General features: G+C 62.2%; 58 protein-coding genes (1 of these 58 cut by a window edge). 20 read left to right on the top strand and 38 right to left on the bottom strand.

From position 1 onward, the window contains the following. The 3 genes from uvrA to LLY24_RS13240 all read left to right on the top strand — a co-directional run. On the top strand, positions 1 to 1,668 hold the 3' portion of the coding sequence (gene uvrA, locus LLY24_RS13250; protein ID WP_259036786.1) for an excinuclease ABC subunit UvrA. The gene continues 1,167 nt to the left of window position 1, outside the view; 1,668 of the gene's 2,835 nt are visible here — the last part of the coding sequence; its start codon lies off the left edge, out of view; it ends in the stop codon at positions 1,666 to 1,668. A 137-nt stretch (positions 1,669 to 1,805) separates the two neighbouring features. Then, on the top strand, positions 1,806 to 2,549 hold the full coding sequence (locus tag LLY24_RS13245) for a Crp/Fnr family transcriptional regulator (protein WP_259036785.1): 744 nt from the start codon (positions 1,806 to 1,808) through the stop codon (positions 2,547 to 2,549). A gap of 78 nt (positions 2,550 to 2,627) precedes the next feature. Next, positions 2,628 to 3,209: a hypothetical protein gene (locus LLY24_RS13240; protein ID WP_259036784.1), complete on the top strand. Its 582-nt coding sequence runs from the start codon at positions 2,628 to 2,630 to the stop codon at positions 3,207 to 3,209. Positions 3,210 to 3,241: 32 nt separating this feature from the next. Here LLY24_RS13240 and LLY24_RS13235 read toward each other — a convergent pair whose 3' ends face one another. From LLY24_RS13235 to LLY24_RS13110, 26 genes are all read right to left on the bottom strand, one after another. Next, positions 3,242 to 3,898, bottom strand: a complete 657-nt coding sequence (locus LLY24_RS13235) for an OmpA/MotB family protein (protein WP_259036783.1) — start codon at positions 3,896 to 3,898, stop codon at positions 3,242 to 3,244. Positions 3,899 to 3,900: 2 nt separating this feature from the next. Continuing rightward, entirely contained in the window at positions 3,901 to 4,722 is an 822-nt protein-coding gene (locus tag LLY24_RS13230) for a motility protein A (protein WP_259036782.1), read from the bottom strand. A gap of 34 nt (positions 4,723 to 4,756) precedes the next feature. Then, positions 4,757 to 5,464, bottom strand: a complete 708-nt coding sequence (locus tag LLY24_RS13225; RefSeq protein ID WP_259036781.1) for an RNA polymerase sigma factor FliA — start codon at positions 5,462 to 5,464, stop codon at positions 4,757 to 4,759. A 26-nt stretch (positions 5,465 to 5,490) separates the two neighbouring features. Then, entirely contained in the window at positions 5,491 to 5,934 is a 444-nt protein-coding gene (locus tag LLY24_RS13220; RefSeq protein ID WP_259036780.1) for a flagellar protein FlhE, read from the bottom strand. Positions 5,935 to 5,936: 2 nt separating this feature from the next. Beyond that, entirely contained in the window at positions 5,937 to 6,416 is a 480-nt protein-coding gene (locus LLY24_RS13215; RefSeq protein ID WP_259036779.1) for a hypothetical protein, read from the bottom strand. Next, positions 6,413 to 8,554 (bottom strand): flagellar biosynthesis GTPase FlhF, encoded by a 2,142-nt coding sequence (flhF, locus tag LLY24_RS13210; protein WP_259036778.1) that lies wholly within the window; start codon positions 8,552 to 8,554, stop codon positions 6,413 to 6,415. The genes LLY24_RS13215 and flhF overlap by 4 nt, the downstream gene beginning before the upstream one ends. A gap of 64 nt (positions 8,555 to 8,618) precedes the next feature. After that, complete coding sequence (gene flhA / locus LLY24_RS13205; RefSeq protein ID WP_259036777.1) at positions 8,619 to 10,700, bottom strand: flagellar biosynthesis protein FlhA; 2,082 nt, start codon at positions 10,698 to 10,700, stop codon at positions 8,619 to 8,621. Continuing rightward, entirely contained in the window at positions 10,697 to 11,863 is a 1,167-nt protein-coding gene (gene flhB, locus LLY24_RS13200) for a flagellar biosynthesis protein FlhB (RefSeq protein WP_259036776.1), read from the bottom strand. The genes flhA and flhB overlap by 4 nt, the downstream gene beginning before the upstream one ends. Before the next feature lie 89 nt (positions 11,864 to 11,952). After that, positions 11,953 to 12,648 (bottom strand): protein phosphatase CheZ, encoded by a 696-nt coding sequence (cheZ, locus tag LLY24_RS13195; protein WP_259036775.1) that lies wholly within the window; start codon positions 12,646 to 12,648, stop codon positions 11,953 to 11,955. 42 nt (positions 12,649 to 12,690) lie between these two features. Then, positions 12,691 to 13,080, bottom strand: a complete 390-nt coding sequence (gene cheY / locus LLY24_RS13190) for a chemotaxis response regulator CheY (RefSeq protein WP_259036774.1) — start codon at positions 13,078 to 13,080, stop codon at positions 12,691 to 12,693. 66 nt (positions 13,081 to 13,146) lie between these two features. Continuing rightward, positions 13,147 to 14,817 (bottom strand): methyl-accepting chemotaxis protein, encoded by a 1,671-nt coding sequence (locus LLY24_RS13185; protein ID WP_259036773.1) that lies wholly within the window; start codon positions 14,815 to 14,817, stop codon positions 13,147 to 13,149. A 126-nt stretch (positions 14,818 to 14,943) separates the two neighbouring features. Continuing rightward, entirely contained in the window at positions 14,944 to 16,005 is a 1,062-nt protein-coding gene (locus tag LLY24_RS13180; protein ID WP_282563392.1) for a protein-glutamate methylesterase/protein-glutamine glutaminase, read from the bottom strand. Between the two features lie 81 nt (positions 16,006 to 16,086). Beyond that, a complete protein-coding gene (locus tag LLY24_RS13175; protein ID WP_259036771.1) occupies positions 16,087 to 16,956 on the bottom strand; it encodes a CheR family methyltransferase in 870 nt (289 codons plus the stop codon). Then, positions 16,953 to 19,175: a methyl-accepting chemotaxis protein gene (locus LLY24_RS13170; protein ID WP_259036770.1), complete on the bottom strand. Its 2,223-nt coding sequence runs from the start codon at positions 19,173 to 19,175 to the stop codon at positions 16,953 to 16,955. The genes LLY24_RS13175 and LLY24_RS13170 overlap by 4 nt, the downstream gene beginning before the upstream one ends. An 85-nt stretch (positions 19,176 to 19,260) precedes the next feature. Then, positions 19,261 to 20,511, bottom strand: a complete 1,251-nt coding sequence (locus LLY24_RS13165; protein ID WP_259036993.1) for a methyl-accepting chemotaxis protein — start codon at positions 20,509 to 20,511, stop codon at positions 19,261 to 19,263. Between the two features lie 95 nt (positions 20,512 to 20,606). After that, entirely contained in the window at positions 20,607 to 21,104 is a 498-nt protein-coding gene (cheW, locus tag LLY24_RS13160) for a chemotaxis protein CheW (protein WP_259036769.1), read from the bottom strand. Then, entirely contained in the window at positions 21,101 to 23,224 is a 2,124-nt protein-coding gene (cheA, locus tag LLY24_RS13155; RefSeq protein WP_259036768.1) for a chemotaxis protein CheA, read from the bottom strand. The genes cheW and cheA overlap by 4 nt, the downstream gene beginning before the upstream one ends. Positions 23,225 to 23,269: 45 nt before the next feature. After that, the gene (gene motB / locus LLY24_RS13150) at positions 23,270 to 24,238 is read right to left on the bottom strand and encodes a flagellar motor protein MotB (RefSeq protein WP_259036767.1); all 969 of its coding nucleotides are present in this window, start codon (positions 24,236 to 24,238) and stop codon (positions 23,270 to 23,272) included. After that, positions 24,235 to 25,104 (bottom strand): flagellar motor stator protein MotA, encoded by an 870-nt coding sequence (motA, locus tag LLY24_RS13145; protein ID WP_259036766.1) that lies wholly within the window; start codon positions 25,102 to 25,104, stop codon positions 24,235 to 24,237. Before motA ends, motB begins: the two co-directional genes overlap by 4 nt. Before the next feature lie 199 nt (positions 25,105 to 25,303). Beyond that, on the bottom strand, positions 25,304 to 25,852 hold the full coding sequence (gene flhC, locus LLY24_RS13140; protein ID WP_259036765.1) for a flagellar transcriptional regulator FlhC: 549 nt from the start codon (positions 25,850 to 25,852) through the stop codon (positions 25,304 to 25,306). Next, positions 25,849 to 26,181 carry a flagellar transcriptional regulator FlhD gene (flhD, locus tag LLY24_RS13135; protein ID WP_259036764.1) on the bottom strand — a complete coding sequence of 111 codons (333 nt, stop codon included), beginning with the start codon at positions 26,179 to 26,181 and terminating at the stop codon, positions 25,849 to 25,851. The genes flhC and flhD overlap by 4 nt, the downstream gene beginning before the upstream one ends. Positions 26,182 to 26,284: 103 nt before the next feature. Beyond that, a complete protein-coding gene (locus LLY24_RS13130) occupies positions 26,285 to 26,578 on the bottom strand; it encodes an EscU/YscU/HrcU family type III secretion system export apparatus switch protein (RefSeq protein WP_259036763.1) in 294 nt (97 codons plus the stop codon). Then, on the bottom strand, positions 26,571 to 27,827 hold the full coding sequence (fliK, locus tag LLY24_RS13125) for a flagellar hook-length control protein FliK (RefSeq protein WP_259036762.1): 1,257 nt from the start codon (positions 27,825 to 27,827) through the stop codon (positions 26,571 to 26,573). The genes LLY24_RS13130 and fliK overlap by 8 nt, the downstream gene beginning before the upstream one ends. Further along, positions 27,824 to 28,222, bottom strand: a complete 399-nt coding sequence (gene fliT, locus LLY24_RS13120) for a flagellar protein FliT (RefSeq protein ID WP_259036761.1) — start codon at positions 28,220 to 28,222, stop codon at positions 27,824 to 27,826. The genes fliK and fliT overlap by 4 nt, the downstream gene beginning before the upstream one ends. A 7-nt stretch (positions 28,223 to 28,229) precedes the next feature. Further along, positions 28,230 to 28,643 carry a flagellar export chaperone FliS gene (fliS, locus tag LLY24_RS13115; protein WP_259036760.1) on the bottom strand — a complete coding sequence of 138 codons (414 nt, stop codon included), beginning with the start codon at positions 28,641 to 28,643 and terminating at the stop codon, positions 28,230 to 28,232. Positions 28,644 to 28,800: 157 nt separating this feature from the next. Continuing rightward, the gene (locus LLY24_RS13110) at positions 28,801 to 30,489 is read right to left on the bottom strand and encodes an HD domain-containing phosphohydrolase (RefSeq protein WP_259036759.1); all 1,689 of its coding nucleotides are present in this window, start codon (positions 30,487 to 30,489) and stop codon (positions 28,801 to 28,803) included. A gap of 279 nt (positions 30,490 to 30,768) precedes the next feature. On the opposite strand from LLY24_RS13110, the gene LLY24_RS13105 reads away from it, so the two are divergent. Continuing rightward, positions 30,769 to 31,134 carry a flagellar protein FlaG gene (locus LLY24_RS13105; RefSeq protein ID WP_259036758.1) on the top strand — a complete coding sequence of 122 codons (366 nt, stop codon included), beginning with the start codon at positions 30,769 to 30,771 and terminating at the stop codon, positions 31,132 to 31,134. A 41-nt stretch (positions 31,135 to 31,175) separates the two neighbouring features. On the opposite strand, the gene fliE is transcribed toward LLY24_RS13105, so the two are convergent. Next, on the bottom strand, positions 31,176 to 31,505 hold the full coding sequence (gene fliE, locus LLY24_RS13100; protein ID WP_259036757.1) for a flagellar hook-basal body complex protein FliE: 330 nt from the start codon (positions 31,503 to 31,505) through the stop codon (positions 31,176 to 31,178). A 320-nt stretch (positions 31,506 to 31,825) separates the two neighbouring features. Here fliE and fliF point away from each other — a divergent pair, with 320 nt between their 5' ends. From fliF to fliR, 13 genes are all read left to right on the top strand, one after another. Next, the gene (fliF, locus tag LLY24_RS13095) at positions 31,826 to 33,556 is read left to right on the top strand and encodes a flagellar basal-body MS-ring/collar protein FliF (protein WP_259036756.1); all 1,731 of its coding nucleotides are present in this window, start codon (positions 31,826 to 31,828) and stop codon (positions 33,554 to 33,556) included. Further along, positions 33,549 to 34,556, top strand: coding sequence for a flagellar motor switch protein FliG (gene fliG, locus LLY24_RS13090; protein WP_259036755.1), 1,008 nt, complete (start codon positions 33,549 to 33,551; stop codon positions 34,554 to 34,556). The genes fliF and fliG overlap by 8 nt, the downstream gene beginning before the upstream one ends. Further along, positions 34,549 to 35,310, top strand: coding sequence for a flagellar assembly protein FliH (locus LLY24_RS13085; RefSeq protein WP_259036754.1), 762 nt, complete (start codon positions 34,549 to 34,551; stop codon positions 35,308 to 35,310). Before fliG ends, LLY24_RS13085 begins: the two co-directional genes overlap by 8 nt. A 12-nt stretch (positions 35,311 to 35,322) precedes the next feature. Next, positions 35,323 to 36,717 (top strand): flagellar protein export ATPase FliI, encoded by a 1,395-nt coding sequence (gene fliI, locus LLY24_RS13080; protein WP_259036753.1) that lies wholly within the window; start codon positions 35,323 to 35,325, stop codon positions 36,715 to 36,717. 13 nt (positions 36,718 to 36,730) lie between these two features. Next, on the top strand, positions 36,731 to 37,180 hold the full coding sequence (gene fliJ / locus LLY24_RS13075) for a flagellar export protein FliJ (protein ID WP_259036752.1): 450 nt from the start codon (positions 36,731 to 36,733) through the stop codon (positions 37,178 to 37,180). A 32-nt stretch (positions 37,181 to 37,212) separates the two neighbouring features. Next, a complete protein-coding gene (locus LLY24_RS13070) occupies positions 37,213 to 40,041 on the top strand; it encodes a flagellar hook-length control protein FliK (protein WP_259036751.1) in 2,829 nt (942 codons plus the stop codon). Positions 40,042 to 40,180: 139 nt separating this feature from the next. Continuing rightward, positions 40,181 to 40,651 (top strand): flagellar basal body-associated protein FliL, encoded by a 471-nt coding sequence (fliL, locus tag LLY24_RS13065; RefSeq protein WP_259036750.1) that lies wholly within the window; start codon positions 40,181 to 40,183, stop codon positions 40,649 to 40,651. Between the two features lie 19 nt (positions 40,652 to 40,670). Next, positions 40,671 to 41,726 (top strand): flagellar motor switch protein FliM, encoded by a 1,056-nt coding sequence (gene fliM, locus LLY24_RS13060; protein WP_259036749.1) that lies wholly within the window; start codon positions 40,671 to 40,673, stop codon positions 41,724 to 41,726. Next, a complete protein-coding gene (gene fliN / locus LLY24_RS13055; RefSeq protein ID WP_259036748.1) occupies positions 41,723 to 42,262 on the top strand; it encodes a flagellar motor switch protein FliN in 540 nt (179 codons plus the stop codon). Before fliM ends, fliN begins: the two co-directional genes overlap by 4 nt. Next, positions 42,259 to 42,690 (top strand): flagellar biosynthetic protein FliO, encoded by a 432-nt coding sequence (gene fliO / locus LLY24_RS13050; protein WP_259036747.1) that lies wholly within the window; start codon positions 42,259 to 42,261, stop codon positions 42,688 to 42,690. Before fliN ends, fliO begins: the two co-directional genes overlap by 4 nt. An 8-nt stretch (positions 42,691 to 42,698) precedes the next feature. Further along, entirely contained in the window at positions 42,699 to 43,466 is a 768-nt protein-coding gene (gene fliP, locus LLY24_RS13045) for a flagellar type III secretion system pore protein FliP (protein WP_259036746.1), read from the top strand. A 25-nt stretch (positions 43,467 to 43,491) separates the two neighbouring features. Then, the gene (gene fliQ, locus LLY24_RS13040) at positions 43,492 to 43,761 is read left to right on the top strand and encodes a flagellar biosynthesis protein FliQ (protein ID WP_259036745.1); all 270 of its coding nucleotides are present in this window, start codon (positions 43,492 to 43,494) and stop codon (positions 43,759 to 43,761) included. A 3-nt stretch (positions 43,762 to 43,764) separates the two neighbouring features. Beyond that, positions 43,765 to 44,559, top strand: a complete 795-nt coding sequence (gene fliR / locus LLY24_RS13035) for a flagellar biosynthetic protein FliR (RefSeq protein ID WP_259036744.1) — start codon at positions 43,765 to 43,767, stop codon at positions 44,557 to 44,559. Between the two features lie 81 nt (positions 44,560 to 44,640). On the opposite strand, the gene flgL is transcribed toward fliR, so the two are convergent. The 11 genes from flgL to flgB form a co-directional block, all read right to left on the bottom strand. Beyond that, positions 44,641 to 45,573, bottom strand: a complete 933-nt coding sequence (gene flgL, locus LLY24_RS13030; protein ID WP_259036743.1) for a flagellar hook-associated protein FlgL — start codon at positions 45,571 to 45,573, stop codon at positions 44,641 to 44,643. Positions 45,574 to 45,585: 12 nt separating this feature from the next. Beyond that, entirely contained in the window at positions 45,586 to 47,196 is a 1,611-nt protein-coding gene (gene flgK / locus LLY24_RS13025) for a flagellar hook-associated protein FlgK (protein WP_259036742.1), read from the bottom strand. A 62-nt stretch (positions 47,197 to 47,258) separates the two neighbouring features. Beyond that, positions 47,259 to 48,269, bottom strand: coding sequence for a flagellar assembly peptidoglycan hydrolase FlgJ (gene flgJ / locus LLY24_RS13020; protein WP_259036741.1), 1,011 nt, complete (start codon positions 48,267 to 48,269; stop codon positions 47,259 to 47,261). Continuing rightward, a complete protein-coding gene (locus LLY24_RS13015; RefSeq protein WP_259036740.1) occupies positions 48,269 to 49,399 on the bottom strand; it encodes a flagellar basal body P-ring protein FlgI in 1,131 nt (376 codons plus the stop codon). The genes flgJ and LLY24_RS13015 overlap by 1 nt, the downstream gene beginning before the upstream one ends. A 37-nt stretch (positions 49,400 to 49,436) precedes the next feature. Further along, positions 49,437 to 50,126, bottom strand: a complete 690-nt coding sequence (locus tag LLY24_RS13010) for a flagellar basal body L-ring protein FlgH (RefSeq protein ID WP_259036739.1) — start codon at positions 50,124 to 50,126, stop codon at positions 49,437 to 49,439. A gap of 22 nt (positions 50,127 to 50,148) precedes the next feature. After that, complete coding sequence (gene flgG, locus LLY24_RS13005; RefSeq protein ID WP_259036738.1) at positions 50,149 to 50,931, bottom strand: flagellar basal-body rod protein FlgG; 783 nt, start codon at positions 50,929 to 50,931, stop codon at positions 50,149 to 50,151. Between the two features lie 29 nt (positions 50,932 to 50,960). Beyond that, on the bottom strand, positions 50,961 to 51,719 hold the full coding sequence (locus LLY24_RS13000) for a flagellar basal body rod protein FlgF (RefSeq protein ID WP_259036737.1): 759 nt from the start codon (positions 51,717 to 51,719) through the stop codon (positions 50,961 to 50,963). Between the two features lie 10 nt (positions 51,720 to 51,729). Next, complete coding sequence (locus tag LLY24_RS12995; protein ID WP_259036736.1) at positions 51,730 to 53,280, bottom strand: flagellar hook protein FlgE; 1,551 nt, start codon at positions 53,278 to 53,280, stop codon at positions 51,730 to 51,732. Positions 53,281 to 53,298: 18 nt separating this feature from the next. After that, entirely contained in the window at positions 53,299 to 53,991 is a 693-nt protein-coding gene (locus tag LLY24_RS12990; protein ID WP_259036735.1) for a flagellar hook assembly protein FlgD, read from the bottom strand. Positions 53,992 to 53,994: 3 nt separating this feature from the next. Continuing rightward, a complete protein-coding gene (gene flgC, locus LLY24_RS12985; RefSeq protein ID WP_259036734.1) occupies positions 53,995 to 54,405 on the bottom strand; it encodes a flagellar basal body rod protein FlgC in 411 nt (136 codons plus the stop codon). A gap of 30 nt (positions 54,406 to 54,435) precedes the next feature. After that, on the bottom strand, positions 54,436 to 54,864 hold the full coding sequence (flgB, locus tag LLY24_RS12980) for a flagellar basal body rod protein FlgB (protein WP_259036733.1): 429 nt from the start codon (positions 54,862 to 54,864) through the stop codon (positions 54,436 to 54,438). Positions 54,865 to 55,046: 182 nt separating this feature from the next. Between flgB and flgA the strand changes: the two genes are divergently transcribed. The 3 genes from flgA to flgN all read left to right on the top strand — a co-directional run bounded on the left by flgA (position 55,047) and on the right by flgN (position 56,558). Further along, positions 55,047 to 55,742: a flagellar basal body P-ring formation chaperone FlgA gene (flgA, locus tag LLY24_RS12975; RefSeq protein ID WP_259036732.1), complete on the top strand. Its 696-nt coding sequence runs from the start codon at positions 55,047 to 55,049 to the stop codon at positions 55,740 to 55,742. Positions 55,743 to 55,840: 98 nt separating this feature from the next. Further along, a complete protein-coding gene (flgM, locus tag LLY24_RS12970; RefSeq protein WP_259036731.1) occupies positions 55,841 to 56,098 on the top strand; it encodes a flagellar biosynthesis anti-sigma factor FlgM in 258 nt (85 codons plus the stop codon). A 10-nt stretch (positions 56,099 to 56,108) separates the two neighbouring features. Next, a complete protein-coding gene (gene flgN, locus LLY24_RS12965) occupies positions 56,109 to 56,558 on the top strand; it encodes a flagellar protein FlgN (protein ID WP_259036730.1) in 450 nt (149 codons plus the stop codon). The last annotated feature ends 212 nt before the right edge of the window (positions 56,559 to 56,770 follow it).

The following is a 56,770-nucleotide window of genomic DNA, read 5'->3' as shown; positions in this document are numbered from 1 at the left end:
AGCATGGTGCGCGACGATCTTTCGCGCTACATCGCCGTGCAGCCCTGCACGGCCTGCCACGGCACGCGACTACGCAAAGAATCGCGCCATGTCTTCGTCGACGACTACACCATCGCCGACATCGTGCGCCTGCCCATTGGCGAGGCCTGGCACTACTTCGCTAACCTGAACCTGCCGGGACGCAAAGGCGAAATCGCCGAAAAGATCGTCAACGAAATTCACGCGCGCCTGGAGTTTTTGGTCAACGTTGGCCTTGACTACCTCAACCTCGAACGCAGCGCCGATACGCTCTCCGGTGGCGAGGCCCAGCGCATCCGGCTGGCGAGCCAAATCGGCGCCGGGCTCGTCGGCGTCATGTACATTCTCGATGAGCCCTCCATCGGCCTGCACCAGCGCGACAACGACCGCCTGCTGAAAACCCTCGAGCGCCTGCGCGATTTGGGTAATACGGTGATCGTGGTCGAGCACGACGAAGACGCCATTCGCGCCGCCGACCACGTGCTTGACATTGGCCCCGGCGCGGGCGTTCACGGTGGCGCCATCGTCGCCCAGGGCACCCCAGAGGAGGTGATGGCCAACCCCGAGTCGCTGACTGGTCAATATTTGAGCGGTGCGCGTGAGATCGCCCTGCCGCCGTATCGCATTCCCGGCAACCCCGAAAAACAGCTGGTGCTCCACGGCGCTACAGGCAACAACCTGCGCGACGTCACTCTCACCTTGCCGCTGGGGCTGTTCATCGCCGTCACTGGCGTTTCGGGGTCGGGTAAATCGACGCTGATCAACGGCACGCTGATGCCGATTGCCGCGCGTGAGCTCAACCGCGCAACGACCCTCACTCCCGCGCCCTACCGCAAGATCGAGGGGCTCGACCAGCTCGACAAGATCATCGATATCGACCAAAGCCCCATCGGGCGCACACCGCGCTCCAACCCTGCGACCTACACCGGCATCTTCACTCCTATTCGCGAGCTCTTCGCCGGTACTCAAGAAGCACGCTCGCGGGGCTACAAGCCGGGGCGGTTCAGCTTCAACGTCAAGGGCGGGCGCTGCGAGGCGTGCCAGGGCGAGGGCATGATCAAGGTCGAGATGCACTTCCTGCCCGACATCTACGTGCCCTGCGACGTGTGCAAGGGTAAGCGCTACAACCGCGAAACCCTGGACATTCACTACAAGGGCAAGACCATCCACGAAGTGCTAGAGATGACGGTCGAAGACGCGCTCGAGTTCTTCAGCCCAGTGCCTGCCATCGCCCGGCGGCTGCAAACCTTGGTGGATGTAGGCCTCTCCTACGTGCGCCTAGGCCAGAGCGCGACCACGCTCTCCGGTGGCGAGGCCCAACGGGTCAAGCTCGCCCGTGAGCTTGCCAAGCGCGATACCGGTCAGACCCTGTACATTCTCGACGAGCCGACCACGGGCCTACACTTCGAGGACATTCGCCAGCTTCTGACCGTGCTTCACCGCCTGCGCGATCACGGCAATACCATCGTTGTGATCGAGCACAACCTGGACGTGATCAAGACCGCCGACTGGATCGTCGATCTCGGCCCTGAGGGCGGCTCCGGCGGAGGCCAGATCATTGCCGAGGGCACGCCGGAGCACATCGCTAAGCAGGAGGTCTCGCATACTGGGCGCTTCCTCGCCCCGCTATTGGCGCGTAAAACGGCGTGATACGTGATACGGCGCCGCGTGCGCGCAATTGACAAGCGTACGCGGCGTTATTAATCAAAGGGTTCAATCTAGAGGAACACGCAGAATCGCCTATAGTGGTTATCAGGCCGCAAGGCGTTAAGTGCAAGGAGCGTACGATGTCTGCAGAGAGTAGTTGTATCATTCGCCATTTCAGCCACTACTGCGAGCTCAGCGACGACGAGAAGTCGCTGCTCAAGCGCCTGGAAGAGAGCCCGACGGACACCCGGGCCAACTCGCTTTTGTGGCAAACCGGCGACGCCGCAAGCGAGTTTTGCACCCTGAGCAAGGGTTGGGCCTACTCGTTTCGCCACCTGGAAAACGGCGATCGCCAGATTCTCGAGGTGTTTCTACCCGGCGATATCATTGGTCTGAGAGAGTTCGCCTTCTCGCAACGTTTGGAAGACGTGCGCATGCTGACCGATGGGGTCGTCTGCTACTTTCCCCACGCGCATCTACTCGACCTGTTCCAGCGCTCGGTCAAGCTCACCTCCGTGGTCATGGCAATCAGCAGCCGCCATCAGGCGCTGATCACCGAACGGCTGATCAACGTAGCCCGGCGCACGGCGCGCCAGAAGGTCGCGCACTTTCTCAACGAGATGTACGTACGCATCGGCCAGATCGAACCGCACCAACACGGCAAGTTGCATTTGCCGCTCTCCCAGGAACAGCTGGCAGACATTCTCGGCCTGAGCCCGGTGCACGTGAGCCGTACCTTTAGTGCGCTGAGCGAAGAGGGCATCGTCTACCGCGAACGCCGTCACGTCAGTATTCCCGACTTAAAACTGCTGGCCCGCGAAGGCGAGTTCGACGCAAGCTACCTGCGCGAAGATATGCACTCGCTGCTAGAAGGGCTCGAGTAAGCGGCACCTAATCGCGCTATGCCATCCTCCAACGCCACGTTAGACTGGGACCTTTGCTCACCAACACCAAGATCCCCCATGCCCTCGACCGCACGCTCTTCTCGCCCCTGCTCATCTCTGCCCTTTGTACTTTTACGCTCAGCGCCTTTGCTGCTGGCCTTGACCTGCGCCAGCGCCCAGGCAGCCAACTTCAACGCCGCCGATATCGCTCACCACGGCGCTTGGGAGTCGCTTACGCTGACGCTCGGCGACGAACACCACTACCGCGCCGTTGATACCCAGAGCTACTCGGATGCCACCTTGAGCGTCAATGCCACTCAAGGGGTCTGCGATCTCCCCTGGCTCGAAGTACGTGTCACCCTAGAGGAGCAGCAAGGCGAGAGCCGCGCGGTGGATTTGGTGCCCACGCGCCTACGCGTGGACGACCGCACACGCTTTGATAGCATGGCCGAGTTCATTACCGAACGCGGCGACGACGGCTTTTACGTTCATTTCTACCTCAACGACGTGTCGACGCTTTTGGACGAAATGGCCACCGGCGAGCAGCTCTTTCTCGGCTTTGACCAGACTGATGCCGACCCTTGGTACATGACCTTCAGCCTCGACGGCGCTAGTGAGGCGCTCGCGCGTATGCAGCGCCTGTGTGCAGCAGGCGGCTAGGCGAGGAGTAGCCGCTTAGAGAGTTGGGTGGCTTAAGGCACGGCTTGGCGCAGCAGCAACTCTACGCGGCGATTGGCACGGCGCCCATCGATGGTGGCATTACTTGCCATCGGTCGCGTATCGGCATAGCCCACGGCGCGCAAGCGCGATGCCTCAAGCCCCTGACGCTCAAGAAAGCGCACTACCGCAATGGCCCGCGCTGAGGAGAGTTCCCAGTTGGAGGGAAAGCGGGCCGTGGCGATGGGGACATCGTCGGTGTGTCCCTCGACCGAGATCTCGCCATCGAAATCGGTGAGTAGCGCCCCAAGATGATCGATCACGCCCTGCCCCTGGGCGGTCAATGCTGCCTGGCCGCTGTCGAAGAGCAGGCTATCGTCGATACGCAGCGTTACCCCCGACTGGCCTTGGGTCACGCTGACGCCGGGGATGTCGAGCTGTTCGATGCGCGGCGCGAGTCCCGCATTGAGGGGTTTTAGCCCGTGGCCGGGGAGCGGGACGTTCTCCAACGACGCCACCGAGGCGCTCTCGGCAGGCGCATCGCTGCTGCCTGTCGGCGTCAGGGCCAGCAGCAGAACGAAAAGCGTAAGCAAAAGGGTCAGCACATCGAGGTAGCTGGTCGTCCAACCATCATCGGCCTCGGTGCTACCCGCGTTTTGTTCGAGAAGATGCAGGGTGTCGCGATCGAGCATGATCAGCCCTGCGCCTGTTGGTCACGGCGTTTGGCGCGCGGCGTTTTTGGATCGGGTTCGCGGATCTCATCGTGATAGTTGGCAACGAAAGAGTTGAGCGTCTCTTCGATGAACGACGGCAAGCGACGCTTGGTGATCAGCGAAATACCCTCGAGTACCATGTTCATGGTGATCAAACGCTCCTCGGTGCGCCGCTCGAGTTTCACCGCAATCGGCTTGAACACCAAGTTGGCTAGCAGAATGCCATAAAAGGTGGTCAGAAGCGCAACCGCCATACGCGGGCCGATTACCTGCAAATCGCCTGCATCCATCACCTCGAGCATGTTGACCAACCCCACCAGGGTGCCGATCATGCCGAAGGCGGGAGCGTAGGTCGCCATGGTACGAAAGATCTGCGCTTCGGCGTGCTCGCGCGCTTTCAAACGCGCGATGCGCCAGCGCAGCATGTCGAAAATCTCATCTTCTTTAGTGTTGGCGATCACGAGCTGAATGCCGGTGCGCAAGAAGGGGTTACGGGTATGCGCCAGGGCCTTTTCGACGGCGCGAACGTCGCCCTTGAACCACAGCCGCGACATGTCCACCAGCTCCTTGATGTCGTCGCGCACATAGGTGTTTTCGCGCCGGAACACCAGCCCCACCAAACGCACCACTCGCACCACCTCCTTGAGCGGATAGCTGATGAACGTGGCCGCCAGCGTGCCGGTAACGACGATGGCGAGCCCTGGTAGGTTGATGAAGCTTTCAGGAGACTCGGCGGTGAAAAACAGCACACTCACCAAGAGCAAAATACTGGCGAAGATACCAATCAGCGTTGAGGGGTTCATCCACGGCTCCTTGCCGGTTGATTGAATGGCGCCTTCAGCGCCCGGGTTCATCGTGCAGCCGCGCGCGCAGGCGGCTGATGGCTTGACTGTGCAGCTGCGAAACGCGCGACTCGGTCACGCCCAACACGGCACCGATCTCCTTGAGGTTGAGCTCCTCTTGGTAGTAGAGCGCCATCAACAGCTTCTCGCGTTCGGGTAGCGCTTCGATGGCCGCAATCAAGCTCTCGCGCTGCTGACCATCGAGCAGCCGATCGAAGGGGGTATCAGCGCCCTCATGGCTCAGCGGCTCACCCCCCTCGGCCATCAGTTCCTCGAACGGCAGCAGCTGTCCGCTATTGGTATCGTTTAACAGCTGCTGGTAATCACCCAACGGCATGTCCAAGGCCTTGGCGATTTCGCCCTCTTCGGGCGCGCGTCCGAGTGTCTGTTCGAGCTGACGAACCGCTTCGTCCATCGCCCGGGCGGAGCGGCGCACGCTACGCGGCAGCCAGTCGCGCGTGCGCAGTTCATCGACCATCGCCCCACGAATGCGCTGGCTGGCGAAAGTGGCAAAGCTCGCCCCCTGCCCGGCGTCGAAACGACCCAGCGCCTCTAAAAGCCCCATCATGCCCGCCTGGACCAGATCGTCGAGTTCGATGCTCGCCGGTAGCCTGACCTGCAGGCTCAAGGCGTGGCGTCGCACCAAAGGCATGTACTGCGTCAAGAGCTCGCTCTGGTTGATCCTGCCTTTTGCTGTGTACATCCTATTCGCCTCACGGCTTTAAACGTTCACTGAGAGTAGGCGTTCTCGGCGCCTTCTGCGGCGCGGTAATTGACGATGACCTGCATACCCGACACCCGCGTCGGCCGCTGGCCCGATGCCAGCATCAGGCGAAAATGCAGCGGTGCGCGCGCGCTGAGCCCAGCCAAGGCCGTACTCGTCCCTCGGCCTGTCGAAAGCGCGACACAGCGCTCGGGGTGGCACAGCCAAGCGCCGATGCCTGCAGGCGCATCGAGGCGCCACTGCACCTGGGTGATACGCCCATCGCCTACCGGCGCTGCCGCCGCAGGCGCTACCGCGCTCGTCATCGTGGCACGATCGCTCATGGCGACCATCACGCCCGGCACCTCGGCGCTCCAACTGCCATCGGCGGCCACCGCCGCGCTGCCAACGAGCAGTGCACTCGCGAGCAGCAGGCCAAGCGCGCTTTTCGCATATATCGATCGCGTCATCGCTACCTCCGTGCCAGAAGCAGAAGCTCGAGCCCCAAATAGTCATGAGCGGCAGCCTGCAGATTGCCCAGTAGGCCATGGCGCGGTAGGTGCGGCTCGTGCAGCGCCAAAAGGCGCTTGGGACCACCGTGGTCGCGCATCAGCCGCAGCTGGCGATACATGCTGGCGAAGGCATCGGCGTCGCTTTCGATCCAAAAGGCCCAGCGAGCGTAGCGCGCGCTCAGATCGGCAAGCGTCGGCGCGGTCGGCGCCAGACAGTGGATCTCCCACGCCTCGGGCGCTTTCGCCCACGCGCGGCCAAGGCTTGCCCACTGCGCCAAGCGATCGCTCACCTGCGCCACCGCAGCGCCAGGCACGCCCACTACCATCAGCGGCGTGCGCACGACGGGCGCGGCCTGGGGAGGCGTATCGCGCTGCGCCTCCCGCTGCGCCCGCTGCCTATCGGCCCACTGCCGTAGCCCTGCGGCCTGATCCTGACTCATTCGTCCGCCTCCGCGTAGGAGGCGCTCAGGGCACGAATGGCCTCGCGCGTCATAAAGGCGTGATGGAGCGCGTCGAGCAAGGCCGTATCACGCCGCTGACGACGCCCCACCAGCGCCAGCAGATCGCGCCTTAGCGTACTCGCGCCATCGTCACTGGCGACATCGAGATGCATCACGGCGGCGGCCATACCGCTGGCGAGTAGCAAACGTAGCTCGACGTCGATGTCGCCCTCGGCGTACTTTTTCTGCAGCTGCCATGCGCGGCGCGTTAGCGCTGCAACACCTTCGGCCTGCAGCGGCGTAGCCAAAAGCGCCTGCGCCTCGCTGCCTAGTCGCGCCGGTGTGACGTAGTAGCGCCGCGCTTGGACGCGCTCGCTTTCAGGATCGAAAAGCTCGAGGCACCAGGCAAGTAAGGGCGTGGTGAGTCCCGTAAACGTCACCTCGGCGTAGGCGCTGCGCTGCTCGAGAGCACGCCCCTGAAAGCGCAGCGGCAGCGCATTGCCAAGCTGGCTCGCGGCAAACAGCTGCCCTAGCGTCAATCGCTCGCCTTGAAAAACGACCCGCTGGCTCGCCCGTGCCGCGCCCACCCAAGGCGCTAACTGCGCTTCGAGCCACGCGTGCGCTTCGGCATCGAGCCCCACGGGCAGCCAGTGCACCGCCGCCTGGGTCGCCGTCGTTTGCGCCTCGAGGCGCGCCGCCCATCCAGCTGGCTGACGGTGCTGTGGCCACGCCAGTGCCGTCCAACGGCCCTCGGCGTCCACGCCTAGGTCGGGCAGCGCCCAGTCCATACCGCGCTCGCGCCGTCTAGGGCCCCAGCAGATACCCAGCACCTCCGCCACAGGCGGCGTCGCCTGTAGCGTTTCCAGACGCGCCGCCTGCACCGAGCGCGGCAGGCCCGAAAGCGCGGTGAGCTGCTCCAGCTGCGAAAACCCCGCCACTCTTTGGCGCAGCCGCTCCAACAGCGATGCCACCCGACGCCCTTGGCCGAGGATATCGCGCGCGGGGCTCGCAGCGGGCACGTGAACGGGTGCATCGGGGCGCGCAGTGGCAAGCGCCTGGGCAACCAGCGCACTGGGATCGATTAGCGCGAGATCCTCCGGCACCTGCTGGCCGTGGGCACCGAAGAGCAGGCGCAGGTCGTGGCGCATGATGACATCGAGCAGCGGGCCCAAGCGGCCTGCCTCGTCCTGCTTGGTGATGATGCAATCATCGAGGGTGGCACCTGCCGCGCGCGCTGCCTGCCGATAGCGCTCGATCACCTCCTCGAGGATGTCGGGTTGGCTCGCAGCGTTGAGCACCAGCACCAAGCGTACCGGCACCGGAGTCTGTTTGAGCGCTGCCATCTGGGTAATCACCCGCTGATCGCGCTGGCTAGTACCCACGGTATCGACCATGACCCAGGTAGCGCTCTGAAGGCGCTCGTTCAGCGTATCGAGGGGTGCATCGGCTTCTAGGGCGAACATCGGCACGTCGAGCAGGCGTGCGTAGATGCGCAGCTGCTCATGGGCGCCGATACGAAAGCTGTCGGTGGTGACCAACGCGCCTGACGCTGCCCCATGGCGCATGACGAAGCGGGCGGCGAGCTTGGCCGTGGTGGTGGTCTTGCCCACGCCGGTAGGACCGACCAAGGCAACGATGCCGGGGCGGTCGAGCAGTGCGGCCTCACTTTCAAGGGTTATCAGGCGCGCGGCTAGGCGCTCGCTTAACCAAGCCTGAGTAGCCTCGGTGCTCGCCTTGGCATTGCCCTCCAGCCGCGCGGGCAGGCCATCGAGCACCTCGGTGGCGATCTCACGGCTGAACCCAACGGCCAGCAGCTGCGTCATGAGACGCTCGCGCACGCTTGGCGGCGCACTCTGCTTTGGTGGCGCGCGCCGGTCGAGCAGTTCGCGCATCTCTTGCATCTCGCGAAGCAGGCGCTCGCTCATCGCCTGCCAGGGGGTGGCATCGCGCGCCAAAGCAGGCGGGCGAGCGGGCATTGGTGTATCGAGCGCGGCCACGGCGTTATCGGCCATGGCGAGGATCTCGATGCCCCCTTCGGTGGGGCGGTTGGCGAGTATCAGGGCGTCGTCGCCCAGCGCCTCGCGTACTTGGCGCATGGCATCGCGACTGTTGGGGCCTACGAAGCGCTGAACGCTCATGGCAGCATCCTTAAGACGCCAGCGACGCGTCTGCCTTCATCATCGATCACACGAGTTGGCCGCATCAGTGCCCTCCTACCTGGGTGGTCACCCGCAGGGTGCGGTCATCGGGAATTTCGGCCTGGGACATCACCACCAGATGGCGCAGGCGACGACGCAAGAAGCGGGCAAGTACCGCACGCAAGCTGTGCTGCACGACGAGTACCGGCGGCTCGCCTGCGCCTTCATGACGCTCGAGCCCCTGTTGAGCCTGCTGCATCAGGGTATCGGCAAGCCCCGGCTCCAGCGCGCCGTTACCGTTCATCGCCTGGATCAACACCTGTTCGAGCTGGGCATCCAACCCCATGACGTTGAGCGTCTCCTGCCCAGCAAACCACTGCTGGGTGATGCTGCGGCCCAGAGCAATGCGCACCAGCGCCGTTAGCTCGTTGGGATCCTTTTGCTGCCCGGCGTGCTCGGCCAGGGTATCCAAGATGGTGCGCATGTCGCGAATCGACACCTCCTCGTCGAGCAGGTGTTGAAGAATGCGCTGCAGCACGGTCAGGGAGATCGCCTTGGGCACCACCTCCTCGACCAGCGATTTCTGTTCGTCGCCAAGCTTGTCGAGCAGCTTTTGCACCTCCTGGCGGCCCAGCATCTCGCTGGCGTGGCGGTGCAGCAGGTGGTTGAGGTGGGTAGCGATGACGGTACTGGCATCGACCACGGTGTAGCCAAAGACCTGGGCGTGTTCGCGCTGGGCGGCATCGATCCAGATGGCAGGCAGGCCGAAGGCCGGGTCCTGGGTCGGCGTACCGGCCAGTTCGCCGGAGACCTGGCCGGGGTCGATGGCCAGCCACTTGCCCGGCTGCGCCTCGGCGCGGCCAATCTCGGCGCCCTTCAAGGTGAGCACGTAGGCGTTGGGCGCAAGCTCGAGGTTATCGCGGATATGTACCACCGGCGGCAGAAAACCGACCTCTTGAGCGAACTTCTTGCGCACGCTCTTGATGCGCCCAAGAAGCTCACCCTTCTGGCGCGAATCGACCAGCGGGATCAGCCGATGGCCGACCTCGAGGCCCAGGGTATCAACCAGCTGTACGTCTTCCCAGCTCGCCTCCGGTGTTTCTTGAATGGGAACGGCGGGAGCAGCCATCTCCTGCTCGACGAGCGTGCGCTCCTTGCGCCGTAGCAGGTACCAGGCAAGCCCTCCCAGCAGGACAGTGAAGAGCAGGAAGAAGAGGTTGGGCATGCCGGGCACCAGCCCCAACAGGCCCATCACCATGGCGGCGAGGATCATGACGTTGGGGTTGATGAACAACTGGCTGATCATCTGCTGGCCGACGTCTTGCTCGGTGTTGACCCGCGAGACCGTGACCCCTGCCGCGGTGGAGATGATCAAAGCCGGAATCTGCGCCACCAGACCATCGCCGATGGTAAGCAGCGTATAGGTGCGCCCGGCATCGGCAAAGCCCATGCCGTGCTGCATCATGCCGATCAACAAACCGCCGATGATGTTGACCGCCATGATCACCAGTCCCGCCATGGCGTCACCGCGCACGAACTTGCTGGCGCCGTCCATCGAGCCGTAGAAATCGGCCTCCTGGGAGACTTCCGCGCGCCGCTTGCGCGCCTCCTCCTCGCCGATCAGCCCGGCGTTGAGGTCGGCGTCGATGGCCATCTGCTTGCCCGGCATGGCGTCGAGGGTGAAGCGCGCGCCTACCTCGGCGATGCGTCCGGCGCCCTTGGTGATGACCATGAAGTTGATGATCACCAGAATCAAGAAGACTACCAAGCCCACGGCGAAGTTACCGCCGATCAAGAAGCTACCGAAGGCCTCGATCACCTTGCCTGCAGCGTCGCCGCCCTGATGCCCCTCCATCAGCACCACACGGGTCGAGGCGACGTTGAGCGACAGCCGTAGCAGCGTAGTGAAGAGCAAGATGGCCGGAAAGGCGGCGAAATCCAACGGCTTTTCGGTGAACATGCTGACCAGCAGCACCATGATCGCTAGGGCAATGTTGAAGGTGAACAATAGATCGAGCGCCACCGGCGGCAGCGGTACGATCATCATGCCCAGAATCATCAGGATCAGCAGCGGTCCGGCCAGCAGCTTCATGGGAACGTTGCTGAGTCGCTCGCGCTGATTGAGCAGTTGGCTAAAGCCTTTCATCCAGATGCCTCGCTAGTGCCACCACCCCGACCGGGCGTTTCCAGGTCTGGGGGTACCGGCAGATGTTCGGGAGTCGGGGGCGCATCCCCTCCCTCCATGGCCACGCTCTTGAGGCGATAGGCCCAGGCCATGACCTCGGCCACGGCGGTATACAAAGCGGCCGGGATCTCGCTATCCAGCTCGACGTGGTGGTAGAGCGCTCGCGCCAGCGGCGGCGCTTGAAGCTGCGGCACCCGAGCTTCCTCGGCCAGCTCGCGAATACGCAGCGCCACGGCATCGACGCCCTTGGCCACCACGCGCGGCGCGCCCATGCTGCCCTCTTGATAGGCCAGCGCCACGGCGAAGTGCGTGGGGTTGGTGATGATGACATCGGCCTCGGGGACCTTGCTCATCATCCGCCCCCGCGCCATGGCCTGCTGCTGCTGGCGAATACGCCCCTTGACGTGAGGGTCGCCCTCGGACTCCTTGTGCTCGCGCTTGACCTCCTCCTTGCTCATGCGCAGCTTCTTGGCGTTGCTCCAGAGCTGAAACGGCACATCGATCAGCACCACCACGATCAGCGACAGCACGATCAATCCCGCCGCTATGGCGGTTAGACGGAGGGCATTCGCCAAGGCCTGCTGTACCGGCTGATCCATCAACGCCATGAAGCGCTCGATGTTGAAATACAAAAAGGCCGCCGCGATGCCACCGACCAGCACCGACTTGGCCAGTGCCTTGGCAAGCTCGACCAGCGACTGTACCGAGAAGATCCGCTTGAGTCCCTTGACGGGATTGAGTTTGGAGAGCTTGGGCGCCAGCGACTTGGCCGAGATCAGCCAGCCGCCAAGCAGTGCAGGCCCCACGAGGGCAACCACCAGCAACAGCACGAACAACGGCAGCATGGCGAACAGCGTGCGCTGGCCCAGGTCCAGCGCCTGGGTAAGCATCACCGTACTCTCCATGGCGTGGCGACGCTCGAACAAAAACGCCTGCTCCATGACCACGCCCAGCTGGTCATAGAGCATCGCCCCCATGCTCCAAAGGCCCACCACGCCGCCCAGCAGCAGCAAAAACGTCGCTAGCTCCCGCGAGCGCGGCACCTGGCCCTCTTCACGCGCCTTCTCACGGCGCCTGGGCGTGGCCTCTTCGGTCTTTTCCTGATCGCTGTCGTTGTCGGCCATGCGCTCATCCGGCTTTTAGCGGCGCCTGCATGCACTCAGCCGCCTCGAGGGCGGCTGAACGCAGCGACACATAACGATCCGGCGGCGCGCTAGAAGCCCAATTCATCCAGTAGATCATCGACCTGGTCTTGGCCGGTGACGATATCAGGTGCATTTTGCTTCACTTGAGGGCCATTCAAAAGCTCGTCGTTGCGCCGTGCATGGTCGCTTTTCCACTGATCCTCTGCCTTGCGCTGCATCGATTCTCGTGCCTGGGCCTCCGGCACGTTGTCAATCAGCACCTGGACCAGCTGATGTTCGATCTCGCGAATGACGTCCATCATCTTCTTGATCACCTGGCCGGTCAGGTCCTGAAAGTCCTGAGCCATCATGATCTCTAGAAGCTCCTTGTTGGTGGCGCTGGTGATCGTCGGCACCTCGCTCAGATAGCCGCGCGTCTCCTTGACCAACGCCTTGGCCTCGTCGAGCTCCTGGGGCGCTTCGAACCAGGCGTTCCAGCGCTCGTCCAGCGCTTCGGCGCGCTGACAGAGTTCGTCCTGCAGCGGCTGGGCGCGGTCAATGGCGTTGAGCGCACGGTCAGCCGCCTGCTCGGTCATGGTCGCCACGTAGTGCAGGCGATCGCGCGCGTCGGGAATGGCCTCCGCCGCCTTCTCGATCTCCTTGTCGAGCCCCAGCTCGCGCATGTTCTCGCGCAGCATGCGCGTGAGCTTGCCAATGCGGTGAATGAGATCTTCGGCAGCCTCGTCGGGCAACTGAGGCGCCTCGATGTGTGAGTGATCACTCATGGTGTTATCTCCTCGCGATGTCGGCGCAATGGCCACAGCGCGTTACTTGCCCATCTTGTCGAAGATCTTATTGAGCTTCTCTTCCAGGGTGGCGGCGGTGAATGGCTTGACCACGTAGCCATTGGCCCCGGCTTGAGCGGCGGCGATGATGTTCTCCTTCTTGGCCTCGGCGGTAACCATCAACACCGGCAGGTGCTTGAGAGCATCGTCCTGGCGAATCTCCTTGAGCATCTCGAGGCCGTCGAGGTTGGGCATGTTCCAGTCGGAGACGACGAACTCGAAGCTACCTGCGCGCAGCTTGTTGAGCGCGTCCTGGCCATCTTCGGCCTCGTCGACGTTGGTGAAGCCCAGCTCCTTTAGCAGGCTGCGCACGATACGCCGCATGGTGGGAAAATCATCGACCACCAGAAAACTCATGTTCTTGTCTGCCATTGCTCATCCTCTTCGTCGTGGCATGTCGCCGATGCCGGGCACGGCGACGAATTTTTCGGTCTGGGGTTAAAACGCTTCCCACTCTTCCTGCGCCGCCGAGGCGGGCGCACGCGTGGCAGGAGGACGCGAAACGGGAAGTGGCGCCGCCAGCGTCTGCACTGGCCGTGCGGGCTCCCCGTAGGTGCTGATCTTGAATACCGCTACGGCCTCTTCCAGGCGATTGGCCTGCTCTTCGAGGGAGGCGGCGGCAGCGGCGGCCTGCTGCACGAGTGCGGCGTTTTGCTGGGTCACCTCGTCCATCTGGCCAACTGCGCGGCTCACCTGCTCGATACCGTCGCTCTGCTCCTGCGACGCCGCCGAGATCTCGTCCATGATGTCGGTGACGCGGCGCACGGCGGTGACCACTTCGGTCATCGTCTGACCTGCTGCCTCCACCAAACTTGCGCCTTCGCGCACCTGAGTCGCCGAGGCATCGATCAAGGCACGGATCTGCTTGGCCGCGTCACCGCTGCGGCTGGCTAGATTGCGCACCTCCCCCGCGACCACGGCGAAACCGCGCCCCTGCTCGCCAGCGCGGGCGGCCTCCACCGAAGCGTTGAGTGCCAAAATATTGGTCTGAAAAGCGATGGAGTCGATCACGCTAGTGATGTCGGCCACCTTCTGCGAGCTTTGTGAAATGCCCTGCATGGTCAGAACGACCCGCTCGACCACCGCCCCACCGCGCTCGGCTGTCGTCGAGGCCTCTGCTGCCAGCACGCTGGCTTGGCGGGCGTTGTCGGCGTTTTGCTTCACCGTGGCGGTCATCTCCTCCATGCTGGCGGCGGTCTCTTCGATGGAGGCAGCCTGCTGCTCGGTGCGCGAGGAGAGTTCGGCGTTGCCGCCCGCAATCTCACGGCTGCCGTGGTGAATCTCGCGACTGCCGTCGCGCACGCCGCCGACGATCGCGACCAAATTCTGCTGCATCGTCGCCATGGCAGCGAACAACCGCCCCACTTCGCTGCGCCCCGAGGCGGGTAGAGGCTGGGTCAAGTCGGCCTTGGCGATGGCATCCAGGTGGGCCACCGCAAGCTGTAGCGGAGCAATCAGCGTGCGTCGCAGTCCGATATAGAGCAGTAGCGTCATCAGCACGGCAACGCCGAGCACCAGGGCGCTCACGAGCCAAAAGCGCTGCCCCTGCGCCTCGGCCTCAGCCTGTAGCGTGCTGACGTGGCCAAGCGCGTAATGAGTAAACGCCGCCATGCTCTCGGCCAGGCGAGCGACGGGCTCGACCATCGTCTCGCGCAGCTCGCTAAAGCCGTTGATGTCCATCCCGTCGATCACTTCGAGCTGCTGGTGGGCCAGCGCCAGTACGACGTTGAAATCCTCGATCAGCGTATCGCCCAGGGCGTCGCCCTGGAGCGAGCGTGGTGTCGCGACGAAGCGCTGAAAGCTCTCCTCGGCGGCCGCGATACGCTCGGACGCTACGGCAATCTGCTCGTTTGCTTGGCGCATCCGCCCAACCATGATCTGGTTGGAGGCCATCTCCATGGCCAAGAGCGTCTGCGACAGTAGGCCATCGGCGCGGTTGATCGAGTTGAGCTGGGCATCGCTGATACGCCCCAGGGTGTCGAGACTCTGGCGGGCGTTACGATCAGCGGCAAGGCCCAACCCCGCCACGACAAGGAGCATGGCGACGAACGCGACCAGGGCAGCGATGATCACACCATGAATACGGATATCATTGATTCGACGGCTCATTTTATTTTCATTCTCGTTTCGTTGAAGTCGTGACGTGCAGTTAATGCAAAAAAGTTAGCGCAAAAATATTCTGTCTATATGTATGTACTTGTGGTTAAAGCGCGAAAACCGCAGAGACGCTCGCCCTCAGACGCGCTGAGCGCGCCCGGAAGCCGCCACCAGTGCCATCATGCGCGCCGGAATCTCTTCCAGAGCGACGACTTCGGTCGCCCCGCCTACGGCAATTGCCTCGCGCGGCATGCCGAACACCACGCAGGTGGCTTCGTTCTGAGCGATCGTCGATGCCCCTGCTTGGCGCATCTCTAATAGTCCCGCAGCGCCGTCCTTGCCCATGCCGGTGAGGATGACGCCAACGGCGTTACGCCCGGCGTGCTGGGCCGCCGAGCGAAATAGCACATCCACCGAGGGGCGATGGCGGTTGACCGGCGGGCCATCGTCCAGGCGGGCGACGTAGTTCGCGCCGCTACGCGCAAGCCTTAGATGCTGGCCGCCCGGCGCAATATAGGCGTGGCCGGGCAGCACGCGCTCGCCGTCGCTGGCCTCCTTGACCGTGATACGGCACAGCCGGTCGAGGCGCTCGGCAAACGAGCGCGTGAAGCCACCGGGCATGTGCTGGGTGATCAGGATCGCGGGGGCGTTGGCGGGCAGCGGTTCGAGTACCGCGCGAATCGCCTCGGTACCGCCAGTGGAGGCGCCGATGATGATCAGCTTCTCGCTCGAGACCAGCGGTGCCTTGAGCTGGGTGGGGGGCGGGGTACTCTTGTGGCGCGCCTGACGCGGCCGCGAACGGGCGGCGGCGCGCAGCTTCTCGGCGATCTCGTTGGCGTACTCCAGCATACCGTGACGAATACCCAGGCTCGGCTTGGCGACGAAGTCCAGGGCGCCAAGTTCGAGCGCGCGCAGGGTGATCTCGGAGCCGCTTTGGGTCAGCGAAGAGACCATCAACACCGGCATGGGGCGCAAACGCATCAGCCGCTCGAGAAAGTCGAGCCCATCCATACGCGGCATCTCGACGTCGAGGGTCAGGACATCGGGGTTGTGCTGTTTGATCAGATCGCGCGCGGCCAGAGGATCGGGCGCCACGGCGACCACCTCCATATCGGGCTGGGAGTTGATGATCTGAGTGAGCAAATCGCGGATCAACGCCGAGTCATCCACGCATAACACTTTGATTTTGGCTGCCGTCAACGCACGCCTCCTTCTACCTGAACCACATACCTGAGCGCCGCCCATGTGCCTTCGCCGCGAGCCTGCACCCATTACCCGCCCTTAGCGCTGGGCCAGGGTGTAGACCGTTTGCCCGCGAAGCTTGAACGCATCGCTGATATAGGAAAAATTTTCCGAGTGACCGGCGAACAGCAGGCCATCCGGCTTCAGCAGTGGCGCAAACCGCTTGAGGATTTTCGCCTGCGTCTCTTTGTCGAAGTAGATCATGATATTGCGACAGAAAATGGCATCGAAGGGACCCTTCATCGGCCAGGGCGACGCCAGCAGATTGAGCGGTACGAACTCCACCAGCGCAGCCACCTCCGGGCGCACGCGGGCAAGCCCTGCGTGGCTGCCGGTGCCCTTCTGGAAGAACCGCTTGATACGTGCTTCGTCGAGCTTACGTACCTGCTCTTGGGGATAGATGCCCGCGCGCGCCTTGGCCAGCGCTTCGGTGTCGATGTCGCTGGCGATGATCCGCGCCTGAGCGGCACGCGCCCCCAGTGTTTCCAGCAGCGTCATGGCGATCGAGTAGGGCTCCTCGCCGGTCGAGGCCGCCGCACACCAGATCGATACCGGCTCGGTACGCGCCTGAAGATGCACGCTGAGTAGCGGGAAGTGGTGCGCCTCGCGAAAGAACGCGGTGAGGTTAGTGGTCAGCGCGTTGGTGAAGGCCTCCCACTCACGCGCATCCGGTTGGCGCTCCAGGCGCGTCAGGTAGTCGGTGAAGCGCGTCAGGCCGTGATGGCGTAGACGCTTGGCTAAACGGCTATAGACCATTTCACGCTTATGCTCGGCGAGAACGATCCCGGCGCGCTGATAGATCAGCTCGCGAATGCGGGTGAAATCCGCATCGGTCAGTATCAGGTCTCGTTCGAGCTGACTACCGGCCCCCCATAGGCCGGTGTCTCCCCTGTCGCGCTGGTCGCTCAAAATTCTTCCCACTCCTCTACTGCGGTAGCTGGTGCTCTACTCGTCGGTGTTCTTTTAGTCACGGCTCTATCAGACAGGGCTCTATCAGCTAGCGCTCTGCTGGTCGGAGCGCTGTCAGGCGATACGCTGCTCGTCGGCACGGCGGGCAGCGCCATGGTCTGCCGTGATGCGCCATTGGTCAGGCCCGCCGGAGCGCTATCGCTTTTCAGCCGGAAGGCTTCTACCGAGAGCGCCAGCAAACCAGCCTGATGCTCCAACTGCGCCGCAGCGCGGGCGGTTTCCTGTACGCGTACGGCGTTCTCTTGGGTCGCTTGGTCCATCTCGGCAACGGCGCGGTTGACCTCGGAGATACCATTACTCTGCTCTTCCGACGCTGCCGAGATCTCGCCCATGATGTGGGTCACGCTCTGGGCCGCCTCGGCGACGTCGCGAATCGCCTCTTCGGCGCGTTTGACTAGCTCTGCACCGGCGTCGACCTGCTGATTGGAGCCATCGATCAGGCCACGAATCTCCTTGGCGGCGTCGGCCGAGCGCCCGGCGAGCTTGCGTACCTCTTCGGCGACCACGGCGAAGCCACGGCCGTGTTCACCCGCCCGCGCCGCTTCGACCGAGGCATTGAGCGCGAGAATGTTGGTCTGGAACGCGATGGCATCGATGACGTCGATGATGTCGGTCATCTTCTGGGCGCTCTGCGTGATGCGCTGCATGTTGCTGACCAGCTGACCCATGAGCTCACCAGTGTCGGTGACGCGTGTGGCGTTGTTATCGGCCACGCGACGGGCTTCTTGAGCGTTATCGCTGTTCTGACGCACGGTCGAGGTCATCTCTTCCATGCTCGACGCCGTCTCTTGGAGCGAACTCGCCTGTTGCTCGGTGCGCGAAGCGAGCTCTTCGTTGCCCCCCGCAATATCCTGCGCGGCAGGAGTGACCACATCGATGCCTTGTTTGACGTCGCCGATGATGTTGCTCAGGCTCTTACGCATGGTGTCCAAAGCATCGAGCAGGCGACCGATCTCGTCCTTGCGCCGCACAGGAACGGTGGCGGCGAGGTTGCCGCCCGCGATCTGCAGGGTAAAACGCTCCGCTTGGCTTAGCGGACGCATGATGGAACGCAGAGTGAGCGCGCCGATCACGATCAGCAGCACAAGGCCAATGCCCAGTACGCTGGCCTGAATCATGAGGATCTGCGCCTGCCCTTGCTGGGCGTTTTGCGCCATCGCTTCGGCCATCGTTTGCTTTTCAGAAATCAGTTGGTTGACCAGCGCCGATAGCGCGCGTCCTTCGGTGTTCATCACGTTAATCACCGCGTCGAGTCCGGTGAAGGCCTGATAGGTTTCCTCTGCCTGTAGCACGTCTTTCGCACGCAGCATGCCCTCCTCGAGAAACGCCAGCAGTTGGACGTCGAACTCGTCGGCCAGCGGCGTGGCGTTGACCTCACGGCCATGGTAGCCCTGCCAGAGCGCCGTAATGACGTCGCGCTGGGCGCTGATCTCATCGCCCATTTCCATCCGCTGGCTGATGAGATCCATACGCTGGGGCTCGACTAGCGACTGGCGCGTCTCGGCGATGATCTGATCGATTTGCTGCAGGCGTACCACGTCGCGCAGGCCGTCGTCGTTGAGGCTCTCTAGCCGCTCGCCCGCAGCATTGAGGCCATAGAGCCCGAGCCCGCCACTACCTAGCAGTAACAGCCCCGCCAGGGCGACCATGCCGATCACCTTGGCCCGAATGGTGTCCAGACGTATGCGCAGCAGGCGTTTGACGGTGCTACGTACGCGAAGCGCTCCCTTGTCGAGCGCATAGCGGCGGCTGCCCGCATTGATTTCGGCGTACTGCTGGCTTACGCGTTCGATGGCCGCACGCTCAGCCTTGACCCGAACCGAGGTATAACCCACCACCTGATCGTTCTCGACAATCGGCGTTACGCTGGCGTCGACCCAGTAGTGGTCGCCGCTCTTACAGCGGTTTTTGACGTAGCCGCGCCAGGTCTCGCCGCACATCGCGGTCGACCACAGGTTGGCGAAGGCGGCTGGCGGCATGTCGGGGTGGCGGATGATGTTGTGCGGTGAGCCGATCAGCTCGTCACGCGTGAACCCGCTGACGGCAATGAACGCCGGATTGACGTAGGTAATCCGACCCTTGAGGTCGGTCCGCGAGACGAGAAAGTCATCGTCGTTGAGCTCGACTTCCCGCTGGGTCACAGGCTGATTGTTACGCATGGCATGGCCTTGTTTATGGTTCTTCTGATGATGCTTCTACCGAGCATCGCGGGCTTGGAAAAGGGCTGGCGGCCGTCGAGCCGAGCTAGAATGCTTCCCACTCGTCGGCACGAGCCGTAGGCACCAAGACAGCGGGCTTGGGTGTTGCCACGACAGGGGGCGCTAACGTTGCGTGGTGGTCTGCGACCTTGAAGCGCTCCACCGCTTCGCGCAGACGTGCGGCTTCGTCTTCGAGCTGGTTGGCGCTACGCGCTGCCTCCTGCACCAAGGAGGCGTTTTGCTGCACGACTTGGTCCATCTGCGCTACCGCTTGATTGACCTGGCCGATACCGTTGGACTGCTCGGTCGAGGCGGCGGCGATCTCATCCATGATGTCGCTGACGCGCTGCACCGCTGCGACCAAATCCTGCATCGTTTGGCCTGCCTGATTGACCGCGGCGGTCCCCACATCCACCTTGCCAAGCGAGGTCTCGATGAGGCTTCGAATCTCCTTGGCGGCGGCTGCCGAGCGGCTGGCGAGACTGCGCACCTCTTGGGCAACGACGGCAAACCCCTTGCCATGTTCGCCAGCGCGGGCCGCCTCGACCGAGGCATTCAGCGCCAGGATATTGGTCTGGAACGCGATGGTGTCGATGACGGTGATGATGTCGGCAACCTGGTGGGAGCTTGCGCTGATCTCCTCCATGGTGCTGACGATAGCGCCGACCTCCTCGCCGCTACGTCGCGCGGTATGCGACGCCGTTTCGGCCAACTGGTTGGCTTGGCGGGCGTTGTCGGCATTGTGACTCACCGTCGAGGCGAGCTGCTCCATGCTCGAGGCGGTCTCTTCGAGCGAGGCCGCCTGCTGCTCGGTGCGCGAAGAGAGGTCGTTGTTGCCCTCGGCGATGTGCTGGGCGCGGGTAAAGATCGCCGTGCCGCTATCGCGCACGACGCCCACCGTATGCGCAAGCGATCCCTGCATATGCCCCATGGCGTGATAGAGTCGCCCGATCTCGTTACGTCCGAGGCTCTCGATACGCTGGTCGAGGTGGCCTTCGGCCATACGCTCGAAATGGCGCACCAGACGATCGAGCGGGCGCAGCACGTTGGTCGTCACGCCCCAAACGACGACGATGACGGTGATTAGCGTCACCACGATCACGCCTAACAGCGCCCAGACGAGGCGCCGACTGAACGTGGCAAACGCTGCCTGCTGGCTGGCCATGTCACTGGCACTCAGGGCCAGCTCGGCGCCACGGTGCAGCCCATATACGCCTAGGCCGCAGGCCAGCAGCACTAGCAGCGAAAAGGTGGCCAATACCAGGCCCCAGCTCAGGCGTACGGTCATGTCGTTCATCGTTTGACGTATCCACTGTGTCACACCCGCCCCTCCCCTACGTGCGCGCAGCCGGCGCAACGCTTTATCGTTATCGACCGTTACACCTGGGCGCCTCAGGCCTTGCGCGTGCTGTCCACCAATGCCATCTCTTCGCTGGTCAACAGCTTGTCGATGTCGACCAGCACCAGCATGCGATCGTCGAGACTGCCGAGTCCGCTCAAGAAATCCGACGACAGCGTGACGCCGAACTCTGGCGCTGGCTTGATCTGCTCAGGCGTGAGCGTCATGACGTCGGAGACGCCATCGACGACGATGCCTACGATCCGGTCGGCGACGTTGACCACGATCACCACGGTTTGACCGCCGTACTCGACGTTATCGAGGTGGAACTTGATGCGCAGGTCGACGATCGGCACGATCACGCCACGAAGGTTGGTCACCCCTTTGATGAAGTCGGGCGCGTTGGCGATACGCGTAACGTTCTCGTAGCCGCGAATCTCCTGCACCTTGAGAATATCGATGGCGTACTCCTCTTCCCCCAGGGAGAACACCAAAAATTCGCGGTTTTCCGCCTCGGCGGCCAATACCGCTTCGTTGATCGTCGGGTTCATGACGGCTCAGCCTCCTTGAAAAACGAAAAAGATGGATTATTCACTCTCTTACCTGCCTCTTTCTTGACCCGGCTCAAGCGGTGAAGGCCGGTAATGTCGAGAATCAGCGCCACGCTGCCATCACCAAGGATGGTCGCGGCCGAAATGCCGGGCACCTTGCGGTAGTTGTCTTCGAGGTTTTTCACTACGACCTGCTGCTGGCCGACCAGCTCGTCGACCAACATGGCGTAGCGGCGCCCCTCCCCCTGGACGATGACGGCAATGCTCTTCGTCGGGTCGGTAATAGCGTTCTCCACGTCCAGCACCTCGTGGATCGCGATGACCGGCAGATACTCGTCACGCACCTTGAGCACGACGTCGTCACCCGCCATGGCGTACATGTCGTCCTTAGCAGGCTGCAGCGACTCGAGTACGGTGGAGAGCGGCAGAATGAAGGTCTCGCCACCGACGCGGATCGACATGCCGTCGAGGATCGCCAGGGTGAGCGGCAGCACGATGCGGGTATTGGTGCCCTCGCCCTTCTTCGACTGGATCTCCACGCGCCCGCCCATGCCCTGGATGTTGCGCTTGACCACGTCCATGCCTACGCCGCGCCCGGAGACGTCGGTGACCTGGGCGGCGGTGGAGAAGCCCGGGGCAAAGATGAGCTGGAAGACCTCTTCGTCGCTCATGGTGTCGGAGACGCTCAAGCCGTTCTCGCGCGCCTTGGCCAGCAGCCGATCACGGTCCATACCGGCACCGTCGTCCTTCACTTCGATCAGGATGTTGCCGCCCTGATGGCGCGCGGAGAGGGTCAGCTTGCCGGTACGCGGCTTGCCCAGCGCCTCTCGCACCTCAGGCAGCTCGACACCATGGTCGAGACTGTTACGTACCAGGTGGGTCAAGGGATCGGTGATACGCTCGACCAGACTCTTATCGAGCTCGGTGGACTTGCCCTCGGTGATGAGTTCGATTTCCTTGCCGAGTTTGCTCGCGGTGTCGCGCACGACGCGAGGAAAGCGGCTGAAGACGAACTCCATGGGGATCATCCGGATCGACATCACCGCTTCTTGAAGATCGCGAGCGTTGCGTTGCAAAAGGCTCATGCCGTTTTGCAACGAGCCGCTGCTGGCGCCTGCCTGCTCGCTCATTTCGCTGACCGTCTGGTCGAGCATCGACTGGGTAATGATCAGCTCACCGACCAGATTGATGATCTGATCGACCTTATCCACCGAGACGCGGATCGAGCTCGACTCGGTAGCCGCCTTCTTGGCTGGCGCCTTTTTCTCGCTGGCCTTGGTATCAGCAGCAGTCGTCTTTTTCTCGCTGACGGGCGCTTTCTCGCTTGCCACCATAGGCGCTGGCGCGGCCTCAGGAGCGCCAGACGCAGGTGCTACGGCCGGGGCTGCCGCCGGACGAATTTCGATCTGCTCAGGCTCGATGATGAAGCACATCACCGCTTCGATGTCGTCGGCGCTGACATCTCCCTGGAGCAGCACTTCATAGCGCTTCTCGTCGCCTGACTGAGACTGAATCGTACCCAGTTGTTCGAGCTCTTCGACCAGCAGCGTACGGTCCTTGTCGCCGACGTTGAGCAGCGTAACGACAAGGCACCCAGCGTCGCTACCGGCAGAGGTCACGTCGTCGACAGGCGCTGCCAGCTCAGATGCTTGCGACAAGGCGGGCGCTTGTTCGCCAGCCACAGGCGCGGACGCCTCGCTTGCAGCGAGGCCCGGCTCCAGAGTGCCAGAAGAGAGCTCTTCCAGCGCAATCTGCTGAAGCGTTCGGCAGATGCGCTCGAAGGCCTCCTGATCCGGGGTCTGCTCGCTGCGATAGGCATCGAGTTGCTCGTGCATGATGTCTTTTGCCTCTAAGAAGGTATCCACGAGATCGGCACGCAGGGCCAACTCGCCCTTGCGCGCGTGGTCGAGCAGGTTCTCGAGGATGTGCGTCGTTTTCTGCAATACATCGAAGCCAAACGTGCCCGCTCCGCCTTTGATGGAATGGGCAGCGCGAAAGATGGCGTTGAGCTGTTCGCTGTCCGGATCGTCCACGTCGAGATCGAGCAGGTGTCGCTCCATATCGGCCAAGAGCTCCTCGGCCTCCTCGAAGAACGTGTCATAGAAATCGGTTATATCCATTTCCCACCCCATCTCCCGGTCATCGCTATAGGGTTCACTCAGGCGCTACTCGCTTTGCGTGGTTGGCGACTGTGCGCCTGTTGTTGGATCTGCCTCTGTTGGGTCGGCCTCTACGTCGCTTTCGCGCATGGCGTCATCAATGCTATCCGGGCTTGGCGCGGTCAGCTCACTGCCGCTTGCCGTACTGGCGCTACGAATGGCGTCGGCGATCTCGGGCAGCAGGACGATCAGCTCGATGCGCCGGTTCATGGGGTCGGTGGTGGGAATGTCCGGCAGCGTAACGCGATCGGCGTAGCCCGAAACGCGCAGCAGCTTGGCCGGCTCCAACCCGCCGATCACCAGCTCACGTCGCGAGGCGTTGGCGCGGTCGCTGGAGAGTTCCCAGTTGCTGTAGCCGCGATAGCCACCGGCGTAAGGGACGCTGTCGGTATGTCCGCTGATGCTGAGCTCGTTGGGCAGATCGTTGATCAAGGGCGCCATGGTGCGCAGTAGGCTGCGCATATAGGGAGCAACTTGGTCGCTACCCAGTTGGAACATCGGCCGCTGCTCGGTATCCAGCAGCTGAATCCGCAGCCCTTCACGGGTAATGTCGAAGCGCATTTGCTGACGTAGCTGACGTAGTTCGGGGTCGCGCTCGATCGCCCGCTCGATACGCTCTTGCAGGTCGTTGAAGTAGCGCCGCTCCTGAGGGCTTGGGCGCGTATGCTGTAACGTGGAGACGCGGACCCGCTCACCGTCGATATGCGCAGGATCGGGTCCGCCACCGGGAATGACGCGGGTGCTACCGGCACGGTCGCCGCCGGTAATCGCAGCGACCAGCGGCGCACTGAAGTACTCGGCGACCCCTTCGCGCTGCTCTTCACTCGCCACGCTCAAGATCCATAGCACCAAAAAGAGCGCCATCAGCGCCGTCATGAAATCTGCCAGGGCGATCTTCCAGGCGCCGCCGTGGTGGGCGTGAACGACTTTCTTGCGCCGAATGATGATCGGACGCTTGCTCCCCCCCTGGCTCATGCACCACCGGCCTTCTTGGCGTCACGCACGTACTCTTCGAGCTCACTGAAGGTGGGACGCTCGGCGGTATGCAGCGCCTTGCGCCCGAACTCGACGGCGATCTGCGGGGCGTAGCCGTGCAGGCTCGCAAGCAGCGTCACACGGATGCACTGCAGCATCTTTTCGGCCTCTTTGGCTTGGCGCTCGGCGTAGCTGGCGACGGGGCTGATGAAGCCGTAGCCCAACAGGATCCCAAGGAAGGTACCCACCAGCGCATGGGCGATCATCTGGCCAAGCTCGGCAGGACCCGCATCGGCGTAGGTCAGTGCCTTCACCACGCCCATGACCGCCGCCACGATACCGAAGGCAGGCATGGCGTCGCCTACCTTGGCGATAGCGTCGATGGGAATGTGCGCCTCCTGTTCGAAGGCTTCGATCTCATGCAGCATGAGCTCGTCGATCTCCATCGGCTCCATGCTGCCGCTGACCATCAGGCGTAGATAGTCGGTGAGAAAGTTCATGATATGCGGGTCGGCCAGCACGCTCGGATGCTCCTGGAACAGCGCGCTCTCCTGGGGATTGTCGATGTCGCGCTCGATCCCCAGCATGCCCTCGCGACGCACCTTGGAGAGCAGCTTGAACTGCAGCGCCATGAGCTCCATGTAGAGCCCTTTATTGTAGTTTTTGGTGCGTTTGAGCTTGGGCAAGATCTTGAACGTCGCCTTGATGGCCTTTCCGTTATTGGCGGCCAGAAAGGCGCCAATACCCGCGCCACCGATCATCAAAAGTTCGGTGGGCTGAAACAGCGGCCCTAGGCTACCGCCAGCCAGCACGTAACCGCCGAAGACCGAAAGCAGCACGACCAAATAACCAAGGGGGATCAGCACGAGCAGTGTCCTTGCGATACGTCAGATTGTCATCATCAAAGAGCGCCGCTACTGAGCGCCCCTAGCGCCCCGAAGCCGGTCGTTCTTCATCGTCTTGGGGCATGATACCCGGCAGGTGCTCGGTTCTAATGCACGAGAACCGCAGCGTTTTGGTGCTATCTAAGCCTTCTGAGCCTTAGCGCTGCTAGGGGGCAGAACCTTACTCTCCACTTCTGACATCGTCATGACGCACCGACTTGCGCGTCTTGCCTGCCCGCGAAGGGGGCTGGCAGATACCACAGACGTAGCCCTGGGCCGGGCTATGAGCGTGGGTCACGAAGTGTCCGCCGCAGCGCTCACAGGCGGTGAGCTGGAGCAGATCACTCTCGAAAAAACGCACCAGCGTCCAGGCCCGCGTTAGCCCCAGTACAGGTTCGACGGCTTCGAGCGTCATCTGCTCGCCGTAGAGCCGGTAAGCTTTGACGAAGGCGTCGATCCGCTCGCACGCGGTATCGAAAAGCAGGCCCTGGTACATGTTGTAGAAAAGCGACGAGTGGATGTTAGGCAGCCAGGTGATGAACCAGTCGGCGGAGAACGGCAGCATTCCCTTGGGCGGCGACATACCGCGCACTTCTTTATACAGCTTGATCAAACGCGTGCGACTAAGCTCGGTTTCGGTCTCCAGCACCTGCAGCCGCGCCCCCAACTCGATCAACTCGATGGCAAGCTGCACTTGGTTCATCTCGTCGATAAGGCTCTTCTGGCTCACGACGGCTCCTTGGCAGAGACCGACTCGCGCCGGTGCGTGGCCAGCAGCAGCGACGTATGCAGCCCGGCAAGCCCTTGGTCGCGCGGGTTATCGACGACCTGCTGGACCTGCTCCGCGCTGACAGGGCATAAGCGACAGAGCAGTTGATTGGTACGCGCCAACTTGGCGAGCTGGCGAGCATTGAGTCCGACGAGAAGATCGGCGAGTTCGCCGTCGATCTTCAAGCGAAACATCGCCGTCTCACGATCCTCCCCCAAAAGCCGCTGGGCCAACAGCAGGTAGGCAAGATTGATATCCTGAATTTCATCGATAAAGTTGATCTGGCTCATGGTGTCCTTTCGCACGACGCGGGCGCGGACTTATACATTCATCGAGCGCCATGGATTTACTTGTTAACTTTTTTCCATGGTTGCATAAATATTATTCCCTTGGCTACTGAACCGCGCGCGGTTGTATACCATCTTGAGCAGAAAGTTCAAACACCCATACCAAAAGCTCTGCAACGACTTGGTAAAGGGCTGGCGGAATATGCTCATCGAGATCCAACTGCATCAGCAGCGCCACCAACTCCGGCGCATCGTGAACATAGATGCCCTGGCGCTTGGCTTCAGCCAGAATGCGCTCGGCGAGCTCACCATACCCCTTAGCGACCAAGCGAGGAGCGCGCTCCCCGTCTTGATAGGCCAGCGCCACGGCCTGGCGACGTTGTTCCGGCGCGTCACTCATCGCCTTCCCCCGCGCTCACCTGGCGGGCGTGCACCCTGACCTGATCGAACGACAAGGCGCTCAAGCGCCGCTCCAAAGCGGGCAGCGCCACTTCGATATGGGTAAGCGTTTCTGCTTCCGCCGCGGTGAAATCAAGGCTCAATATATTGCGCACAAGTAAAAGCGCAATAGTAAAGCGTCCTACCGAGGGTACGTCCAGCTGCATTTCTGAACGCCAGCATTCATCGCGCCCCTGGCGCTGCGCTGCGCCATTATCCTGGGTAGCCATTGGTAGATGCATGGTCAGCGCCATAAAAAGCCCCGCCCATACCTCACCTTCCCAGCGAAGTGTCGGCACTACCAGCATTTCAAGCTGGTGGCGCACCAAGCTCTGAACGCTTTCGTGGACGATATCGCCCTTGGCGTGCGGCGACTTGACCTGGGTCAGGTTTCCCAGCGATGGCGCTGCCTTTTCGGCACGCTCCTCGCCCTGCGCAGCTAGCGATATGGCGCTGCCTTGGGTCGGCGAAAAAGCGGCTGGCCCCGCATTTTTAGGCGCCGTAGGCATACTCGCTGGCGAGAGTGGGCCGACACTCCCCCCCGCGCTTGCAGGCGGGTGCTGATCAGTAGGAGTAGCAGCCACCGGCACAAGCGTTACCCCTGGGGGCAGCAGAAGCGGTGCGCTGGGTGGAAGCACCGATACTAACGCAGGGGCAGCGGGGGCTGCCGTAAGCATTGGCATGGCGGGCCGAGGCATCAGCTGCATTTGCGGCTCGCGCTGCAGCTGTGCCCGCGACATATCGCCCTGGAACCAGCGTTTCAGATGCGACTCAAAAAACAGGCCGCTATCGCGCACGCTGGCCTCGAGCCGGGTCGCAAGCAGGGCGGACTCGACGCGCTCACCGCCAGCGAGCAGAGGTGCTTCGGGCCGCAGCGCTGCCGGCGGCGCCGGAAAGCGTAGCAGTAGATCGGCGATACCGCGCGCAGCCGGACTGAAATGGGTTTGGGTCGAGCTAGCCCCATCGGCCGCCCCCGGCGCGCGCGCGTCACTGCGCGCCAGTGTTTCCAGGGCCGGGGGCAATCGGCGCAGATCCTGCAACAGGGCCTGGTCGGGCTTGCCGTCCAGGCGAGCATCGCCTTGAACCGCTCGCGGGCCGTCACCGGGGGCCACTGGGCGCACACTTTCGGCCAAGCGCTGCACGCTCTCCTCACCGCGGCGCCCCAGCACCTGATGCATCAGAGTATCGATCAGCGGGTTGATGCCGCTCACCGCGACCTCGTGACGCTATCCTCGATGGCCTCATCGCTTCCCTGTTGAGGGGCGTAGGCGCGATGCAGATCGCGCTGGCGCTGGGAGACACCGATCAGCTTACCCAGCTCCTCGCGGCGTGCCACCAGTTGGCGGCGTATAGCGACGTCGTGTTCGAGAATACGCTCGAGCAGGTCGGCCTTACGCTGGCGTCCCACCGCATCCAATGCCACCGCAGCGTCTAGCGCCTTGACCTCTTCAACCAGGGCGACATAGCGCGAACGCTGATCGATCAGCTCGGCCCACTGCTCGTCTTGGGCCAGTGCCAGCATGTGCGATACGCTTTCCAGCAGCTCGGCATAGGTCGCCAAGAGCGTGGTTTGGGTCGCCTCTTGGGGGGAAACAGATGTGGACATGGGGGCCTCACGCGCTCTGCGATTGTCCGATTTCACGCCATGCCGATGCCAAGTCTTCGAGCAGGCTTTCGGCCTGGTTCAGGCTCTCTTCGTCATTGCGCAGATTGGCCGTTAGCAACAGACGGCCGATATAATCGTAAAGCGATGCCAGACGTTCGGCGATCTCGCCGCCTTTCTCCCGGTCCAGCGCCGCTGCCAGGCCGCTATTGACGATGTCAATCGTCTTCGAGATCGCCTTGCCCTTTTCAGCGACGTTGCCCGCCTGCATGTGGATACGCGCTGCGCGCAACGACGCCTGGGCGCCATCGAATAGCAGAACGATGAGCTGGTGGGGATCGGCGGAGAGCACTCCGCTCTCTACGCCGACGCGCGCATAGGCACTGGCCCCGCGCCCGTAGGCTGCCCCGCGAGAGTAGGTCATGGGTAGACACTCCTGTGGCAAGTCAGCGCGACGAGGCCGCATCCACTTGCCGGTTAGCGATTCACGTGAGCCACTGGCTCCGCTGTCTCTTTCTTGCTGTCTCTTATATCGGTTTATATCGGCGCCGAGGCGCAAGACTTTAACCCCGACGCGCCCTTTATGCCGAAACGGCGACTTCACCGATGGGGCGACCCAGCCTCTCCGTCACCTGACGTACGGGTTCTGCCACGTTATTGCGCCGGGGCGGCTCCGTTCCCTGGGTGGGCAGCACTTCGGTCGGGTTACCTTTAGCGTCGAGACGCACCACCCAGCCAAGCTGCTGGCTGGAAAAACGCGCCAAGCTGCCAATAGGCAACGCCTTGAAGTGTTCGATGTAGCGTTTGATCCACTGAGGGTCGAACTGATGCGGATGAACGAGCAGATGACGATAGATCTGCTGGGTGGTTCGCGCGGGGCGATCAGCTCGATCGCGCCGCATCGCTTCTACCACGTCCACCACCGCGCTCGCCTTGGCCAGCTCGTTGAGCGTCTCACCGGTTACGCCAGCAGGATAGCCACTGCCATCGAGACGCTCGTTGATAGCGCCGATCACCGCTGCCGCAATGGCGGTAGAGAGCCACTGACAGCCCTCCAGGCGCTCGAGCAGAAGGCTCACATGAGCATGCAGCGCCTGCCGCTCGGAGGCCTCGAACTGTGCCGCACGAAAGACCACCTGCGGCACCAGTGCCTTGCCCAGATCGTGCACCAGTCCACTGGCGACGATGGCCTTGCGCACGTCCAGTGGCACGCTACTCCCCACCAGATCCAAGAGATGCGCCGCCACGCCTATGCCGTGTCGCACCAGCAGCGGCTCGGCGCCCAGGCAGCGTGTGGCAAATAAAAGCGCCTCACGGTCCTCGTCGTGCAGTGCCATGAGCCGATCGGCGCTACGCGATAGCAGCTTGGCATCGATGCATTCGCCCTGCTGCAACGCAAGCAACTGGGCGTTCATATAGGCGGCGACCTTGACCAGGCGGCGCGCCATGGGGGTAGCGTAGTGCTGGATATCGCGCTGCCCGACGCTGTCGCCTATCCCCTGGCGCGGCTCGGGCGCCGTAAACAGCGGTGAAGCGGTACGCTCCTCGCCACCCTCTTTCTGATAGCGCGACGCTTCGCGCTCGATCTCACAGACGAAATACCACAGCTGGCGCTCCTGCTCGGCGCTCAGCGCAATGAAGCGAAAGCCCACGCGCAGCAAGTGGCGCTCGGGGTCGACACGCTGATGGCGAGTCTCTACCTGAGCCTCGAAGCGCGTGCCGTTGGGAAAGACCAGCGCTACGTCGAGCGAGGGTTCGGTACGGCCTAATAGCGCACTCGCTGCGAGGGGAAGCTCGAGCAAACACCCCTCCTGGGATAGATCACGCAGCTCGCCCTGTACGTCACCGCTCTCATCGCTCGATAGCGAAGCTGCCACGCCCATCCCCAAGCGCAACTCGGCCCGAAAGGATTCACGCCGCTGTAGCACATCGAGGTAGTCGGGATAGGCACTGGTGCAGAGAAAACGCTCGCCGAGGCGTCGAATCTCCAGCAAGCGCAGGGGCGGCGTGAACACCAGTTGGCCCCGCGCCTGGCCGCGCAGCACGAAGGGCTCCCCCTCCTGCAGCCGTGGCAATAGATGACTCACCGACGACAGGTCCATGATCAAAACCTCGCCTCCACGCTGCTCTTGCAACACGACCGGCTCCAAGCGCCGCTCATCGTCGTCGAGGCACAGCGATACACCGCCCACTTCCACCAGCACGTCGAGCAGTGACGCCACAGCGGCGGCACTGCCAATACGCTCACACTCGCCTTGCAGCGCCTGCATCGTTTACCTCTGCTGTTACAGCATCAATGGCATCCAGCGCGGGAGCATAGCAGAAGGCGCACTCCCGCCCGCATGACGTCACTTTAAAGATTTCGCATAACGGGTCGATGATAGAGGCATAGGGCCATAACTCTGCGGCGCGCGTTGCCCTTAGCACTATGTTAATGAGCACTACGTTATTGAGCACCATGTATTGGCACGACCTTAACAGGCTGTACCTGACGCCCGCCGCGCACACCCTCCGTGAGTGTGCATAACATCAAAACAGAGGAACGATAGATGACGTCACCATTGACCGATGCCGCCGCCGTTGCATCCCGCTCACCGCTTCAGGAGCTCACCCCGCGACAAAAAATCGAAAATGTCCTGGGCACACTACCCGCCGCAGGCAGCCAGCTCTCCCAGGCAAACGCCGATCCCTCTATTTCGGCAGGCGCCTTGGTCGAGCCCATTCAGCGCATCAACAGCGTTATGCGCCCCCACGGCATCGAGTTCGACGTGAGTGACGAGCGCTCGCGCATCGTGACCCGCGTCATCGATCGCGACTCCGGCGATGTGATTCGCCAAATTCCCGCCGAAGAGGTGCTGCGCATCGCCGACAGCCTGGAGAGCCTCCAGGGGCAACTGATCTCGCTCGAGGTCTAAGCGCCTCGTCATTAGCGGCGCCCGTCTTTACGGCGCGGCGCCTACACCTGCATGTTCATAACGTCACGGTAGGCGGTAACCAGGCGGTTGCGAACCTGTAGCCCCATCTGGAAAGCGACGCTGGCTTTTTGCATGTCGACCATCAAATCGTTGAGCTCGACGCTAGGGTCTCCGGCCTGAAAGGCCGTGGCCTTGGCATTGGAGGCCTGCTGCAGCTGATTGATACGCCGAATGGAGGCTGCCAGCTCACCGCCAAACCCAGCACTGCCCGCCTGCTCTGGCGCCACCGCTGCCTTGAGCGACGCGCCTGAAGCCTGCGTTGCCAGCTGATGCATCTGCGTCAGTGCCGACGCCATGTTGGAAGAGTCCATACGCTCGCCTTGCCACACCCTGAAATAAGAAAGCTGGAAATCAGTAAACTGTCGCCGCCTGCTTGGCTTTTAGCCCATTGATGACATGGCGAGAGGCTATCACCGGGGTGGCGGCCGCCATACGCCCAATTACGTATAAAAAGCCAAGCTGTTCCCTCCTTTAGGCTAGACGGGGCTCAGGATAATGGCGTCCATCACAATTCCGCCCCCGACCACCGGCGGATAACCGCGATAGACGGATGATTGCCAATGCCTTCTTGGGTAACGCCCCCCGGTGCTGACCGCCTCGCCCTCTCTGCGCTTCTCGTGGGAGGGCGCGCATGAGCGATACCGGTACTGCGCCAGGCCGCCAAACCAATACGACGCCAACCAATGCCGCGAACGGCAACGCCAACGGGGCCGTTGCGCGTGCCCTGTCACAGCTCAAGGGCAGCCCACTCGTGGCGCTACTCATTGCTGGTGCCGCCTGTATCGCCATCGTCGCGGCCCTGTTTTTATGGGCCAGCAGTCCCGACTATCGCGTGCTCTACAGCAACCTCTCCGAAGCCGACGGCGGTCGCATCATCAACGAACTGGATAGCCGCGCCATTCCTTATCGCTTCAGCGAAGGCGGCCAAGCGCTACTAGTACCTGCGGAGCAGGTGCACATGCTGCGCCTGCAGCTCGCCGAGCAGGGACTGCCGCGCGGTGGCAATCTAGGACTCGAGCTGATGGAGAATCAGGCCTTCGGTATCAGTCAGTTTGCCGAGCAGGTCAATTTCCAGCGTGGCCTGGAGGGTGAGCTTGCGCGCTCCATCGAATCGCTTGGTCCGGTCGAGCGCGTGCGCGTGCATCTCTCCCTTGCCAAACCCTCGGTGTTCATTCGCGACCGTGAGCCTGCGAAAGCCTCGGTGGTATTGACGCTGCTGGCTGGTCGCGTGCTCGGCCAAGGACAAGTCAGCGCCATCATCCACATGGTATCGAGCAGCGTTCCCGAGCTATCGCCGGACGACGTCACCGTCGTCGACCAAAACGGGCGCCTGCTGTCGGCCAACAGCGCCAGCAACGACCTGGATGGCTCCCAGCTTAACTACATCGCCGAGGTCGAGCGCTCTTATCAGCAGCGCATCGAGCGCATTCTTACCCCGATTCTCGGCGCCGATAACGTGCGCGCCCAGGTCGCCGCACAGATCGACTTCTCGCGCCGCGAGCAGACGTCCGAGCGCTACGGGCCCAACCAGCCCCCCAACGAAGCCGCCGTGCGTAGCCGCCAACTGAGCCTCTCATTCGACGGCGACGACCCGCTAGCTTCCGGCATTCCCGGCGCGCTGAGCAACACGCCTCCCGGTACGGCACCCTCCTTCATCGACCCGCCGGACGAAGATGCCGACGACGGCGACACCGCGCCTCCCGAGGCGCTGCGCCATCTGCAGCAGGACGACGTGGTCAACTACGAAGTCGACCGCAGCATCGAACACGTCCAACACCGCTTGGGCCAAGTGCAGCGACTCACCGCTGCCGTGGTGGTCAACGACCGTCGCGAGCGCGATGACAACGGCGAGTGGGTCAACCGCGCGTTGAGCGCCGATGAAATCGCCCAGATCGAGCGTCTGGTACGCCAGGCCATGGGCTTCTCGGATGCCCGTGGCGATGCCATCGAAGTAGTCAACTCGGCTTTCGCCAGTGATGCCGCTGACGCCGTCGAGATCGCCTGGTGGCGCCAGCCCGGAACGCTCGCGCTTGCCGCCGAGCTCGGCCGCTATCTGCTCGTCGCCCTGGCCGCGTTGCTGCTTTACTGGCTGATTCTGCGCCCGCTGATCAAGCGCTATACCGCAGCGCCCGTGGTGGTGGCGGCCACGCCCGGCGGCACGCTGTCAACGAGCATCGGGGACGACGAAGAGCCGTTTAACGATACGCCAGAGGATGAAGAAGACGAGACCTACGCCAAGCCCAAACGGCGGCGCAAGACCTCGCTCTACGAAAACAACCTCAACGATCTACGCGAAATGGCTCAGGAAGACCCTCGCATGGTCGCCATGATCATTCGCAGCTGGATGAACCATCATGAGTAGTGTAGTCACCGAGATGAGCGGCGCGCGCAAGAGCGCCATTCTGCTACTGGCCCTGGACGAGGATAGCGCCGCCGAGGTCTTCAAGTACCTGAGCGCCAGCGAGGTTCAGGAGATCAGCATGGAGATGGCTAGGCTGCAGCAGGTGTCTCACGACGACATGCGCGCCGTGCTCGACGCCTTCCACCGCGAGACCGAAGAGTTCGTGGCGCTCAACCTAAACTCCAGCGAGCACATCCGTTCGGTGCTGACCAAGGCGCTGGGCAGCGAGCGCGCAAGCAGCCTGATCGAGGACATTCTCGAAAGTACGGGCAGCAACTCGGGTATCGACTCGCTCAACCTGATGGAAGCGTCGATGGTGGCCGAGCTGATCCGCGACGAGCATCCGCAGATCATCGCCACCATTTTGGTCCATCTGGATCGCCATCAGGCCGCCGCCATTCTCGAACTGTTCCAGGAGAAGTTGCGCAACGACGTGGTACTGCGTATCGCCACGTTCAGCGGCGTTCAGCCTGCCGCTCTGCAGGAGTTGACCGAGGTGCTCTCCGGCATGCTCGACGGCCAGAACCTCAAGCGCAGCAAGATGGGCGGCGTAAGAACCGCCGCCGAGATCCTCAACCTGATGAATTCGGCCCAGGAAGAGACGGCCATCGAAACCGTTCGCGCTCACAGCGAAGACCTGGCCCAGAAGATCATCGACGAAATGTTCCTGTTCGAGAATCTGCTCGATCTGGACAACCGCGCCATCCAACTGGTGCTCCAGCAGATCGAGACCAACTCGCTGGTGGTGGCGCTCAAGGGCGCCCCCGACGCGCTGGTGGACAAGTTCCTGCGCAACATGTCCCAGCGCGCGGCCGATCTGGTGCGCGAAGACATGGAAGCCCGTGGCCCCATCCGTGTCTCTCAGGTGGAGAACGAGCAGAAGGCCATTCTGCAGGTGGTGCGCCGCCTCGCCGATGCAGGGGAGGTCGTGCTAGCCGGTGGAGACGACGAATATGTCTGATTCGACCTCGGCGCATTACGACCGTAGCGGTCGCTGGCAGCGCTGGCAGATGGAGGAGCTTGGCAACGCGCCCGCAAGCAGCCACCCAGACAGCGCCTTGCAGCTACAGCAGCGCAAGGTTCTCGCCGCGCAAAAGGCCGCCGAAGCCGCTCGCCAGCGCGAAGCCGACGAGCGTCAGGCGCTGCTAGAGCGCTGGCGCCGCGAAGCCGAAGAGGCAGGCCATCAAACGGGCTTCGAGCAGGGCCGAGAGGCAGGCTTGACGCAAGGGCTCGCCGAGGGGCGCGCGCAGGCACGCGAAACGCTCGACGAAGAGATCCACAAAGCCACCGCACCGCTACTAGCCTTGGCCAAGCAGTTTAGCGCAGCACTCGAGCGCCTCGACGAAACGCTCGCCCACGACCTGACCGAGCTGGCCCTGGCCACGGGCCGCCAGTTGGCCAGCGAGGCGCTGCACGCCACCCCCGAGCACATTCTCGACGTCGTTCGCGCACTGCTGCATAGCGAACCGCCGCTGGTGGGCCAGCAGCGTCTGTGGCTCAACCCAGAAGATCACGCCTTGGTAACGCAACACCTTGGCGATGAGCTCAAGGCGGCCGGGTGGAAGCTACAGCCGGATGCTCAACTTGCCCGCGGCGGCTGCCGCGTGACCAGTGCGCAAGGCGAGCTCGATGCCACCTTCGAAAGCCGTTGGCAGGCCGTTCGCGCCCAGCTGCCCGCCCCTGCCGATAGCGCCACGCCTGATGCTGCGGAGTAGGAGGTCGATGCCATGAACGCCCCGCGCTGCCCTCACCAACACCGCTGGCAAACGGTCGTACGCCGCACGCGTCAACGCGTTCTCCAGCAGCCGCGCGTGACGACCAGCGGCCGTGTCGTGCGCGCTACGGGCATGGTCATCGAGGTCGTTGGCCTGCGCGTGGCCGTGGGCAGCGCTTGCTGCATCGAGCTTCCCAGCAGCGATGGCCTATCGCGCGACAGTCACCACGTCGCTGAAGCCGAAGTGGTGGGTTTTGCCGGTGACAAACTCTTTCTCATGCCGCTGGAGGAGATCTCCGGGCTGATGCCCGGCGCGCGCGTGACGCCCTTTGGCAATGGCAGTGGCCAGAGCGCGCGGCGCTTTCCCATCGGCGACGAACTCTTGGGGCGCGTCGTGGACGGCAGCGGCAAACCGCTGGACGATCGCGAAAGTATCGACGAAGCGCCTCAGGTCACGCTCTCCAAGCCGCCGCTCAACCCCATGGCACGCGCCCCCATCGACACCCAAATCGATGTCGGCATCCGCGCGATCAATGCGCTGCTGAGCGTCGGGCGTGGCCAGCGCATGGGGCTGTTCGCGGGCTCCGGGGTGGGCAAGTCGGTGCTCTTGGGCATGATGGCGCGCTATACCGAGGCCGACGTGATCGTGGTCGGACTCATCGGTGAGCGCGGACGCGAGGTGAAGGACTTCATCGACCATATTCTCGGCCCCGAAGGGCGGCGGCGCGCCGTGGTGGTCGCTGCCCCCGCCGATACCTCGCCGCTGCAGCGTTTGCAGGGAGCAGCCTACGCTACCCGGCTCGCCGAGGGCTTCCGTGACCAAGGGCGCAACGTGTTATTGATCATGGACTCGCTGACCCGCTACGCCATGGCCCAGCGCGAGATTGCGCTAGCCATCGGCGAGCCGCCAGCGACCAAGGGGTATCCACCTTCCGTCTTCGCCAAGCTACCCGGGTTGGTGGAGCGTGCCGGTAATGCCGAACGCGGCGGCGGCTCGATCACCGCGTTCTATACTGTGCTGACCGAAGGCGACGATCAGCAGGACCCCATCGCCGACTCGGCGCGCGCCATCCTCGATGGCCATATCGTGCTTTCACGCACGCTGGCCGAGGCGGGGCACTACCCCGCCATCGACATCGAAGCCTCGATCAGCCGAGCGATGACGGCCATCACCGACGACGTACAGCAGCGTCAGGCGCGGGCGTTCAAACAGATGTTCTCGCGCTATCAGCGCAACCGCGACCTGATCAGCGTGGGCGCCTACACCCCGGGCCACGACCCGCGCCTGGACGAGGCGGTCAATCAATTTCCCGCGCTGGAGCGCTTCTTGCAGCAGGGCATCAACGAATGCGCTCCCCTCGACGCCTCGCGCGCCGCGCTTGAGGCCCTGATAGGTTCACGGCTGTGATAGGAGAGGCTCGATGAAATCACAACTCGACATGCTGACCCGCTTGGCCCAGGAAGCACGCGATCAAGCCGGACAGTCGCTCGCCAAGGAGCGCCAGACCGAGCAGCAGGCCTCCTCCCAGCTTGCAGCGCTGACCCAGTACCGCGCCGAGTACGCCGAGCGCCTGCAAACGGCCATGTGCGAAGGCATCGACCCGGCCACCATGTACAACTACCAGCAGTTTCTGGCCTCGCTCGACGCCGCCCTGAGCCGGGCGCGCCAGGCGCTGCTGGAGCAGCAGCAGCGCGTACAGCAGCGCCAGCAAACCTGGCAGCAGGAGCAGCGGCGCCTCTCCTCTTACGATACACTGGCCACGCGTCGACAGCGGGAGGAGCATCAGCGTCTGACTCGTCACGAACAGAAAAGCAACGACGAACTGGTCAACGGCCGCATCGCCCGCCAGCGCCACGACGGCGCCCACTGACGCCGCGCCTAGCGGATGCGAGGAATCGACGCATGAACATCCAACAGCTACTCACCACCTTTCAAAGCGCAGGCGCATCCAACGCCACGCCAGAAACGACGGCAACTTCTAGCGCCGGGTTTCAACGCGCGCTGGGCGCCGCCGCTTCGGCGCTGTCCGACCGGTTCACTCTGGGCGACGACAACGCGCTCGCCACGGACGCCGAGGGCGAGCAAGCGCTTGCCGCGCTGCTCGATGGTCTAGACATCGAACTGGACGCCGGAGCACTGGCTGAGCTGCTGGCAGACCTTGGTATACAAACCGAAGCGACGCTGCCCGGGACGACGCTCGATGCGGCAGGGATAGCAGCCGACGATGGCACAACCGACGAGACCAGCGGCCTCGATCATATTGCCCAGCGCTTGGCACTAATGGCGGCCTTCGCCGAGCCTGCACCATCGAGCGCGCCTAGCGCATCGCCTCAGGGTGTGAAACAGATCGCCGAGCTGCTCGTGATTAGCGAGGGCGATGCTGCCACCCTTATCTCTGCACTCCAGGGGCAGCGCGATGCTCGCCCCGCAGTCGATTCCATGCCCCGCCCGGCTGCCAATTCCAAGTCTTACCCAGCGGTCGATTTCGCATCTCGCGCGGCACCCTTTGCACTGGCATCGGCACCGTTAGTGACGCAACCTCAGCCCACGATGTGGCAGCCCGCCGCTCCCCTGCTTGACGCCGCACCTACGCTACGTGCCGAACCCGCCACGCCTGTCTGGTCGTCCATGGCGATACTTGCCGCCCCCTTGACGACCCGCGCCGAGGAGCCGTCAACCAGCATGGCACCGCTTGTGGGCGCAGCAGACGCTGCGGCGCCTCGTCTTCCAATGAGCCCCGTACCCACCGCTCAAACGAGCGTGGCGGCACCGGTGCAGAGCCCGGCCTGGCCACACCAAGTGGTTCAGTTCATTCAGCGCGGCGGCGAGCAGCACGTTCAGATGCAGCTTCATCCGGCCGAGCTCGGTCCGCTATCGATTGCGCTGACCGTGGGCGAACAGGGCACCCAGGCCCACTTCGTCTCGGCCCACGCCCAGGTGCGCCAAGTGCTCGAACACGTCCTACCGCAGCTACGCGAAGCCCTCGCCGAGCAAGGCATTACCCTAAGCGACACCTCGGTGGGTGACCAGAGGCGCGACCAACAAGAGGCCTTCGCCGAGCCTGCACCATCGAGCGCGCCTAGCGCTTCGCCTCAGGGCGTGAAACAGATAGCCGAGCTGCTCGCGATCAGCGAGGGCGATGCTGCCTCCCTTATCGCCGCGCTCCAGGGGCAGCGCGATGCTCGCCCGGCTGCCGATTCCGCATCTCGCGCGGCGCCATTTGCATTGGCATCGGCACCGTTAGCGACACAGGCTCAGGCCACGACGTGGCAGCCCGCCACTCCCCTTGACGCCGCGGCTACGCTACGCACCGAACCCACCACACCTGCCTGGTCGTCCATGGCGACACTTGCCGCCCCCTTAACGACCTCCGCAGAGGAGCCGTCAACCAGCATGGCACCGCTTGTGGGCGCAGCAGACGCTGCGGCGCCTCGTCTTCCAATGAGCCCCGTACCCACCGCTCAAGCGAGCGTGGCGACGCCGGTGCAGAGCCCGGCTTGGCCACACCAGGTGGGCCAACAGCTGGTTCAGTTCATTCAGCGCGGCGGCGAGCAGCACGTTCAGATGCAGCTTCATCCGGCCGAGCTTGGCCCGCTATCGGTTGCGCTGACCGTGGGCGAACAGGGCACCCAGGCTCACTTCGTCTCAGCCCATGCCCAGGTGCGCCAAGTGCTCGAACATGCCCTACCGCAGCTACGCGAAGCCCTCGCCGAGCAAGGCATTACCCTAAGCGGCACCTCGGTGGGCGAACTGAAGCGCGATCAACAAGAGGCCTTCGCCCAAAGCGGCGCTCGTCGCGGGATGGTCGATGGCAGCGGTGGCGAGACCAGTGGCCTCGATCAGATCGCCCAGCGCTTGGCACTAATGGCGGCCTTCGCCGCGCCTGCACCGTCGAGCGCGCCTAGCGCATCGCCTCAGGGTGTGAAACAGATCGCCGAGCTGCTCGCGATCAGCGAGGGCGATGCTGCCACCCTTATCGCCGCGTTCCAGGGGCAGCGCGATGCTCGCCCGGCGGTCGATTCCGCATCTCGCACGGCGCCATTCTCGCTAGCATCTGCACCGTTAGCAACGCAAGCTCAGACCACAACGTGGCAGCCCGCTGCCTCCCAGCTTGACGCCGCGGCTATGCTACGCGCCGAACCCGCCACACCTGCATGGCCGTCCATGGCGCCACTTACCGCCCCCTTGACGACCCGCTTCGAGGAGCCGTCGACCAGCATGGCACCGCTGGTGGGCGCAGCAGACGCTGCGTCGCCGCGCCTGCCAATGAGCCCCGCATCTACCGTTCAAACGAGCGTGGCGACGCCGGTGCAGAGCCCGGCCTGGCCGCAACAGGTGGGCCAACAGCTGGTTCAGTTCATCCAGCGCGGCGGCGAGCAGCACGTTCAGATGCAGCTTCATCCGGCCGAGCTTGGCCCGCTATCGATTGCGCTAACCGTGGGCGAACAGGGCACCCAGGCTCACTTCGTCTCGGCCCACGCCCAGGTGCGCCAAGTGCTCGAACACGCCCTGCCGCAGCTACGCGAAGCCCTCGCCGAGCAAGGCATCACCCTGAGCGACACCTCGGTGGGTGACCAGAGGCGCGACCAACAAGAGGCCTTCGCCCAGAGCAGTGCTCGTCGCGGGATGGCCGGTGGCAGCGGCGACGAGCCGATGACGCTTGACGAGGGTACCGCGGCGCAGCGTCCACGCAGTATGACGCTGGATGGGCGCATCGACCTTTACGCCTAGGCCTTGACCCTAGGACTGAAGACTTAGGGCTTAAACCAAAAGATAGCCGCGCCAAGCGAGCCTGTTCCTTTCACCGCCAAGGGCGGCGTTGGGCATAATGGGCGGGCGCGACGCGCACATGGGATAACGGGAAGCTTACATGGCTGAATCAAGCGGCGGTTCCAAGAAACTGCTATGGGTAATGATCATACTGGTGCTGCTCTCATCGATTGGAGCGGCAGCGGCCATCTATATGGTGCTCGACCAGCGTGGAGGCGACGAGAGCAAGAGCGAACCCGTGGCGCAGCGCGAAACGCCGCTGTTCTTGCGCATCGACCCTTTCACCGTCAATCTGGCCGATGATCGCTTGGGTTCGCGCCTGCTCTACACGGGAATGACCCTGCGTGTGGGCAACGACGAAACCACTCAGATCCTCACCGAGCACATGCCTCAGGTGCGCAGTCGCCTGCTCATTTTGCTCTCCAGCAAGCAGGCTAGCGACTTGACCACGGTCGAGGGCAAAGAGCAGCTTGGGCGCGACATCATCGACCGCTTGTCGGTACCCTTGACCGAGAACCAGCCCCCGCTCGATCTGCGCGAAGTGCTGTTCACCGAATTCATCGTGCAATAACCGCGGGACGGAGCCGTTCATGTCACAGGACGATCTACTCTCCCAGGAAGAGATCGATGCGCTGCTCAAGGGCGTCAGCGGCGACGACGAGCCGAGCAGCACGCCGTCGGCGTCGACCGACGAGGGGCGCATCAAGCCCTACGATCCCTCGACCCAGCATCGTGTCATTCGCGAGCGTTTGCACGCGCTGGACTTCATCAACGAGCGCTTTGCGCGCTATTTCCGCAACGGCCTGTTCAACCTGATCCGGCGCAGCGCGGATATCACCGTGGAGTCGGTACGTTACCAGAGCTTCAGCGACTTCTCGCGCAACGTGCCGGTGCCTACCAACCTCAATCTGGTGGCGATGAAACCACTGCGCGGCTCGGCCCTGGTGGTCTTTCCACCTAATTTGGTGTTCATGGTGGTGGACAACCTGTTCGGCGGCGACGGCCGCTTTCTCACCAAATCGGACGGTCGCGAGTTCACCAATACCGAGCAGCGCATCATCCAGCGCGTGCTGAATTTGGCAATCGACGCCTATCAGGAAGCCTGGAAAGTCGTGCACCCCTTGGAGATCAGTTTTCTACGCTCGGAGGTGCAGTCGAAGTTCGCCAACATCACCAACTCGCCCAACGAGATCGTGGTCAACACCAAGTTCAATCTCGAAGTCGGCAACCTGATGAGCCACTTCCAGATCTGCATGCCCTACGCAATGATCGAGCCGCTGCGCGATCTGCTGACCAACCCGATCAACGACAGCCACCACGATCAGGACGGCAGCTGGTCGCGGCGCATGGCCTCGGAGCTGCGCCAGTCGGAGGTGGAGCTGGTGGCCGAGTTCGCCCAGATTCCCAGCCGCATCGCGCAGGTCATGGGGCTCAAGCAGGGCGACGTACTGCCGCTCGAGATCCCCGACACGCTGACCGCCAGCGTCGACGGCGTCCCGGTCATGGAGTGCGAATACGGTAGCCAGCGTCAGCAACGCGCGCTGCGCGTACTGCGCATGCTCGACCACGCCGCCATGAACAATGTCACGACGAACGACTTCATCAAAGCGTCCACGCGCCAGAAAGCCAAGGAATCCAACCCATGACGGACCCGAAAAAGCCTGATCAGGGCATCTCAGAAGACGATTGGGCAGCGGCCATGTCGGAGCAGGATACGCTTGCAGGGAGTACGGGAGCAGAGAGTACGGCAGCCGAGAGCGCGGCCGACGAAGATCCGTGGGCTGCCGCCATGGCCGAACAGGAGGCCGCCGAAGAGAGCGCATCGGACGAGCCCGCCGCGAGCGCGCAAGCACCCACTCCACGCCCGGCCAGTGACGACGTTTTCCGTCCGCTGAGTGCCAGCGTGGACGCAGGTCAAACGCGCGATCTCGAGATGATCATGGACATCCCGGTCAAGCTCACCGTCGAGCTTGGACGCACCCGGCTGACCATCAAGCAGCTGCTCGAACTGGCCCAGGGGTCGGTCATCGAACTCGAGGGCTTGGCCGGGGAGCCGATGGACATTCTGATCAACGGCTACCTGATCGCTCAAGGCGAGGTGGTGGTGATCGAAGACAAGTACGGCATCCGCGTGACCGAGATCATCACTCCCTCTGAGCGCATCCACAAGCTCAACCGATGAGCACGCAGGCGACGACTTCCTCGGCGCTCGACGGCGGCGTCGATGCCATGGCGGGGCTGGCACTGTTCGGCAAGACGGCGGCAGCTTTAATCGTCGTCATCGTGCTGATATTGCTCGCCACGGCGCTACTCAAACGCTGGCAGACTCAGCGCCATCCTCACGGCATGCCGCTCAAGGTAGTGGCCACCACCGCCGTGGGCAGCCGCGAGCGGGTGGTGATCGTCGAGGTGGACGCGACCTGGCTGGTGCTCGGCGTGGGCGGCGGCACGGTGACTAAGCTGCACGAGCTGCCTGCAGCAAGCGTGGAGCCTGTATCTACGCCCGCCTCGCCCTTTGCCCAGCGTATGGCACACGCCCTTCGGCGCCAGCGCGGTAAACGCGCCGCGCCTTCTTCCGATAACGCCGTCGACGACGACCCAACCCCATGAGAGGCGGCATGTCCTGCCCGAAGAGACGCCCTTTACTCGCGGTTATTCTCGCCGCTGGCCTAGCGCTGGCGCTTCTCGCCGTCCCGGCCTATGCCCAACAGCTGCCCGGTGTGGTTTCCCAACCCCTCGAAGGCGGTGGTCAGCAGTGGTCACTATCGCTACAGACCCTCCTCTTTCTCAGCTCGCTGGCCTTCTTGCCTGCGATGCTTTTGATGATGACCAGCTTCACGCGCATCATCATCGTGCTCAGCCTACTGCGTACGGCCATGGGCACTCAGGCAACACCGCCGAATCAGGTGCTGCTCGGCGTGGCGCTGTTTCTGACGTTTTTCATCATGTCGCCGGTGCTCAACCAGGTCTACGACACCGCCTGGGTGCCGCTGAGCAACGAAAGTATCGACTTCGAGCAATTTTTGACCCTGGCCCAGGAACCCTTTCGCGAGTTCATGCTGGCCCAGACTCGCGAGCCGGACCTTGCCCTGTTCGTACGGCTAGCCGATGTTGGCCCTCTCCAGGGGCCGGAGGAGCTACCCATGCGCGTACTGCTTCCCGCCTTCGTGACCAGCGAGTTGAAGACTGCCTTTCAGATCGGTTTCACCATCTTCATTCCGTTTCTGATCATCGATCTGGTAGTGGCCAGCACGCTGATGTCGCTGGGCATGATGATGGTACCGCCGGTCACCATATCCCTGCCTTTCAAGCTGATGCTCTTCGTGCTGGTCGACGGCTGGCAGTTGATCGTCGGCTCGTTGGCGCAAAGCTTCTATTTGACTTGACGTTTATTTGATCCGAGGAGCGGACATGACCCCGGAAATCGTGATGGACATGGCCTATCAGGGAATGCGGGTCACGCTGTTTCTCGCCGCGCCGATCCTGCTCGTTGCCCTGTTCACCGGCCTGCTGGTGAGCCTGTTTCAAGCAGCGACCCAGATCAATGAGATGACGCTGACCTTCATTCCCAAGATCCTTGCCGTCTTTGCCGTGCTGGTACTCGCCGGGCCCTGGCTGATCGGCCTGATCGTCGACTTCACCGAGCGGCTTTTCAGTAACATCCCTGCCATGGTGATGTAGCTCGTGGTTGAGGTCAGCTTCGACCAGCTTCAAGGGTGGATCGTCGCCTTTCTCTGGCCCTTTGCCCGCATTACCGCCTTCATGGCGGTCTCACCGCTATGGGGCCACTCGAGCGTTCCCAATCAAGCCAAAGTAGGCCTGGCCGCGCTTGTGACCCTGGTGGTGGCGCCGCTTTTGCCGCCGCTACCGGACGTACCGGTGGTCTCCTGGGCAGGCATCGGCATCCTCGTCGAGCAGATCGTCGTTGGCCTTGCCATCGGTTTCGTTATGCACCTGGTCTACGCTGCGGTGCAGGCCGCGGGCGAGTTCATCGGCCTGCAGATGGGGCTCGGCTTTGCTAGCTTCTTCGACGCCGCCAGTGGCACCAACATCATGGTGCTGTCGCGCATCCTCTATATGATCACGCTGTTGATGTTTCTTGCCTTCAACGGCCATCTGATGGTGCTGGAGGTGCTGGTGATGAGCTTTCAAACGCTGCCCATTGGCCTTGGCGGCTTCAACCCCAACGCCTTCGAGATGATCGCCCGCTACGCTGGCACCGTCTTCGCCTCGGGGATGCTGCTGGCACTGCCGGTGGTGGGGGCGCTGCTGATCATCAACCTGGGACTCGGTATCCTCAACCGCTCGGCGCCGCAGCTGACGGTCTTCAACATCGGCTTCCCGACCTCGCTCACCGTGGGCTTGGTGCTGATGATGGTGCTAATGACCGACCTGGGACGCTTTCTGCAAAGCCTGTTCAGCCAGGGCGTGAACTTCATGCAGGGACTGATCGAGCTGATGGCGCCACTAGGAGGATAACCCGGTAGGTAAAACGACGCCGCCCGCCGCAATGAAGGACCATTGGCGGCGGGCGGCGTTGAGAGCGGCTCGTGGATTTACTTAGAGATATTCGAACAGCGACATACGGTTAACGTTGGCAAAGGTCTGCTGCGAGGCCTGAAACCCCATCTGGCGCTGCATATATTCGGAGATCGCCTCGGCGTAATCCAGGTCGACCAGATCCGATAGCGTCTGCTCGTAGTTGAGCATGCGGTTATCGCCTACCGCATCGATCACGTCCAACTCGTTCAAGCGCGCCCCGGCGCTTGCCCGTACCGTCAAAACGTTGTCCAAAACGCTGTCGAATTTGCGCATGGAGGCGTTGAGGGTATCGCGTAAATCGGCTTTCTCGGCATCGCTGGTCGCAGGCGTATCCAGCACGCGCAGCGCTTCTTCGATCGTGGCGAAGAGATCGTCGTCCCCTTCCGTATTCCCCGGCATCTGGCGAAAGACGTCTTGGCCGGTGAAGGTGACTGGCATCAAGCGCTCGGCATCGACGCGCTGCTCGCGGCTTTCGCTGCTGCCGACGTAGATGGCTTTGTCGCCATTCACTTCGAAGGGCGGCGCATCGTCCTTATAGCCGCCAAAGAGGTAGCGGCCGTTGCCGTCGGTGGCGTTGGCTTGGCCCAGCAGGGTTTCGTACACCCCGCGCAGCTCGCTGCCAATGGACTGACGGTCGGCATCGCTCAGCGTATCGCTGGCGGCTTGGATCGTCAGCGTTTTGGCCTTGGTGATGGCGTCGCTCACGCTATTGAGAATGCTCTCGCTTTGCGAGAGGGCGTTGCGCGCCGAGATGCGCGAATCCTGGTACTGCTCGACCATCGCCTTGGACTGATCGACTCGCACGGCACGGGCGGCGGCCTGGGGGTCGTCCGACGGGTTGACCACCCGGCGCCCGCTCGCCAACTGCTGGCTGACCTTGAGAAATTCGCTCTGCTGGCGGTTCATCGACGCCGTGCCCTGCTCGAACATGGTGATCGTGCTAATACGCATTGCGTAAACTCCTTAGCTGCGCAGGTTCAGGATGACGTCGAGCAGCGAGCCCGCCGTATCGATGACGCGGGCGTTGGCCTGATAGTACTGCTGGTAGCGAATCAGGTTGGCCGCCTCCTCGTCGAGACTCACCCCCGACTCCGACTGCTGTACCGCGCGCAGCTGGTCGGTAAGGCCTTGGCGCGCTTCTAAGTTGACCTGAGTGATATTGGTACGATTACCTACATCACTGACCATCGACGCATAAGCACCGCTGAACGAGGCACTACCGCCGACCAGGGGTTGGGTTTGCAACTTCTGCAGCGCCAGGGCATTACGGTTATCGCCCGAAGCGCCTTCGGTGCCAGCCGCCATTTTGTCCAGATCGCGGAAAGCGGTGTCCATGCCATTTGCCGCGCGGCGCACTGGCTGCACGTCGAAGCTGTCGCCCTCTACGGGCGTTTGGCTAAAGCGCATGTTGATTCCCCCAAAGCTGAGGGTGCCGTCACTCCAGTCCGCATCGACGCGTTGCCCGGAGTCCTTACGCACGACGCTCGGCTCACCGCTCTCGAAAGAGACGGTGTAGTCGGTGGCGCGCAGCTCGTCGATACGGTCGGTATCGAAATCGATCTCGGTGACGTTCGCTGTGTTGCTTGCACCGCTATAGACCTGGGGCGCACGCAGAGTGAAGAAATCTTCACCCGCTTCTCCATCGAGATCGACACCTTGGCGATGCTGTGCATTGAAGGCCACGGCGAACGAGACCGCCAACTGACCAATCTGGTTCTGGGTCTTGTCCAGAGTTTCTGAGCGAAAGGCCATCAGCCCGCCTAGCGACCCACCGCGGATCACGTCTTCGTCGAGCTGAACCAGATTGCCTCCACCGTCACGGTAGCCAATCACCGTGCGCTGGGGGTCGTAGTCGGCCTGAACGGCTTCGAGCGAGAAGGCGTTGGTGCCGGTGACCAGGGGCTGGCCGTTGGGCAAGCTCAGGTTATAGGTCTTGCCATCCTGGATGTTCAGGCGCATGTCCATGCGCTCGTTGAGCTCGGACACCAACTGATCGCGCTGGTTGAGCATGCTGTTGGGCGCGTCACCGGTGCGCGCGCGCGCCAGCGAGATCTCTTTGTTCAGCCCGGCAATCTGCTCCAGCGTGTTGTTGATCTGGGTGACTTCGTCCTTGAGCTGGCTATTGAGGTTGTCCTGCATGTCCTGCAAGTAGCCATCGAAGGAGCGAAACTGCGCGGTGAGCGTATCGGCCGCTCCCAAAACGCCCTGACGCGCTGCCGGATCGGCAGGGGCGCTGGCCAGATCTTCGAGCGACGAGAAGAAGCCCTGAATGAGAGGCGCTAGCCCCGCTTCGCGATCAGCGAGCAGGTTGTCGATCTGGCCGACTTGCCCGGCGTAGGTCTCCAGCGCGCTGGACTGCGTTTTGGCGCTGTTGAGCTGGCGAGCGACGTACTCGTTGAACTGCCGCTCGATGGCGTTGACCTGAACGCCCTTGCTGCCGAAGCTGCCTTCGCCCAGCTGCGTGAGCTCGCGGTTATAGCCCGGCGTATAGAGATTGCTAATGTTGTTACTGGTGGTGTTGAGCGCGTTCTGCGCCGCATTCAGCCCACTCAGGCCAATCGAAAACATGCTCATGGTTCACTTCCTCAAGCCGATACCTGTGCTATCGGCCGTGGGCGAAAAAACTTGAGGTTCACTCAGTGCGCGCTAGCAAGCCAGGTGGGCGAGTCGATCCCCATCGTCTGCATCACTGCCACGAGCTTTTCGGCGTAGCGCGGGTCGGTGGCGTAGCCCGCCTGCTGCAAGGCGTGCGCCGCTTGCGCCGCGCTAGACGCAGTGACGACCTTGGCGTAGCGCGGATTGTTACCGATCAGCCCGGCGTAGTCGGTAAAGGCATGGGCATAGGAGTCGTAGGCGCGGAAGGTATCCACCATCTGGGTGCGCCGTCCATTGACGTATTCGTGGGTGACGACGTCAGTCGTCGCTCCGCGCCACTGGCTACCCGCCTTGATACCGAAGAGGTTGTAGCTATTGGCGCCGTCTTGACGGGCGATTTCGTGACGCCCCCAGCCGGTTTCGAGCGCCGCCTGGGCAAGAATCAGCTCGGCCGGCACACCGGTGGCCTGGCTAGCCGCCCGGGCCGGTTCGGCCAGCGCGGTGAGGAACTGACGTACATGATCGGGCGCGTTCTCCCACCCGGCAGGCACGGTTTCCTGCGCCGTAGGCGCTTGGGCCGTGCGTGCACGTACGGCATCGAGCTCGTCGATAAAGCGGCCGTGCGGCTCCTCATTACCCGGCGCGCCGCCCGCCAAGGGACTATCGAGCACGCGCGGCACGCCGCGTGGAATGCCAGCGATGAGCTGCTGCAAGTCAGGATCGGCAACGCCACTGGCGCTCCCTATGGCGCCCTGGCGCTTGAGCTGCTCGACCAGGGCATCGGCCAGGCCGATGCCTTTGGCTGCCATTACCTGAGACCACTGCTGATCGAGCATCGACTGATAGAAGTCGGTATCCCGGCTCTGCAATAGCCCTGAGGTCGGCACGGCCTCGCGCATGCTCTTGACCATCATCTGGATGAATAGCGCCTCGAACTGCTGAGCGGCGCTTTGCACGCCCGCTTCGGGATCGACGCGAGCGGTGTGCTGTAGCCGTTGGAAGCCCTGCATGTCGAGCGCGAACTGCCCACTCATGTCGTTACCGATGCTCATCAGATCACCTCGAGCTCGGCGCGTAGCGAGCCTGCGGCCTTGAGCGCTTCGAGGATCGACATCAGATCCTGGGGCGTCGCGCCAAGGGCATTGAGCGCGTTGACCACGTCGGTGAGCTGCGCACCTTCGACGATTTGCAGATACGCTTCCTGCTGCTCGATATTGATGTCGGCATCGGGCACCACGACCGTCTGCCCCTGCCCGAAAGGGGCGGGCTGGCTGACGCCGAAGCGCGAATCGATCATGATCGATAGATTGCCGTGTGCCACCGCCGCCTGACGCAGCGTTACGGCGCTATTCATCACCACCGACCCCGTGCGCGAGTTGAACACCACCCGCGCTGGCGCCTCCATGGGGGTGATTTGAACGTTCTCGACCCGCGCCATGAAGCTTACGCGCGCGTTATCATCGAGCGGCCCGTCCAGGGCAATGACGCCGCCGTTGCGCGCATAGGCCACGCTGCGGCCGAACTCGCCGTTGATCGCCGTGACCATGCGCTGAGCGGTACCGAAATCGGCTTCGTTGAGTTGAAGCTCGAGCATTCCGCCATTGGCGCCCAAGTTGAGCGGCACTTCACGCTCGACCAAGGCGCCGCCGGGAATACGCCCGGCCGCCTGCTGATTGATCTGTACGCTGCTGCCGCCCGCCTGCGCGCCTGCGCCACCCACCAGCATATTGCCTTGGGCAAGCGCGTAGGTATCCCCATCGGCGCCCTTGAGCGGGGTCATCAATAGCGTACCTCCGCGCAGACTGCGGGCGTTACCAATCGACGACACGACGATATCCAGGCGCTGGCCAGGGCGGGAGAACGGCGGAAGATCGGCGGTGACCATGACCGCGGCCACGTTACGCAGCTGCAAGTTGGTGCCCGCCGGAATGTTGACACCAAGCTGCGAGAGCATGTTGGTCAGACTTTGGCTGGTGAACGGTGCCTGAGTCGTTTGGTCGCCGGTGTTGTCGAGGCCGACGACCAAGCCGTAGCCCACCAGCTGGTTGTCGCGTACGCCAGCGAAGCTAGCGATCTCGCGAATTCGCTCGGCCTGGGCCGGGAGGGCGATGACGACGAGCGCGACCGCAGCGAGTCTTGCCAGTCCAGCCGTCGACGGCCGACACCGCCTGACGATACGCATTACTCTGTTCACTCTTGCCTCGCGTCTTAAGGGGCGTCTAGAAGGGAGAGACGTTCAAGAAGAAACGCTGTAGCCAGCCCATGTGCTGCGCTTCGTTGATATAGCCATCACCGACGTACTCGATGCGAGCATCCGCCACCTGAGTAGAGGGTACGGTGTTCTGAGCGGTGATGGTGCGCGGGTTGACCACCCCGGAAAAGCGGATGAACTCGGTCCCCTGGTTAATCGCGATCTGCTTTTCGCCACGCACGCGCAGACTGCCGTTGTTCATCACCTCCAGTACCGAGACCGTAATGGTGCCAGTAAAGGAGTTATTGGCCTGGGCCCCGCCGCCACCGGCAAAGACGTTCTCGGCGCTGACGTCGAAGCCGTAATCCACCAGAAAGTCGATGACGTCTGGAATCTGGGCGATATCGAGACTCGAGGAGCCGTTGCGGTTGGCATTGGATTGCGCGTTCTTGCTCGCGCTGACCTGCTCGTTCAGCACGATGGTCAGAATGTCGCCAATGGCCCGTGGTCGACGATCCTCGAACAGCGGCTGATAGCCGCGACGCGTTTGATAGATGGCGCCGTTGGGCACCGGCGGCGGGCGATCGACGATGCTGATCTGCTCCTGCTCGCCGACCACCGAGGCGCGGGGTATCTGGGCACAGCCTGCCGCCACCAGCATGACCAGCAACAGCGCAATGACGCCGAGCCGACGCCCAAGGCAATACAAATCCCGCATGCTCACTCGCTCTCCTGCTCGCTTATAGCTGGCTCAACCGCGCCAGCATCTCGTCGCTGGTGGAGACCGCCCGACTATTGATCTCGTAGGCCCGCTGGGTCTGGATCATGCTGACCATCTCCTCGACCACGTTGACGTTGGAGGTCTCGACGTAGCCCTGGAACAACCGACCAGCGCCGTTCATGCCCGGCATGTTGAGGTTAGGCGCGCCAGAAGAGGCGGTTTCGAGATAGAGGTTGCCACCAACGCTCTCTAAGCCAGCCGGATTGATGAACGTGCTCACCGATATCTGACCGACTTCGTTGTCGATGGCAACGCCAGGCTGACGCACGCTGACGGTACCGTCTTCACCCACGGTGACCGATAGCGCATTGGGCGGCAAAAAGATCGCGGGCTCGAGCGGATAACCGTTGGCCGTGACCATCTGGCCGTTTTCATTGAGCTGGAAACTGCCGTCACGGGTATATCCGGTCGTACCATCGGGCAGTAGCACCTGAAAAAAACCCTCGCCGTTGATCGCCAGATCGCGGGAGTTTTCGGTCTGCTCCAGGCCACCCTGAGTATGCAGTCGCTCGGTGGCCACGGCGCGTACACCGGTACCCACCTGCATGCCCGACGGCAGGCGATCCTGAATGTTGTTCTGAGCACCGGGCTGGCGCATGTTTTGATACAGCAGGTCTTCGAAGACCGGGCGCGAGCGCTTGAAGCCATTGGTACTGACGTTCGCCAAGTTGTTGGAGATGACGTCCAGCTTGGTCTGCTGCGCTTCGAGACCCGTTTTGGCGGTCCATAGCGATGTAATCATGAGGATGTTCCCTTGCCTTGGGGCGGTAATCAGCCCTGAACGGATAAGATGTTGTTGGCCCGCTGGGCGTTTTCGTCTGCGCTTGAGAGCAGCTTCATCTGCATGTCGTAGCGTCGGGCGATGTCGATCATTCCGACCATCGTCTCGACGGCGCTGACGTTGCTGCCCTCGAGCGCGCCGCTCACCAACCGCGCATTTTCGTCACCCTCGAGCATGCCCGGCTCGCCATCGGCATTGGGTGGCGCACGAAACAGGCCGTCATCGCCGCGCACTAGCTCGCCTAGCGCGGGCGTCACCAGCTTGATGCGCCCGACATCGACCAGCGCTTCGGGACCTACGCCTTCGGGGATCGCACTCAGGGTACCGTCGGCGCCAATGAAGAGTTCGGCGCCCTGGGGAATGGCGATGGGGCCACCGTCGCCCATGACCGGGCGACCCAGGCTCATCAAGACGCCGTCGCTGTCGAGCTCGAGATCACCGCGGCGGGTATAGGCCTCGCTGCCGTCGTCACCCAAGACCGCCATCCAAGCATCGCCCTGCATGGCCACGTCCAGTGTGCGTCCGGTGCGCTCGATGGGCCCCTGGGTGAAATCCGAGCCCGGAGTGGTCGTGACCGCCGACATCCGGGTGGCCAGCAGCGCCTCGCCTTGCACGGGCACGGCGCGCGCCGCCTGCAGCTGGGCGCGAAAGCCCGCGGTCGAGACGTTGGCGAGGTTGTTGCTCACCACGGACTGCTGATCCATGGTGTGCTTGGCGCCGCTCATGGCGGTATAGAGCATGCGATCCATCGGCTACTCCCTACAGATTGATGATCGTCTGCAGGAGTTCGTCCTGAGTGCTGATGGTATTGGAGTTGGCCTGATAGGCCCGTTGCGCCACGATCATATCTACAAGCTCTTTAGCCAAATCCACATTGGAGGCTTCGACGGCACCGGCTTGAATTTGACCGTACTGGCCAGTTCCTGCAACGCCTAGATTCGCCAGGCCGGAAGTGCTAGTAGCCGCCCAAAGGTTGTTACCCAGGGGCTCAAGACCCTCTTCATTTCGGAAGCTAGCCAGCGAGATCTGACCAGCTGGTCGAGACTGGTCGTTAGTGAAGTTACGCATCACCACGCCTTCATTGGTAACGGAAATGCCAGCCAGCGCCCCTGAGGTATAACCGTTCTGGGTTAGCTCATTTTGCTGAGAAGCGTTAGCAAACTGCGAGCTTCCCGCAAAATCAAATGCATAAGTGAATGGGTTATTAGCACCCTGAACACCAGGAATGGTAATATTTATTTCGCTACCACTAAAAACGTCAGATCCATTCGTAACATATTCATTAATTCGAGCTGTAGTGGCTGTTACACGACCTCCTGAGTCGACATCAAATATATTAGAATTACGCACAAAAGGGCTAGCCGCATTAGGTCTAGTATAAGTAAAAGCGTCTGAAACCTGAGTAACACCTAAAACTGCAGAGTTTGCCAGCGCATCAAACGAAGTATTAGGCTCAGCTGCTACACCTGCAGCAATAACATCTGCCTTAGTTAAAAGCTGACCATTTTGATTAAAGTTAAGCAAAAATACTTGAGGCGTATCGTCCCCAGTAGGATCAAATGCCCCACCGCCTGAACCTTGCAACTGACCATCAACAGCTACTGTAGCAAGCCAAGTATTATCCGCTACTTTTTCAAAATAGGTAGTGACTTCACGCGCGTTGCCTAACGAATCGTAGGTCGTATAGTTGTTGCTAAAATGATAGTTAAGGTTTAAATCGGCTTGACTACCACCTGCTGCACCGACACGAAACCGATTAGTCACTAAGCCTTCGCCCGGCACCGCTTCAGAATTAAAGTTATAAACGCCAGCAACCTCGGACGTTTGCTTGGCAGGCAGGTCATCGGATGGGACTCTAAGGGCTTGGGGAGCACCACCCACGAGAACATCGGTGAAAGGGAATGGAAGCGCTCGGCCTTCACGCACTTCATTTTGATCAACATTGGTATCTAGCCCATACCCCGTCAACCGATCGCCCTGAGCGTTAACTATATAACCATCTGAAGTTAAACTAAATTCACCACTACGGGAGTAACCCACTTCTCCTGATGCCTGCTCCAAGCGATAGAACCCACCGCCGGCAATTGCCAAGTCTAGGTTGCGGTTAGTTCTCTCAATACTGCCTTGAGAAAAATCCTGGCGTGTATCGGAAACACTAACTCCAATGCCGCGCGAAGCGGCAAATACATCAGCGAAGCGTACGCTAGAACTCTTGTACCCCACCGTTTGAGAGTTAGCGATGTTATTGCCTGCAGCATTCAATTTTTCCGACTGCGCATTGATGCCTGAAATAGCCGTTGTAAATGACATGATGACCTCTAAGTGATCTCAAAGAATTTGTTTTACTTGGTCAAGAGTGACCTGGCCATAAATGGCACCAAGGTCCAAGCGAACGTCATTATTGCCGTTGCCGGGCGAAACACCTTGAACCAAGGCATAGTTAAGCGTCTGAGCCTCAATTGGCTCACCTGCACTATTCATCGCGCTGAAGCGCACCGTATAAGCACCTTCTGGCGCTACGGCTCCCTCATTCGTCAAGCCATCCCAGCTAAAAGACTCCACTCCGGCCGCGACCGCACCTACTCTGTTGGTGTAAACCACTTCACCGGACTTGCTGAGCACCGAGATTTCGACCTGGCTGGCCGGTGAGGCCAATTCGATCCCAAAAGGCGTCGCGTAAGCGTTATTTTCATCGTCAACGCTCACCATCACGTTACTTCCTGGTACCAGAACAGCTTTATCAATTAGGCCAGCGGCTTGTAGCGCCTGAGCGGCGTCCATCTGTTGGGTAATACCATTGAGCGTATCGTTGAGTTGCTCGATGCCACTAACGGTATTTATCTGTGCCAACTGGGATGTCATCTCCGCATTCTCCATAGGATTGAGCGGGTCCTGATTCTGTAGCTGGGTAATCAGCAGGGTCATGAAGCTGTCGCGCATCTCTTGCGACTGGCTTGGCGACAGGTTGGGCGTTTTTCCGCCACCGTTGATACTGTTGATCACGCTGTTATCAATGTTCATCGCTTACCCCTCGCCCAGAGAGAGTGTCTGGATCATCATCTGCTTGGTGGTATTGAAGATTTCCACGTTGGCCTGATAAGAGCGCGAGGCCGAGATCATATTGACCATCTCGTGTACTGGCTCGACGTTGGGCTTGGCCACATAGCCGTTCTCGTCGGCGGCTGGATGTCCAGGACGGTACTCAAGGCGTAGGGGAGATTCATCTTCCACTACTTCGGTGACACGCACGCCGCCTATGCCGTAGCGGTTGTTCTGCAGCTGAGCTTCGAACATCACTTGCTTGGCACGGTACGTTTCACCATCGGGCCCGGCAATGCTGTCGGCATTGGCCAGGTTGCTGGCGGTGACGTTCATACGCTGGGACTGTGCGCTCATGGCTGAACCGGCGATATCGAAAGCGGAAAACATCGACATATCTTTGCTCCTCTACGGGTTAACGCCGGATCACTCCGGTTGCATGGCGTTCTTCAAGCCCTGAATACGACGATTCAGAATGGTCAGCGCGGCTTGGTAACGCACGGCATTATCGGCGAACTGCGTGCGCTCGCGATCCATGTCTACGGTGTTACCGTCTAGGCTCGGCTGGTCGGGGATACGGTAGAGTAGCTGGGCCGAGCCGCCACGCCACGCAGGGCCTTCACCGGCAATGTGGCGGCTTGAGGTGCGCGCCAAATCGAGTCCACCCTGATGAGCTGCGTGCTGGGCACCACTAGCAGTGGCACGTTTGAGCTCACTGGCGAAGTCGATGTCGCGCGCCTTGTAGTTGGGTGTATCGGCATTGGCGATATTAGCGGCCAGCACCTCGTGGCGCGCCTGACGCAGGCTCAGCGCCTGCTGGTGGTAGTCGAAGGCCGATCCTAGCTGATCAATCATCCCGCACCCTTGCCCGACGAAAGGCGTCAAAAGTGGTATTTATCGATGGTGAAGAATACGTTCGGGAGTGTCAGCCCAAAGCCAGGAACAGCCTGCGTTTCCGGCAGCAATTCGCCTGTTATGGGCCAGCGCCTTTCGCTACACTGCGTGCTCGCACTTTTTTCTAATCGGCGAGGCTTGTCATGCCGTTTCTCTTTGCCTCTCGGCGCGCACAGCGCTGCCTTCTGGCGTTTACCTGCTGGGGTATCGCGGTACCCAGCATCGCCGACGACGTGTTGATGAGCCGAGTGCATCAATTTCTCTTCGACGCCACCCAGGCGCTTGGCGAAGAGGTGGCGATCAACGTACGCCCGCCCTCACCGCATCTACCGGCCTGTATCGACCCGACACCTTTCTTTCCCAATGCCAATCAGCCGCCACTTGGGCGCGTATCCGTTGGCGTGCGCTGCGGTGCCGATCAGCGTCAGATTCGCTATCTTCAGGCGCACGTCGAGGTAGTTGGCCGCTATGTCGTGGCCAGTCGCGATATCGAGCGCGGCACCTTGATCACCCGCGACATGCTCATCGAGCAGCAGGGCAACCTCAGCGCACTCTCGAGCCAGACGCTGGTTCACGCTGAAGACGTGATTGGCAAGGTGGCCCAGCGCAGTCTGCGCAGCGGTGCGCCCTTTCTCGATTACGCCGTGCAGTCACCGGCACTGGTTGCGCGCGGCCAGCGCGTCACCGTGCTGGCCGAAGGCCCGGCGTTTCGCGTATCGCGTGAAGGCGAGGCGCTCGATAGCGGCGCGTTAGGGGAACAGGTACGGGTTCGTTTTGGTCAACGTGAGATCGTGACCGCGCGTGTCGTCGAATCCGCCACTCTGGTGGTGGATTTTTAAACACTTGGCTAAAGTTTCTGTCAGTGCGGTCGATAGTTCTCAACATAGTCGACAACATCGCCGAGCCGTCGCATTGACGCTGACCATGAGGCACCTACGTGAAGATCGATAACGTCAATCCATTCCTGCGCTCGACGCCGACCTCGTCGCGCGACGAGGCACCCAAAGCAGGCAAGCCGTCTGAAGTCGAGTCGTCGACAGCATCGACAACTCGCCTAAGTCAGCTATCCAGCGACGACTCCCAAGACATCGACACTGCTCGCGTGCAGGAGATTCGCGATGCCATTCGCGAAGGGCGCCTGGAAATTCGCGTCGAGCGTATTGCCGATGGCCTGATCAAAAGCCTGAAAGAGTGATATCGCTGATATGAGTCTTGATCGCCTACTGCACGCCCAGGTCGAACGCCTGACCGCGCTGACTCAGTTGCTCGAACAGGAGCAGCAGCAGCTGACCCAGGGCAGCGTGGATGGCGAGGCCCTCACACAGCTCGCCCAGCAGAAACAGGCACTGCTCGACGATATCGAACGCGCCGAACGATTGCGGCGCGACGTGCAAAAGCGCCTGGGCTACGTCGATGGCTTAGAGGGCGCACGCCAAGCCGCAGACGACGCCGGCTGTGCCTCCAGCTGGACAGCGCTGCTAAGCAAAAGTGAGCAGACGGCGCGCCTGAATGCACTTACCGGCGAGATGCTAACGCTGCGCATGACGCACAATCAGAACATGCTCGACTACATCCGCCAGATCGCCGAGAAGACCCTCTACAAGCCAGATGGCCGCAACAGCGCGCAATCGGGGCGTTTGAATACATCCGCCTAGATGCTTCTACTGCATCACCCAAAAAACCGGCCTCGGCCGGTTTTTTCATATCCTGTTTGCTTCGCGTATTTCTCTTCGTGCTTTTATTCCGCCCACAGCAAAAACCCCGAGCACAGAGTACTCGGGGTTTTCTAATAAGTGCCTGACGATGACCTACTCTCGCATGGGGAGGCCCCACACTACCATCGGCGCTGAGCGGTTTCACTACTGAG

The organism is Halomonas dongshanensis (assembly GCF_024790395.1).
Classification (GTDB): domain Bacteria; phylum Pseudomonadota; class Gammaproteobacteria; order Pseudomonadales; family Halomonadaceae; genus Vreelandella; species Vreelandella dongshanensis.
The sequence above is the reverse complement of the archived record's forward strand: the minus strand, read 5'-3'. Positions and strand labels throughout refer to the sequence as shown.

Coding starts and splice junctions, on each gene's coding strand:
- LLY24_RS13245 (WP_259036785.1), top strand. CDS start 1,806: ATGTCTGCAGAGAGTAGTTGTATCATTCGCCATTTCAGCCACTACTGC.
- LLY24_RS13240 (WP_259036784.1), top strand. CDS start 2,628: ATGCCCTCGACCGCACGCTCTTCTCGCCCCTGCTCATCTCTGCCCTTT.
- LLY24_RS13235 (WP_259036783.1), bottom strand. CDS start 3,898: ATGCTCGATCGCGACACCCTGCATCTTCTCGAACAAAACGCGGGTAGC.
- LLY24_RS13230 (WP_259036782.1), bottom strand. CDS start 4,722: ATGAACCCCTCAACGCTGATTGGTATCTTCGCCAGTATTTTGCTCTTG.
- LLY24_RS13225 (WP_259036781.1), bottom strand. CDS start 5,464: ATGTACACAGCAAAAGGCAGGATCAACCAGAGCGAGCTCTTGACGCAG.
- LLY24_RS13220 (WP_259036780.1), bottom strand. CDS start 5,934: ATGACGCGATCGATATATGCGAAAAGCGCGCTTGGCCTGCTGCTCGCG.
- LLY24_RS13215 (WP_259036779.1), bottom strand. CDS start 6,416: ATGAGTCAGGATCAGGCCGCAGGGCTACGGCAGTGGGCCGATAGGCAG.
- flhF (WP_259036778.1), bottom strand. CDS start 8,554: ATGAGCGTTCAGCGCTTCGTAGGCCCCAACAGTCGCGATGCCATGCGC.
- flhA (WP_259036777.1), bottom strand. CDS start 10,700: ATGAAAGGCTTTAGCCAACTGCTCAATCAGCGCGAGCGACTCAGCAAC.
- flhB (WP_259036776.1), bottom strand. CDS start 11,863: ATGGCCGACAACGACAGCGATCAGGAAAAGACCGAAGAGGCCACGCCC.
- cheZ (WP_259036775.1), bottom strand. CDS start 12,648: ATGAGTGATCACTCACACATCGAGGCGCCTCAGTTGCCCGACGAGGCT.
- cheY (WP_259036774.1), bottom strand. CDS start 13,080: ATGGCAGACAAGAACATGAGTTTTCTGGTGGTCGATGATTTTCCCACC.
- LLY24_RS13185 (WP_259036773.1), bottom strand. CDS start 14,817: ATGAGCCGTCGAATCAATGATATCCGTATTCATGGTGTGATCATCGCT.
- LLY24_RS13170 (WP_259036770.1), bottom strand. CDS start 19,175: ATGCGTAACAATCAGCCTGTGACCCAGCGGGAAGTCGAGCTCAACGAC.
- LLY24_RS13165 (WP_259036993.1), bottom strand. CDS start 20,511: ATGAACGACATGACCGTACGCCTGAGCTGGGGCCTGGTATTGGCCACC.
- cheW (WP_259036769.1), bottom strand. CDS start 21,104: ATGAACCCGACGATCAACGAAGCGGTATTGGCCGCCGAGGCGGAAAAC.
- cheA (WP_259036768.1), bottom strand. CDS start 23,224: ATGGATATAACCGATTTCTATGACACGTTCTTCGAGGAGGCCGAGGAG.
- motB (WP_259036767.1), bottom strand. CDS start 24,238: ATGAGCCAGGGGGGGAGCAAGCGTCCGATCATCATTCGGCGCAAGAAA.
- flhD (WP_259036764.1), bottom strand. CDS start 26,181: ATGAGCCAGATCAACTTTATCGATGAAATTCAGGATATCAATCTTGCC.
- LLY24_RS13130 (WP_259036763.1), bottom strand. CDS start 26,578: ATGAGTGACGCGCCGGAACAACGTCGCCAGGCCGTGGCGCTGGCCTAT.
- fliT (WP_259036761.1), bottom strand. CDS start 28,222: ATGTCCACATCTGTTTCCCCCCAAGAGGCGACCCAAACCACGCTCTTG.
- fliS (WP_259036760.1), bottom strand. CDS start 28,643: ATGACCTACTCTCGCGGGGCAGCCTACGGGCGCGGGGCCAGTGCCTAT.
- LLY24_RS13110 (WP_259036759.1), bottom strand. CDS start 30,489: ATGCAGGCGCTGCAAGGCGAGTGTGAGCGTATTGGCAGTGCCGCCGCT.
- LLY24_RS13105 (WP_259036758.1), top strand. CDS start 30,769: ATGACGTCACCATTGACCGATGCCGCCGCCGTTGCATCCCGCTCACCG.
- fliE (WP_259036757.1), bottom strand. CDS start 31,505: ATGGACTCTTCCAACATGGCGTCGGCACTGACGCAGATGCATCAGCTG.
- fliF (WP_259036756.1), top strand. CDS start 31,826: ATGAGCGATACCGGTACTGCGCCAGGCCGCCAAACCAATACGACGCCA.
- fliG (WP_259036755.1), top strand. CDS start 33,549: ATGAGTAGTGTAGTCACCGAGATGAGCGGCGCGCGCAAGAGCGCCATT.
- LLY24_RS13085 (WP_259036754.1), top strand. CDS start 34,549: ATGTCTGATTCGACCTCGGCGCATTACGACCGTAGCGGTCGCTGGCAG.
- fliI (WP_259036753.1), top strand. CDS start 35,323: ATGAACGCCCCGCGCTGCCCTCACCAACACCGCTGGCAAACGGTCGTA.
- fliJ (WP_259036752.1), top strand. CDS start 36,731: ATGAAATCACAACTCGACATGCTGACCCGCTTGGCCCAGGAAGCACGC.
- LLY24_RS13070 (WP_259036751.1), top strand. CDS start 37,213: ATGAACATCCAACAGCTACTCACCACCTTTCAAAGCGCAGGCGCATCC.
- fliL (WP_259036750.1), top strand. CDS start 40,181: ATGGCTGAATCAAGCGGCGGTTCCAAGAAACTGCTATGGGTAATGATC.
- fliM (WP_259036749.1), top strand. CDS start 40,671: ATGTCACAGGACGATCTACTCTCCCAGGAAGAGATCGATGCGCTGCTC.
- fliN (WP_259036748.1), top strand. CDS start 41,723: ATGACGGACCCGAAAAAGCCTGATCAGGGCATCTCAGAAGACGATTGG.
- fliO (WP_259036747.1), top strand. CDS start 42,259: ATGAGCACGCAGGCGACGACTTCCTCGGCGCTCGACGGCGGCGTCGAT.
- fliP (WP_259036746.1), top strand. CDS start 42,699: ATGTCCTGCCCGAAGAGACGCCCTTTACTCGCGGTTATTCTCGCCGCT.
- fliQ (WP_259036745.1), top strand. CDS start 43,492: ATGACCCCGGAAATCGTGATGGACATGGCCTATCAGGGAATGCGGGTC.
- flgL (WP_259036743.1), bottom strand. CDS start 45,573: ATGCGTATTAGCACGATCACCATGTTCGAGCAGGGCACGGCGTCGATG.
- flgK (WP_259036742.1), bottom strand. CDS start 47,196: ATGAGCATGTTTTCGATTGGCCTGAGTGGGCTGAATGCGGCGCAGAAC.
- flgJ (WP_259036741.1), bottom strand. CDS start 48,269: ATGAGCATCGGTAACGACATGAGTGGGCAGTTCGCGCTCGACATGCAG.
- LLY24_RS13015 (WP_259036740.1), bottom strand. CDS start 49,399: ATGCGTATCGTCAGGCGGTGTCGGCCGTCGACGGCTGGACTGGCAAGA.
- LLY24_RS13010 (WP_259036739.1), bottom strand. CDS start 50,126: ATGCGGGATTTGTATTGCCTTGGGCGTCGGCTCGGCGTCATTGCGCTG.
- flgG (WP_259036738.1), bottom strand. CDS start 50,931: ATGATTACATCGCTATGGACCGCCAAAACGGGTCTCGAAGCGCAGCAG.
- LLY24_RS13000 (WP_259036737.1), bottom strand. CDS start 51,719: ATGGATCGCATGCTCTATACCGCCATGAGCGGCGCCAAGCACACCATG.
- LLY24_RS12995 (WP_259036736.1), bottom strand. CDS start 53,280: ATGTCATTTACAACGGCTATTTCAGGCATCAATGCGCAGTCGGAAAAA.
- LLY24_RS12990 (WP_259036735.1), bottom strand. CDS start 53,991: ATGAACATTGATAACAGCGTGATCAACAGTATCAACGGTGGCGGAAAA.
- flgC (WP_259036734.1), bottom strand. CDS start 54,405: ATGTCGATGTTTTCCGCTTTCGATATCGCCGGTTCAGCCATGAGCGCA.
- flgB (WP_259036733.1), bottom strand. CDS start 54,864: ATGATTGATCAGCTAGGATCGGCCTTCGACTACCACCAGCAGGCGCTG.
- flgA (WP_259036732.1), top strand. CDS start 55,047: ATGCCGTTTCTCTTTGCCTCTCGGCGCGCACAGCGCTGCCTTCTGGCG.
- flgN (WP_259036730.1), top strand. CDS start 56,109: ATGAGTCTTGATCGCCTACTGCACGCCCAGGTCGAACGCCTGACCGCG.